Origin of the sequence: Bacillus sp. OK048 (genome assembly GCF_900103525.1) — a bacterium.
In the GTDB taxonomy this organism is placed as follows: domain Bacteria; phylum Bacillota; class Bacilli; order Bacillales; family Cytobacillaceae; genus Neobacillus.
In genome coordinates this window covers 1-51671 of the sequence record NZ_FNHN01000021.1, presented here as the reverse complement: position 1 = coordinate 51671, position 51671 = coordinate 1, and the positions used below count along the sequence as shown (strand labels likewise).

The window sequence follows — 51671 nt, the reverse complement described above, 5'->3', positions numbered from 1 at the left end:
CTCAAGATTCGCTCGACTTGCATGTATTAGGCACGCCGCCAGCGTTCGTCCTGAGCCAGGATCAAACTCTCCAAGAAAGTTGATATAGCTCATTTTGTTACGTTGGCTTAGCTTTTATAAAAAGCTAAAAAATTGTTTGTTGACGTTCTTGTTTGTTTAGTTTTCAAAGAACAAAGCTACCTCACGGAATCACTATATAAAATATCAAACTTACGATAATTTCATCGAGCAATTCTTGTTCATCGCTCAAAAGCGACTTTATCATCTTATCAAGTTATCAACCTAAAGTCAACAACTTTTTAAATTCTTTTTTAAAAATCATGTTGTTTCGCAACAACAGATATTAATATACCACCATTTATTTAACAGCGCAATAGCTTTTCTAGGATATTTATTAAATATCCTAAAATAACAATTTTCAAACTCCTCTATACAATAAAATAGGTTCTGCTATTATTCATTGTTGATTTTCGTGTAGAAAAATTTTTAAGCGGAGAATTTCCGGCTAATATCGATAGTGGGGGCTTAAGGAGCCGATATAAGCGGAGATATTCCGACTAACTGTTCACAATAAGACAAAAGCCATCGTTTTGGAACGTATAACCGGAAAAACTCCGCTTATTTTAAGGTAAATATGGGAATTTCCCGAAATAAACGGAATTTCTCCGCCTATTTTTCAATTTGAGTGAAATCAATATTTACGTTTAACACAGCAATAAAATAAAAAAAGGCACCCAATGTTAGGTGCCTTTTTTCATAATCATTTTTTAACGATGGCGCATTAACGGGAATAATAATACATCACGAATTGAAGGTGAATTGGTTAACAGCATTACTAAACGGTCAATTCCAATTCCTAGACCTCCTGTAGGTGGCATACCATATTCCAATGCTTCTACAAAGTCTTCGTCCATTTCATGTGCTTCATCATTACCCTGCTCACGCTCTTTTAATTGTGCTTCAAAACGCTCTCTTTGGTCAATTGGATCATTTAACTCAGTAAATGCATTGGCGTGTTCTCGAGCAACAATAAATAACTCAAAACGATCTGTAAATCTTGAATCATCTTCGTTTTTCTTAGCAAGCGGAGAGATTTCAACCGGATGTCCATAAATAAAAGTAGGCTGGATTAACTTCTCTTCAACCTTTTGCTCAAAGAATTCATTAACGATGTGGCCATAAAGCATATGTTCAGTTATTTCTACTCTATGTTCCTTCGCAAGCGCGCGGGCCTCTTCCACAGTCATTTGTTTCCAGAAATCTGCTCCTGTATATTCTTTTATCGCGTCAACCATATGAAGTCTCTTCCATTCCGGCTTAAGGTTGACTTCATACTCTCCGTATTGGACAGTTGTGGTTCCCAATACTTCTTGTGCAATGTGTGCAATTAGATTTTCAGTCAGACTCATAATGTCCTGATAATCCGCATATGCCTCGTAAAGTTCAATCATTGTAAACTCTGGGTTGTGACGGGTAGAAACACCTTCATTACGAAATACACGGCCAATTTCATAAACCTTTTCAAGTCCACCAACAATCAGGCGCTTCAAGTGAAGTTCAATCGCAATCCGCATGTATAGTTCCATATCAAGTGCATTGTGATGAGTAATAAACGGACGCGCTGACGCACCACCGGCAATCGAATGCATCATCGGAGTTTCAACCTCTAAATAACCACTATTATCCAGGTAACGACGCATAGACTGAATGATTTTACTACGGGTAATAAAAGTCTCTCTGCTCTCTTGGCTGACAATTAAATCTAAATATCGCTGACGGTAGCGCTGTTCCACATCTTTAAGACCATGGAATTTATCTGGTAACGGACGGAGTGCCTTAGTTAAAAATGTATAGTTTTGAACCTTTACCGATAATTCTCCAACCTTTGTTTTAAATAAAGTTCCAGTAACACCGATAATATCTCCTAAATCTGAGCTATTAAATACTTCGTATGCTTCCTCACCAAGCGCATCTACCCTCACATACACTTGAATTTGCCCAGTAAGATCTTGAATATTTGCAAATCCCGCTTTACCTTTACCACGCTTAGTCATCATCCGACCTGCAAGAGTAACTTCAACATTTTTTGACTCAAGGTCTTCTTTCTCTAACTCTCCATACTGATTTATCAACTCATTGATACTATGAGTACGGTCAAAACGTTTCCCAAACGGATCTATTCCATTTTCACGCATCGTATTCATTTTTTCTCGTCTGACCTTCAGCTGGTCATTTAATTCTTCGTGACTCATGCTAATCAACTCCAATTACTTCTTTTTATGTAAACCATACATGTAATCCCTTAAACTTTTACGCATACTATATTATTCTACACAATCTCAACAATTCAGACATCAAAATATAAAAGAAAACTGCCAGTTATTTCACTGGCAGTGGTCATTATAGAAAAGCATGTTAGTAAAGTCAACTTTAACCTACTATTACTTGACTTTCCTTCTCTTCTACTTCTGCTACTAAACCATTTAATAGTCCAACTAATTCGTCACGAGTATTACAGTCATTAATAGCCATTCTAACTTTCGCATTGCCTTTTACACCTTTTAAATACCATGCTGCATGTTTACGCATTTCTCTAACTGCAACATATTCATTTTTAAGAGCAATTAATCGATCCAAGTGTAAAATACATACATCCATTTTTTCACGAACAGATGGCTCGCCCATTAATTTTCCTGTTTCAAGGAATTGAACAGTACGATAAATCATCCATGGATTTCCGAGAGCAGCTCTACCAATCATGACACCGTCGCAGCCGGTTTCTTCTAGCATTCTTTTTGCATCCTGAGGAGTTTCAACATCGCCGTTCCCAATCAGTGGGATGTTAAGATTCTGCTTTACTTCTCTAATAATGTCCCAGTTTGCTTTTCCCTCATACATCTGAACGCGCGTTCGTCCATGAAGGGCCACGGCCTGCCCACCAGCCCGTTCAACAGCCTGTGCATTCTTGACAGCAAAAATATGGTCTTCATCCCAGCCCATTCTCATTTTAACCGTTACTGGTTTATCAACGGCTTCTACAACAACTGAAACCATTTCATATATTTTATTCGGGTCTAGCAGCCATTTTGCACCAGCATCACATTTCGTGATTTTTGGAACAGGGCAACCCATATTGATATCAATGATATCCGCATTGGTATTTTTATCTACAAATTGCGCTGCCTCAACTAGCGTTTTCCTTTCACCACCAAAAATTTGCAGGCTTAACGGTTTTTCGCGCTGATCAATGTAAAGCATGTTCATTGTCTTTTCATTTTTTAATACAATTCCCTTATCACTGACCATTTCCGCACATACTAAACCAGCCCCGAACTCTTTTACCGTTAAACGGAAGGCGGAGTTACAGACACCGGCCATCGGTGCCAAAACGACTTGATTTTTCAATTCAATATCGCCGATTTTTAACAAACAACGATCCCTCCGTTTCTATTCGTTTGGTGATAATTCTTCCAAGCTTATATTTAAAGTTGAACCAATTCTATTAAGTAAGTCACCTGTAGGCAGACGATTACCTCTCTCAATCTCACCAATTATTGATACTGATACACCAAGTTCCTTCGAGAAGCTTTCCTGTGTGTAACCCTTTAGCTTCCGATAGGCTCGAATACGTCTTCCCCATTTTTCCGCTTCCATATCCGGACTCCTTCTTTGTTAGGTAATTCATCAATCCATGCTGTAAGTGGTCTTTCTAAATTTGGAATAATTAGGTCAGGTTTTATCTCTGACAAAGGAATCATGACAAAATCCCGTTCTAGCATCCGTGGATGTGGAACAACAAGTTTCTCTGTTTCAATATTTTCTTGGCTATAAAGGAGAATGTCAAGGTCAATTGTTCTTGGACCCCAAACGATTTCCCTTTTTCTCCCAAGTTCTAATTCAACTTTTAAACAATAATCAAGCAATTCATGAGCACCAAATGAAGTAATAATCTCAATCACCATATTTAAAAATAAATCTTGATCCTCGTACCCAACAGGATCTGTTTCATATACAGAGGAGTAATTTACCAACTGGATTTTCGGATGATTAACTAGTCGCTCTAATGCTTTCGTTAAATAATCATACCTGTTTCCGATATTAGAACCAAGTGCAATAAATGCTGTATTTTCCATTTTTATCTTCTCCTCGTGATTTCTACTGCAACAGATTGGTAATGACCAGGAATGGGCGGATCTGGTTTGATTACTTTAATTGTCGCTTCTAAAACAAGAGGAAAATGCTCCAATACAGTAGTGGCAATTTTCTCCGCAACTGCTTCTATAAGTTTAAAAGGTTTTCCCTCAACAATCTCCTTGCATACCAGAAATAACTCTCCATAGTTTACAGAATACTCGAGTTCATCCGTTTCACCAGCTTTTTTTAAATCTACTTGAACCATTAAATCAACAATAAAACGTTGACCCAGTTTGTTTTCCTCTGGAAAAACTCCATGATAACCGTAAAATTCCATTTGGTTAACAAAAATTCTATCCAAGCTTAACACCCTTCCCCATCAGAACGTCCATCATTTTTGCCATTCTGCTCATTTCTTTTACATCATGGATACGAATGATTTGACATCCCTTTTGGATTCCAAAGCAAACAGTTGCACCTGTCCCTTCCATTCTTTCCGTCACAGGAAGGTCCAGCGCTTGTCCAATCACAGATTTCTTTGAGGTTCCTAAAAGGACAGGATAGCCTAGAGCTGTCAGAGTATCTAAATTTTGCATCATCAAAATATTTTCATTAAAGTCTTTTGCAAAACCAATACCAGGATCTAAAATAATCTGTTCATCTCGTACACCTGCTTGTTTTGCAATCGTGATACTTTCATACAGGTCATTTAACACATCCCTGATGAAAAAAGAATAATCTCGATCATGACGATTGTGCATAAGGATAATCGGAACATTGTAGTCAGCAGCAACTGCAGCCATCTTTTCATCTGCCTTTGCACCCCAAATGTCATTAATAATATGAGCACCAGCTTCAATCGCTTTTTGAGCAACCTTAGCTTTATATGTATCAATAGAAATAGGGACTCTCACGTGCTTAGAAATAGCCTCAATGACCGGGACAACACGCTCGATTTCTTCCTCTTCGGATATTACAGTATAATCTGGACGGGTTGATTCGCCGCCGATATCAATTATATCAGCTCCGTTATCAACCATCTCTTGGGCCCGCTCAACTGCTAGTTTTACGTTATTGTATTTACCACCATCTGAAAAAGAGTCAGGAGTTGCATTTAATATCCCCATAATGATGGTTTTTTGTTCGAAGTCTAATGTATATTGTCCACATTTGATAGCTGTCTGCATAGATAAAACCACCTCTTTTTTATTCACTTCCTACATCATACAAGAAGAATGTTTTTTAAAGCAAAAAAAAGAGGCTTTAGCTTTCGCTAGAACCTCCTCTTGGTTAATTATTGATCTTCATATTGGTAAAGGGCGGTACTCAAATAACGCTCACCATTATCTGGAATAATGGCAAGGACTTTTTTGCCTTTACCTAGTTTCTTCGCAATTTCTAAAGCTGCATGAATGGCTGCGCCTGATGAAATTCCACCTAGGATTCCTTCTTCCTTTGCAGCACGACGTGAAGCAGTAAAAGCTTCTTCAGCTTGAACTTGAATCACTTCATCATAAAGTTCAGTATTTAAAACAGCCGGAACAAAGCCAGCACCAATTCCTTGAATCTTATGCGGGCCCGGGTTACCACCTGATAATACTGGTGAATCAGTTGGTTCAACTGCATAAATTTTTACATTTGGGAATTTTTCACGAAGAACCTCACCAGCTCCAGTAATCGTTCCGCCTGTACCGATACCTGATACAAAAGCATCTACTTGATCCATTTGTTCTACAATTTCCTTACCAGTAGTTCTGCGGTGAACTTCAGGGTTTGCTTCATTCTCGAATTGTTGTGGAATGAAGTATCCATTTTCACTTGCAAGTGCGTTAGCTTTTGCAATAGCACCCTTCATACCTTCAGGTCCAGGAGTTAGAACTAACTCTGCTCCATAAGCACGCAGCAGATTTCTTCTTTCTAAGCTCATTGTTTCAGGCATAACAAAAATTGCTTTGTACCCTTTAGCTGCAGCTACCATAGCTAGGCCGATACCAGTATTACCACTTGTAGGCTCAATAATCGTATCGACTCCAGGCTTAATTAAACCCTTTTCTTCCGCTGCTTCTATCATTGCCAAAGCAATACGGTCTTTTACACTACTACCAGGGTTAAAATATTCAAGCTTTAAATATACTTCTGCACTGTTTTCTTCAACGATTCTGTTTAATTTTACAATAGGAGTTTGACCAACTAAATCTACAATTGAATTTGCCACACGTACCATGGGAGCACCTCTTTCTTTATTCCGAGTATTTTTATTGGTATTATAAAGAATTTAACAGTTTTCTACTTGTTTTGTCAACCATTTTGCCACTTAATATTTCCTTATTTTTCAATTCTTTTCAAAAAAATTTCCGAAAAAAAAACACAGAAAATATTCCTGTGCTTTTCTTAATTTGCATCTTAATCGCCATAAAACCATTCTACTTTCGCTTCTTTCCAAAAAGTTGTGGAAGAGCCTGATGTCTTCATTTGCTCTAATGCAATTTCTCGGCGTATTTGCAGTTTAACATCCTCATAAGAATACTTTTGACCCTTAACTTCTTTTTCAAGTTTAACAATGGCATAGCCTTGGTCTACTTTGATGGGTTCGCTCCATGCTCCCTCTTTTAACTGCTTTGCTACTTGTAAATACTCTATAGGAAACCGTTCTTCCCCTTCTAGTATAAAACCAATATCGCCGCCTTCATTAGCAGAAAATTCCTCAATCGATTTTTCCATCGCTAATGTTGAAAAACTTGATCCCTGCGATAATTCCTTGATGGCCTTCTCTGCCTCTTCACTTGATTTAACGATAATATGTGATAAATGATAGGCTGGAGAAATATCAAAAAGCTCCTTATTCGCTTCATAGTAAGCTTTCATTTCTTTCTCGCTAACCTTAACATCCCTTGTCAGGATCTCTTCCTGGAGAAGACTGTTACGGATATGTTCCTTCCATTTCGCTTCAGTCGTCTTTTTATTCTCACCTGGAGAGCTGTATGTTGTTTGGAGAATTCGATATTCTCTATCAACATCTTCATCGGATACGTTAATTTTATATTTGGCTGCCATTTCTTTAATGACTTTTTGATCAATCATATCCTTAAGGACATCTTTTCCGTATCTCGACTCTAATTCATTTAGCCATTCTTGCCTGGTAATGGTGCTTTTCCCCACAGTCGCGACCGCTTCCTCATTGTCCGCAGTCCCGCTTACCTCTTTCACTTTTGAAAGGAAAAAGGCAATAGTTAGACAGTTCAACAAGATAAGTGCTGCAACAACAATCCATAACTGTTTTCGCCTCAACTACTCCTCCCCCTAAGTTACTATTTTGCCTGGCTCTTTAATTCCTCTAGCTCTTCTTTTGTGAATAGATATTTTTCATTACAAAAATGGCAGTGGGCCTCTGCTTGTCCATCTTCAATAATCATAGCCTCAATTTCACCTTGACCTAACCCGACAATCGCATCAGCAAAGCGATTCTTGGAACATACACACTTAAACTGCACAGGCATTTTTTCTAGAACATGAACCTGGTCCTTCCCAAACAACTCCTCCAGAATTTCTTCCGGAGTAAGCCCCTGTTGTACTAAATTTGAAACGGGAGGTATCGTCTTTAGACGCTCTTCTACCTTAGTAATCGTTTCCTCTTTGGTTCCAGGCATTAATTGAAAAATAAATCCACCCGCTGCAAGAATGGTATCATCAGGATTTACCAAAACACCTACTCCAACAGAGGAAGGCACCTGCTCTGAAGTAGCAAAATAATAAGTGAAGTCTTCCCCTAATTCACCGGATACGATGGGTACGAGACCCGTGAAGAAATCACGAAGACCAGTATCTTTAACAACCGATAACGTGCCGTCAGTGCCGACCGCGCGGCGAACATCTAACTTCCCATGTTCATTTGCTTCAAAGTCAACTTGGGGATTTGTGACATAGCCGCGGACATCGCCTTTTGCATTACTATCCACAAGAATAACCCCAATCGGCCCTCCTCCATCAATTTTAATGGTTAATTTATCTTCACCCTTCAACATAGCCCCCATCATTACACCAGCAGTTAGGGAGCGCCCTAGGGCAGCAGAAGCAGTGCGCCATGTTTGATGTCGACGCTGTGCTTCGGACACTACTTCTGTCGTACGTACAGCATACGCTCTAATTTGACCATCGTAGGCCAATGCCTTTACTAAATAATCAGTCATTATGTATCTCCTTTCTAGTTGCTACCTTTTATATTATCCATATTTCTCTTATAGATTAGCTGCAAACCTTTTAACGTTAAAAATGGATCGACGATGTCAATAATCTTGGATTCTTGAGCAATCAAAGGAGCTAATCCCCCTGTTGCAATGACTGTCGGCCTTTGTCCACTCTGATCCATTATTCTTCTAACAATACCTTCAACCTGTCCCACATAACCATAGACAATTCCAGCCTGCATAGCTGCAACTGTATTTTTACCAATTATCCCTTCAGGCCGAGCAATCTCAATCCGAGGCAGTTTTGCCGCCTTCGAATACAATGCCTCTGTAGAGATGCCAATCCCAGGTGCAATCGCACCACCCATATATTGACGCTGTTCATTTATGTAGCAATAAGTAGTTGCCGTACCAAAGTCAACAATAATCAATGGACTGCCATACTCGTGTATCGCAGCCACCGCATTAACAATACGGTCCGCTCCTACTTCTCTAGGGTTTTCATACTTAATATTAAGCCCTGTCTTCATTCCTGGTCCTACTACAAGCGGAGTAAGATTAAAATATTTCTTGCACATTCTTTCAAGTGCAAACATGATCGGTGGAACAACCGAAGAAATAATAATCCCCTCTATTTGCGAAAATGATAAACCTGATGCATCAAAAAGGGATTTAATAATCATCCCAAATTCATCTTCTGTTCGGTTTCTGTTTGTTTCCACACGCCAGTGATAGGTAAGCTCTTCTCCTTTATATACACCTAAAACAGTATTTGTATTCCCTACATCAAATACGAAAATCAAAAGAATCACTCACTTTTTAAGATTTTTCTTAAGTCACGCTGGAAATATCATATCACAATTACTTTTTTTCGTGAAAAAAGAGTGCTCTTTAAAAGCACTCTTTTTAATCATTTACTTTTCCTCTGTATCTGAAGGATTGATCGTTAATTCTTCGTCCTTCTTTGAACTGATATTTACTTTTACATCATCTATTTTCTTCATATCCACTGGTCTAGATTCTTCAAGCTCGGCAGCAGACTCTGGCATACGACCATTTTGAATTAAGTATTCAATTTGCTCTGCATTGAGCGTTTCGACTTCAAGAAGAGTCTTGGCTATCAGATCTAGTTTATCTCGATTCTCAGTAAGAATGGTTGTAGCTCTTTCATAACATTCTTTCAGAATCCGTTGAATTTCCAGGTCAATTTCAAAGGCAATAGCATCAGAATAGTTTTGTTCGTTATGAATGTCACGTCCTAAGAAAACTTGACCTCCAGATGCTTGACCGAATTGTCCAACACCCAGCTTGTCACTCATACCATATTCAGTAACCATTTTACGAGCAATTCCGGTTGCACGTTGGAAGTCATTGTGCGCACCCGTACTTACTTCACCAAAGACAATCTCTTCGGCAACACGTCCACCCAATAAACCAACAATTTTATCAAGTAATTCTGGTTTGGTCATAAAGTAACGGTCTTCTCTTGGAAGCATAACCGCATATCCACCCGCTTGGCCACGAGGTACGATCGTAACTTTATGAACCATATCCGCCTCATTCAGAACCAAACCAATTACTGTATGTCCGCCCTCATGGAAAGCTACAATGTTGCGTTCTTTCTTAGAAATTACGCGGCTCTTTTTCGCAGGGCCTGCAATAACCCTATCTGTAGCTTCATCAATATCTTCCATGTCAACTTTCTTCTTATTCTGACGTGCAGCAACCAATGCTGCCTCATTTAATAAGTTTTCTAAGTCTGCACCCGAGAAACCAGGTGTACGCATAGCGATATTCTTTAAGTTCACTGATTCATCTAATGGCTTGTTCTTGGCATGTACTTTAAGGACTGCTTCACGACCATTAACATCTGGGCGGTCAACAGTAATTTGTCTGTCAAAACGTCCCGGACGAAGCAATGCAGGGTCTAGAATATCTGGGCGGTTAGTCGCTGCAATGATGATGATTCCTTCATTTGCACCGAAACCATCCATCTCAACTAATAATTGGTTCAAGGTTTGCTCACGTTCATCGTGACCGCCGCCTAAACCGGCACCACGTTGACGACCAACAGCGTCAATCTCATCGATAAAAATGATACATGGTGCATTTTTCTTAGCATTCTCAAACAAGTCACGTACACGAGATGCACCGACCCCAACAAACATTTCAACAAAGTCAGAACCACTAATAGAAAAGAAAGGAACGCCAGCTTCACCTGCTACTGCACGCGCAAGTAAAGTTTTACCTGTACCTGGAGGACCAACAAGAAGTACTCCTTTTGGAATACGGGCGCCAAGTTCCGCAAATTTCCGAGGATCTTTTAGGAATTCTACTACTTCGACTAGCTCTTGTTTTTCTTCATCAGCACCTGCTACATCTTTAAATCGAGCTTTCTTCTTATCATCATTATAAAGCTTAGCTTTACTCTTACCGAAGTTCATCACACGGCTGCCGCCGCCTTGAGCCTGGTTTAATAAGAAGAAGAATAGGATAAAGATGATTACAAATGGAATGATGGAAGTAAAGAATGTTACCCATCCACTAGTTTCCTTAGCAGGCATAACTTCTACCTTCGAACCTGCCGCATCAATACGCTCTAAGATCTTTTCACTGTTAGGAACGTACGTTAAAAAGTTCTTACCGTCTTTTATCCCTTTTTCAAACTGCCCCCGAACCTCGAACACACCACGTTCAGGCTGCATAGAAAATGAACTCACTTCATCCTTTTCTAAATGAGTTACAAACTCATTATAGGAAATGTTGTCCGTAGGTTCGTTGCTGCCATTAAAGAAACTTACCACGCCGATTATGACTAAAAATATCAATAAATAAAAGATGGTATTACGGAAAATCCGATTCATCTCTTACCTCCTCCCACGATAAACACTTTTTTAGATAGTATCATAGAAAATCATTCCAATTCTCAAATTACTCTTGTTATAGTTTCGCTTAAAGATTATTGCTATATACTTCAGGTTTCAAAACACCAATATATGGAAGATTACGGTATTTTTCGAGATAATCTAAACCGTATCCAACCACAAATTCGTCTGGGACAATAAAACCAACGTAATCTGCTTTAATTGCACTCTTCCTTCCTGTTGGTTTGTCAAGTAAGGTTACAATTTTGATTGACTTTGCCTTCCGGTAACGGAATAAATCAACGAGATAGCTTAATGTTAAGCCGCTATCAATGATATCCTCAATGATTAAGATGTCCCTTCCTTCAACAGAAGTATCTAAATCCTTTAGGATTTTCACTTCTCCTGAAGAAACAAAGCCAGATCCATAGCTTGATACATCCATAAAATCCATTTCCAGATAGCAATCCATACGTTTTAGTAAATCAGCCATAAATGGCATTGCACCCTTTAGAACGCAAATTGCAAGAGGGACACTATCTTTATATTCCTCCGTTAATTCCGCTGCCAATACCTTAATCTTTTCCTGAATTTCCGCTTCTGAAACTAACACCTTTTCAATATCCTGGTTCATCATCAATTGTGCCTCCTAGAAGATCATTACTTAATATATGTGAGTAGTATATACTGACTTGTTGAATGATTCATGCCTTCGATTGCAGATTTCTTTATGCCAGGAAGCCATATAATCCGCCCATTACTGTCAGTAATAACAGGCCATGTATCTCGATCCTGAATAGGAATTTTACTATCGATAAAAATGTCTTTTAGCTTTTTCGTTCCTGACATTCCTTTTAGATCCATGCGATCCCCTATTTTTCTGGTTCGAATCTTGATGGGCAGGTTAACCTTGTCCGCGGGAAATATTGCATAACATCCCTTTGTTACAATGTTTTCCTTTTCAACAATGACATCCATTCTTACACTTGCCCCGTTAGGTAGTACAATCCCACTAGGTCCTGACAACTCAAAGGAATAGGGAGAAACCTCTTCTACTTCAAATTGGAACGAAAGTTTGGAATAAGTTCGAATAACTTTCAAACCGTTAGGAAAATCAAGAGTTCCAGACGGATGATGATGTCGAATTAAAAATAGAACATGATCAATATGTAAAGCAGAAAGTGACATAGGTATTACTTTGTAAAGATAGTTTAATATTAGTTGAATCCCTCTTCTTTGTAAAGGAATTGGCACTTCTAAAAATGGGATAATGTCAATGGTAACCTTATTGTCTTCACTCATTTTCATTACTTTATTCATTCTTTGGACAGTTAATTCCTGAAGAAGTATTTCATCATTTTGGATATCTTCACTAAAACGCTGAAAATGCTCATGAACATGCTGATTTTCTGCTTTTAAAAAAGGAAGAACTTCTTTACGAAAGCGATTCCTACTATAAATATTTTTTTTGTTACTTGGGTCGATTCTTGGTACCAAACTTTGCTTCTGACAATAATCAGCAAGTTCTTCTTTTGTTAAGGATAAAAACGGGCGAAAAATAAATCCGTTTCCAAAAGGTCTTAAAAATGGGATCCCTGCTCTTGCTGCACCAGAACTTCCTCTTGTCATTCTCATTAGAATCGTTTCCACCTGGTCATCTCCATGGTGGCCAAGGGCTAAATAGTTATAATCGTATTTAACCATAATTTCTTCAAAAAATCCGTATCTTGCTTGTCTTGATGCCACTTGTGAGTTTTTCTTTGTTTGCTCAATTATCTCTGGAACATTAATTTGTGCCATTTCAAAAGGGATGCCTTTTTGTTCACAATATTTTTTTACGAACATTGCATCCTCAAATGACTCTTGACCACGAAACATATGATCAACATGCGCTGCTACAATAGAAAGATTATTCTTTTCTTTTTGTCCCCACAGGTAGTGCAGCATTGCCAGAGAATCTGGACCACCCGAAACACCCACCACCATTTTTTTGTTTTGCATAATAAATGAGTGATGATCTAGAAAGGAAGCTACCTTGGTTTCTAACATTTTGCATTCTTCCTTAAGTTAATTTCTTTTTAAAAAATTGAATATCACTAGCTTACCACTTTTGGAACAAAAGTATCAAAAACAAAGACCTAATTGATTAGGCCTTTTTTTAAAAAAATAAGAAAGTTTTTTGAACTTAGATTACTGTCCAGCGCAAGCAGCCCTAGCGGCTAGTGTCCTTCCGCTTTTCTTATTCCCTTTTATACGAAATGTTTGGCGTTTAGTTTCAAAAATTAAAGAAGTTTTTGAAAAATATACAAAAGGTATAAAAGTGCGAGGAAAATTGTGATAATGATGGTTTCCATCCAGCGACTTTTTTTCTTTTTTCTTCGGTAATTCTGCCGGGATTTAGGTTGTTGTGTTCCAGCCTGGTTTATCTTTTGTTTTTGCATGGTGCTGTTGGTGTTTGTATTGGTATTGGTAACAGCTGCTTTAGTATGAGATTCAGGGGTTTTTTTATCGATGACTAACGTCAATAATTCTGTTCTCATGTGAAGTGCATTTGAATACTGCCCTTGCAGTGCTTTTACAATCACTCTTTCTAATGGAAGTAATTCCTTTTGTTTTCTAATTGCTTCTCTAAGCTGCGAAATCCCTCCTGTTGTCTTATTAAACCGTTTGGGATAGGCTGTATTAATCATAATCATCGCAACTGCAAATAAATCATAGGCTGGATCTGCTTTTCTCGTTCCTAATCCCCAATACCCACGGTCATAAAACTCAGTAAATTCCTTAATGGCTCTTCCTTTTAGCGTTGTCCCACCGACATCAATGCATCTAATCCTTGGGGTTGGGCCTGTAACAATGAGGTTTTCTGGCTTTAAATCCCCAAAAACCCAGCCGTTTTCATGGAGCTTATTCAAATCATTTAATAATTGTAGGAAGAGAACAGTGGTCCATGCTTTACCTGTATTTTGGATAAAGGTCAATAAATCAGGACCTTGAATATATTCCATTGCATAGAAGGAAATTTGACCTTGATTACTTTTCCAATCGTCCACATCAAGCAAAGAAGGTCCGAGGGTTGACCCTTGGACCTTCGCAAACGACCTTAATACGTTTACCTCAGAGGTAATCGACATTCCATTATCACTCATCTTTAATGCTACTTGCGTATTCTTAAACTTTGCAAGATAGACAATGCCGTTTGCTCCATATCCTAATTCCTTTAGAATTGTATATTTATTTGAATGCCATTTCCCCGTTATTACAGTACCAGGTGCAACCCTACATCGACTCTTCAAGGAATGATTCATCATCACTATTCAAAAGACTCCTTAATGAACGTTTTGAACTAAATGAGGATAGTGCTGTTCGAATGGCAGGTCCAGTTGGAGTAATCCCTCCTGTTGTAAGCTGGGAGAAGATACTTGTCAAAGTTTGTAACTTTGGCGTCCAATCTAGAATTTTTTCGACATCATTCTTTTTCCCGGGAAATACAAAAACAGCAAACTGATTATCACCCGTCCGTGCATTCAAGCTTAGAGAAAGGTCAAGTAGAGCTTCTTTAACAGTAGGAAGCTTGTGTTTCATACTTGCGCTTGTATCGACAAGAATCAACACCTCTAATTCGACAGTTTCTCCAAGTTCATCGACTACTTCCATTACTTCTCCCCTTTTTTCTGGAGGAAGATCTTCAATGGTCTGTGATCGACCAAGAATTTGCTGTAATTCTCGATTTACTACACCCTGGATTGTTTGGGTCATCGCTTTTCGCGTCACCATCTGAACGGTTTGTGAGAGTTGTTGAGCATAAACAATTTGACTGACTCCACCGCCAGACATCGCTATTCCTTCAATTTCTGTCAATCCCTTTTCATCAATTACATCCTGTTCCATTACACCGATTACATTTACAGATATGCCTTGTTCCTTTGCAAGTGCAGCCATGGCAATGGGATCCTCTCCTTGATTAGAACAGCCGTCTGTTAGTAATAGAATCTGACGAATTTTCCCTGTATACATACTCATTCTCCCTCCACTTTTTCGAGTTACTTCCATTCTCGACACGGTGAAGGGGATTTATACATAATAAAGAATAGACTGGATAAAATAGTTGATTACGCTCTTTTCTTCATCTTTGTAATCGGAATACTTGCCCATTTGGGTGTATTATGTTTTATTTTTGCCACCGCAATGGTCATATCATCTCCAATTAAGTTATCCCGCGCGCGAATAACCTCTTCCAAGATTAAATCTGATATTTCCTGTGGATCATCGGTTTGGAGTTCTTGAATTTTTCGTTTCATCCATAAATCATAATTTTCCACATGCTTGGGACCTTCAAAGATTCCATCACTCATCATGATTAGTAAATCGCCTGCTTTTAATTGCTCACTAACCACATCGACTTCAAATTCTTCTAACATACCGATTGGTAAATTACTTGCCTGAATTTTGATTACTTTATTTCCCCTTTTGATAAAACTAGGGGTTGAACCAATCTTGAGAAATCTCGCTGATGCATTCTGCAGGTCAATCATGGCTAAATCTAATGTCGAAAAGATTTCATCTGTCGTCCGAAGGGAAAGAATCGAATTCACTGATTTTATCGCGACTTTTTCTTCAATTCCAGATTGCAGTATTTTTTGTAGAAGTTGTAGCGTCTCTTTACTTTCATAATGAGCTCTTTCACCATTTCCCATGCCATCACTAATCGCAATCGCAAATTTCCCTAATCCTAATTCCATCGTTGAATAGCTGTCACCTGATACAAAACCGCCATCCATCGCTGCATGAGCCATTCCTGTTTCAATGGCATAGGCTTTTGATGATCGAAACACTACATGGCAGAAGCCATTCGGGTATGCTGCACATTCTTCAGAGCTTACGATAATTTGTTCACCAAGAATATCCGACAGCATCGGGGCGATTAATTTTTCACACTCACCATGCCCATTACAGAACGGCACAGACATTTCTATATCCACATTCCCTGACTCAAGACTATATATCTCAACATGTTCAACATGAATACCGAAGGCCTGAATTGCCTCCATAATTTGTTCTTCCTGCTTATGATGATTCTCTCTTTCGCGCTGAATTTCCTTTGCAAAGTTATCCATGACCTCTGATACACCAAGAAGTTGATCGGCTACTAGTTTTCTACTTTCTTGTACTTGTTTCTTTAATTTTTGGTTTGCTTGAAAAAATGTTAATTCCTGCTGAACCGCTTCATACACTCTTTTTGAGCGCGTGCAGTGTTTGTCCCATTCTCTAGAAAGCTTTTGCGAGACTATTCCCTGATTTTGGTCCATTTCATGAATAATCTCCTCCATATAGCCATAGGTTGTATTAAAATTCTTTGCCCAGCATTGTTCCTTCTTAAAGCATGTATTACATGTTTTTTCGGTAACATGGCTCATAAAATAATCCATTTCACGTTCATGTTCATTATCACTAGGTTTTACTTCCATCTGTGAAAAACTTTTTGATAGAGCATGAAAGACATTTGAAAATTGGGCGACTCTTTGTGCTGTTACATCACGCATTTTCCTCATGTATTTTTGCTGTTCACTTGTGTACTCTGGTGTGCCGGGAATATATTTGGCCAATTTTGAGGTAAATAGCTGAGGTGTTAATAAAAAAAGGAAAATCGCTGCAGCGGATTCTAATAGTGTCGTGGTTAAAGAGCCTGAACCGCCTTCCTGTCCATACATCCCAATTAATAGTGTTGCAATAAATAAACCAATCGCAACACCTATTTTTTTCCCTTCTTTTAATAAACCGCCTAATACCCCAGAAAAGGCAAGTAAGCTCATATGATAAAAACTTGAAACACTAGCAAGACTAAAAATTAACCCTGTTACGACACCTACAGTCGAACCTACTGTGGCACCAGCAATAAATGAAAATACTAAAACGAGATAGCGGGACATAATATGTTCAAGTGATAAATCATAAATTTTCCAGCCGATTGTTCCGGTCAAAATCGAAGCAAGCATGATAATTAAGCAAACAATTTCCTCTGTTTTTAACATTTGTCTGCGCTTGTTTAAAATTAACAAGGGAATACTCTGTAAAAAAATGAGCGTTAGGATAAAAGCTAAACTTGCCTGAACACCAACCATCAGTACGTCATATAATGACAATTGTCTAGAAATAATAAAAGCCTCGGCTAGCTTCCCTATCCCAAGAATGATGGCCACAAAAAAAGGAATCATTCTCATTTCATTTTTTATCCACTTCTCACTAATCCGATAAATAACTAAAAAGAGAACGGATACCAAAAAGGTAAAGGCTGCGTTCTTTAAGGAGACAGTTGCTGCACCTGCAACCAACCCTACTAACGCGAGGGGCGAACGATCTCTTTTTACTAAAAAGACGGCAGCGAAAAATGGCAAGCTAAAGGGAGCAAGCGTGGACAAGATCAATGCTCTTCCAAGTAAGAAACCTACCAAAAGTAAAAGATAACCCTTTATTAACAAGAAGGATTCAACTTTTAACTGGAATTTTTTTAAGATAGTCTCCCAAGACCATTTAGAAGATCGAAAGTTCAACTCTCCGACCGGTTCTAGTAAACTCCGTTCTAGCTTTTCCATAAGTCACTCTCCTCTATTAATTCTCGTTGAAAACTATTATAAAATTAATAGACTTAAAATTTTGTCAAATTAGTGAATAGTCAGAAAGTTTCGTTCGACGGTTTTCACTATATTCATTCAAATAATGTTTACAAATATAGGATATGTCGGAATGGGGAATAAAATTTTTATTATCCTAAAAATTCATTGACACCTTGATTTATCCTATGTATTATATAACTTGTGTCTTAAACACATGGCGGTGTAGCTCAGCTGGCTAGAGCGTACGGTTCATACCCGTAAGGTCGGGGGTTCGATCCCCTCCGCCGCTATAACGAAAAGCATCGATGTAATCGATGCTTTTTTTTATACAACGGCTCTGATATTATTTATTGTTGATTTTCGTGTAGGTATAAGAATTCATAAGCGGAGAATTTCCGGTTATTGTATATAGTGGAGGCTTTAGAAGCAGATATAAGCGGAGATATTCCGCTTAACTTCTCTAAATAAGACAAAATTCATCGATTTGGATCGGATAACCGGAAAAACTCCGCTTATTTTAAGGGAAATATGGGTATTTCCCAATATAGACGGAATTTCTCCGCTTATTTTTCGAACAGAGTGAAATCAACATTCTGTTATAACAGAACCTATACAAAAAAGACAAGTCGCCCGACCTGTCTTAAATAGGCATTTTTTATATGTCTGCTTTGTTAGAAGCAATAAACAGCAAGTTAACTTCTTTTAGCTCCTCTTCCGCCACGCTTCGATTCTGTATGACGTTTTAATGAAGTTAAACGATCCTCACTATCTTTTAAAAACTTCGTCATTTTTGACTCAAACGTTTCTACTCTAGGAGTATTCCGATCGTTAGACCTGGACTGACGAGGACGGTGTGAATGTGAGTTCGATTGTGAATAGGATTTTTGCGGCGCCTCTGGTTTATCTTTTGCCTTTTTTATGGAGAGTCCAATTTTTCCATCTTTCCCAACATTGATGACTTTAACTTCTACTTGGTCACCCACTTTAAGATGGTCATTGATATCTTTCACATAATTGTCAGCAACCTCACTGATGTGCACGAGTCCAGTTGAGCCATTAGATAGCTCCACAAACGCTCCGAAATTTGTAATTCCTGTTACCTTCCCCTGTAACTTGCTGCCTACTTCGATTGACATAAAAAGAATTTTCCTCCTTAAGAATTAAAAAAATCATACTTATCTTACATTATACAAAATAGCAAAAATAAGTGTCAATAAGACTACTAATTCGTATTTTTCCTGGTTTTTTCTTCAGGGATATTAAAGATAATTTCGCCGTTTTCAGAGAAAAAATATTCTTTTCGAGCTAGCTTTGCAAGGTACTCATCATCATTTAATTTAACAATATCCTCTTTGAGAATTTCCTGTTGTTTTTTTAACTCTGACAATTGATGATCCAACTGTCTCTTTTGTTCTATTTTTTTATCTAAAGTTGAGGATTGGGAAATAAAGCTAGTAATCATTAAATAGGACATGACAGAAGCAAATACTAAAAATAAGAAAAGTCTTCTAAACAGTAATTTCTTTTTCCTAGCTGAAGCAATCTCTGCAATTTCTTGTTGGTGGACAAATGTTGATTGAATTTTTGCTATGTTCTTTTCCTTAGCCGAACTCATTTCCCATCCCTCCTTACTTTTTTGGTTTTTTCAACTTTTTAATTATCTTTAGTAAATAATTCTTGATTTCCATAAAAATTCCTGCCGTTTTATTATATAACTTCTCGACGTATTTTTTAATACCTTTCGGCAAAAGTTTCCATATAATTAATATTATTTTTACAAATGGTACCCAAATGACCTTAAGAACAAATAATAAAACCTTTAAAACAAATTGGACAAGGGAATAAAGCCCCCTGCCAATTAGGATGATAATCGAAATAACCAATTGGAACAGGCCAAGGACAGGTTTATAGATAATCAGCTGGAAAGCCTTTCTCATAAATCGGTAAATCGCTATTACGGTATTTATCATCATTTCGAGTAATTTTAAATAAATACCTTTAAATAAACCTTGATAAGCAGCAAATCCACAAAGAAGGGCAACGAAAATGTAAAAACGTAATTCTCCATTGTTAACAAGGAATAAGATATAAAAGATGATTAGTGCTTGAATGACCCAAAATAACAAGTCATTAAAAAAAACAATCCACGACTTTCGGTTAGGCCGGTCTATGAAACGCTGATAGGTATCAAACATTGCCCCAAATAGCGAACCCATTCCAATCATCGAAAGCATGGTAAGGAATTGAGTGGTGAGTGTCATCGGAATAACTTGCTAAAGAATCCTTTAGCCTTCTCCCCATGCTGCTCATCTAAGTAAACTAAGTCAAATATCTTTCCTTTAATGGAGACAATTCCTTTTTCAACATCGAGGTTCTTCATTTGCAGGTTTTGCCCTTTAATCGCTAAAAAGCCCATGGAGGTTTCCAATAAGAATTCCTCATTATCAAAGCTTTCTACCTGTTTAACACCCGTTATATCGAGGAGTTTTCTCCCTCTCATGATGACATCATGCTCTGGAACAGTACTTTTGACAGAGTTTGTTTCATAATATTGGCTCATTATTCATCCCTCACAATCATTTGTACAACCATTTATTACAATTTTATGTGAAGGGTAAATGAATTAGAACAAGCCTTTTCGCTCGTGCGCCTTTAGAACTGTGATTCGCCGATTCGTTCATCTTTAATAATCGTATACATTTCAGCTGCTGCTTCTTTTCGAGTAGTATCTTGGATTTGGTCAATTCTTGCTGTAACCAATCTTTGTCCAAGGCGGATCGTTAGCTCGTCGCCCACTTTGACTGTTGAGCTTGCTTTTGCTTCTTTCCCATTGATAAGAATTCTCCCTTGGTCTGAAACTTCTTTTGCAAGCGTTCTTCTTTTAATTAATCTGGATACTTTTAAATATTTATCTAATCTCATGATTATCCCCCAATTCTAGAGTCCGTTAGCTTTTGCTTCATCCCAAAACTGATCAAGTTCCTCTAAGGTATAAGCCTCAATCGGCTTGTTACTCTTCTTTACTTTTGCTTCAATAAATTGAAACCTTCGAATAAACTTTTCATTCGTCTCAAATAATGCCTCTTCCGGATGAATCTCTAAAAACCTTGCAACATTGACAAAGGCAAACAGAATATCTCCAAATTCTTTTTTTGCATTAACTAGGCTCTGCTCCTTAATCTCACGCTCAAATTCATCAAGCTCTTCTTTCACTTTCTCCAAAGCAGGTGTTATTTCCTGCCAATCAAAGCCAACTTTTGCCGCTTTCTTCTGAATATCGTATGCTCTTATTAAATTAGGCATTGACTTGGAGATGCCATCAAGCAATGAGCCTTCTGTCTCACCTTTTTCCTGCCTTTTAATTTCCTGCCAGTTACGCAGAACTTCTTTTGAATCCACTGCTTGTTTATCACCAAAAACATGTGGATGTCTGCGAATCATCTTCGCTGAAAGGACCTCAATTACATCTTCAATGGCAAAATAGCCTTCATCCTCACCAATCTGGGCATGAAGCAGTACTTGTAGTAAAACATCCCCAAGCTCTTCGACCAAATGATCAATATCACCACTGTCAATCGCCTCGATGACCTCAAATGTTTCCTCAATTAAGTATTTTTTTAAGGACTCATGTGTTTGTTCCTTATCCCAAGGACAGCCGTTTGGACCTCTTAAAGTAGCAATAATTTCCCGTAGCTTTGAGAAGTTTTTTAGCATAAGTAGCTCATCCTTTACAGGAGGAACATAGACAGAAGTGAGGTTATTAACGGTTACCTTTCGATCCAACTCGTATAAAGGCACCCGCTCTATTCGTTCATTACTGCTCCCTGCTGCTGTCACAATGACAACCTCATACTCATCAGGAAGCCTTTCCATAAGTGTCAGCTTTATAGTAGACGCTACAAATTGATCATAGACTTGGCTAATAAACATATGCTGGTCAATTTGCAGCTGGCTGGAATGAAGTGAAGTCCCATCAAGTAATTGGAAACCATCGACAGGATCAATTTTTAATGACTGAAAAAGGGCATCCACAAAACTTTGACCGCCGCCTATCAAAATCTCAACACCCTCTTTAGGGCCATTTTCCAAAAGCAATTGTACTGTCCGCTCAGCAACGAGAGGATGACCAGGAACCGCATAAACTACCTGCTCTGTTTTTGCCTTTTCTAGTAAGGTTTGGACAATTTCCTGATAGACCTCTTCGAACTGGTCATGCTTTTCATATACCAAATCAAAGGATGAATACTGAAATTTCTCTTTTTCTAACTCCATGACTACTGGATGTTCTTTTGTCCTTAAATAAACATGATTTGCCTTCGTTAGTTTCTTATAAACACCAAAGGGGAGCTGTTCAAGGTCTCCTGCCCCCAAGCCGAGAATCTCAATTGATTTGCCCATATTATTTTAACTCCTATTCTTTCTCGATATTAAAAGACGTAATTTGCTCCCGAATGGAAATAATGAGAGTTCCTTTTCCAAAAAGACTCCCCCTCTGACGATAATAAATAAGAACAGAAAGCCTCCAGAAGAGACACCACCAAGTGCCTGGATTGTTGCCATTACTCTTTCAGTTCCATTTGGAATCGTAATCCTATCCGTTAAGGCTAAATAGCCTTTTAAAAATAACACCATCATAAAAGCTGCTACTAAAACAGGGACTAGGAAACGATACGTTCTAGGCAAATTGGATTGCATGCGATTAAATTTAATGAATAATAGCAAGCACACCATTGCTAAGGTGATAAGGGTAGCATAAGCAGCACCCACTGTTCCAAATCGCGGGACGAATATAGCATTTAGACCATACTTTAAAGGGAATGTAGCAAGGACTGCTGCTGCTGGAAAAAGTAATGACCCTAAACCCTGCATAATCGCAATAATCGTAGTAATGATTGAGCATAGTAGAATGACAAAGCTTAGCATTCCTAACACCGAGGAACCAGCACTATTTTCAAACAACATAATATTGACTGGTTCAATAATTGTCCAAAGACCAACAGAGGCTCCTACACCAATGACGATACTTACCCTAAGAGCTAACTGAATTTTATCGTTTAAGAATACAGTGTCTTTTTTTATTCTTGCACTTGTTATTAACGGAACAAGAGATAAGGACATCGAAGCAGCAACAATCGTGCCTAACTGAATCAAGGGCTGCCCACGGTCAAATATTCCCTTTATGCTTTTTGCCAAATCCCTCTCATAACCATTTTCTGTAAGCAGGGAGTATAGATTCAAAGAATCAGCCATTTGGATAAATATCATTAGCATTCCGCTAATACAGATCGTAAGTCCTTGAAACGTTAAGGCCTTTAATATAACGCCAACCTCTCGAAAATTGCCAATGAGGATTCCTCTTCTTGGGGCAATTATTTTCCATTCTTTACGAATCCAAAGGAATGTAAACAAAATAATCGCTGATACCATACCGCCGGTAATGGATCCAAACATGGCGCCACCGCCGACCAGATACAGTGAATATTCTAACTTTGTGAATGTATAAGCTAAAAAGAGGATAGTAAATGCCCGAATAAATTGTTCACCCACTTGTGAAAGAGCCGTGGGCACCATATCCCCCTTCCCTTGATAATATCCCCTTAGAATGGAAGTAATGGGAAAGAGCAAAAAGACGATGGAAACTACTCTCAATAAAATGGATAACTGCTCATCATTCATCCATAGAGCAATATCATCCGCACCAAAATATAGGAAAAGAAAACAAATAAGTCCGAACATTTGTAAAATGATAAATGATATGAAGAAAAGGCGTCTAATTTTCTCATGGTCACTTTTAACCCTCTGTTCAGCGTAAAGCTTAGATAGAACGACAGGAAACCCTGTTGTCGCTAGCACCATGGCTAGACCATAAAACGGGTATACTTGTTGGTATATGTAAAAGCCAACATCCCCGACAATGTTTTGAAACGGGATCCTGTAGACAGCACTTAGGATTTTTGTTATCAGTGCCGCAATGGCTAAAATAAAAGCCCCCCTAAAAAGAGCCTTCGATTGATTTACGGGCTTCATTTCGTATCTCCTTATGTAAACCTAAACTCGAAAGTATTATATCATAGTAAACAAATAAAAAAGACAGGAATCCCTGCCTCTTTTATTTGTGCGTATAGTATTAGTTTTAGGATTCCATTTGTCTGGCTAAAAATCCAGCAGCCGTTTCAACTGCCTTTTTCTCAACCTCACCAAGTGTACCTTCTTTTGCATAAATGATTACTGCTCCAATTGGATCGCCATTTGCAATGATGGGTCCAATTGTGTAAGATGAGATGGTTTCATCATTCCCATCTGCTAAGGCAATATCACCTTGTTGGGTAACGAGAACTGAATTACGATCTTCCATGGTTTTTTCCACTAAATCGCTTATATTTTTACTTAAATAATCTTTTTTCGAACTACCTGCTAATGCAATATAAGTGTCTCTATCACAAATTAAAACCGGGTTTCCGAGGCTGTCAAATAGGGCTTCTGCATATTCTTTGGCAAAATCGCTTAACTCGCTGATAGGTGAATACTTCTTTAAAATGACTTCTCCATCCCGATCGACAAAGATCTCTAACGGATCCCCCTCACGGATACGCAGGGTTCTGCGTATTTCTTTCGGAATGACAACACGACCTAAATCATCAATTCGACGAACTATTCCAGTTGCTTTCATCCAATGTTGCCTCACTTTCATCTGATGATTTTAACTAACTTGGTATTGATATGTACAAGGCGCTAATGCTTTGATAATCGCTACCAACTTTGAACTTAGTATCTTTCAACTGGAAAGTTCTATACACATTCATAATATTTTTTCACAAATAGGAAAATCATCCTTTAAAGTAAAATGCAATATACGATTTAGACAGGATTCTCTTGACCCTTCTTTGCTGATTGAAGACCTTTAATCAGTTCAAATGCTATATTTAGCCAGTGGGGAGCCTCGGTTCCTTTAATTTGAATCGTCATTTTAAGTTTCTTGCCTTCCATACCTAACCCAATGATTCTTGGGTATTTACTGCTAATGGCAAATACCTTTTGACCATCAATCATACTGCTTGCCTGTTCATTTACTAAAATGGTTACTTCTTGTTTTACCTGCTTTATCATTTCAACTCCTGAAAGTAATGCATAAACCTTCATTTCTGCTACTTGGAAGAGAAAATCGACTTCTTCAGGGTATTCACCAAACCGGTCAAGCATTTCTGATTGAAGTTCTTCAATATCCTCTACCATTTGTATCCCTCTAAAACGCTTATACATTTCAATTTTTTGATGACCATCTTTAATGTACGTGTCAGGAATATACGCATCGATTTCTAAATCTATTTCCACCGTTGCCTTTTGCTCTGCCTTCAAATCTCCTCTTCTTTCTTCGATTGCTTCTTTTAGCATTTGTGAATAGAGATCAAATCCTACTGAGTCTATAAAACCGTGCTGTTGTGCCCCTAGTAAATTACCCGCACCCCTAATAGATAGGTCACGCATGGCAATTTTAAAACCAGATCCTAACTCAGTAAATTCTTTAATAGCCTGCAGGCGCTTTTCTGCCACTTCCGTCAACACTTTGTCCTTACGATGCGTAAAATAAGCATAGGCCACACGATTTGACCTTCCCACACGACCGCGGAGCTGATAAAGCTGTGAAAGCCCCATTTTATCTGCGTCATAGACAATCAATGTATTAACGTTTGGAATATCTACCCCTGTTTCAATGATGGTTGTACTCACAAGAACATCAAATTCTCCGGATAAAAAGCTCAGCATGACAGATTCCAATTCATTTTCTGACATTTGTCCATGTGCACAGATAACACGTGCATCTGGGACGAGCATCGAAATTTCTTCTGCCTTCCGTTCAATATCCTCCACTCGGTTATATAAAAAGTAAACTTGTCCGTCGCGTGCCAATTCCCGCTCAATGGCCTCTCTGACAAGCGATCCATTGTATTCCATTACATACGTTTGAACAGGAAAACGGTTCTCTGGTGGTGTTTCAATAACAGACAAATCACGAACGCCAAGCATCGACATATGAAGCGTTCTCGGTATCGGTGTTGCCGTTAACGTTAAAACGTCAATGTTTGTTTTTAGCCTCTTTATTTTCTCTTTATGGGTAACTCCAAATCTTTGCTCTTCATCAATGATTAGCAAACCTAAATCACGATAGATAATATCCTTCGAAAGGATCCGGTGTGTTCCAACCACCACATCAATTGTACCTGCTTTTAATCCTTTTATCGTTTCGGTCTGCTGCTTTTTCGAGCGAAAACGACTTAACAAGCCTATATTAATCGGGTAGTCCTGGAATCTTTCCCTCATTGTTTCATAATGCTGTTGTGCCAAAATGGTTGTGGGTACAAGAAGGGCAACTTGCTTACCGTCTGCAATTGCTTTGAAGGCACCTCGAATAGCGACCTCAGTTTTTCCATAGCCCACATCACCACAAAGCAATCGATCCATCGGTCTAGGTCTTTCCATATCCTTTTTAATCTCATGGATAGACCGGAGTTGGTCTTCTGTTTCCTGATAGGCAAAAGCTGTTTCAAACTCTCTTTGCATATCACCGTCAGGGGAGAAGGCATACCCAACTGCAGCTTCACGTTCTGCATAAAGCTTAATTAAATCGTCGGCAATGTCTTGAACAGAAGATTGAACTTTCTTTTTCACCTTTTTCCAATCACTGCCGCCGAGTTTATAAATTTTCGGCTCTTTGCCCTCAGCAGCTACATATTTTTGGACGAGGTCAATTTGTTCCACTGGGACGTAAAGCTTATCTGATCCATGATAGCGGATATGGAGATAGTCTTTATGTACACCATTAATAACGAGTGTTTCAATTCCTAAATACTTTCCTATCCCATGATTTACATGGACAACATAATCACCAATTTTAAGTTCTGAATAACTCTTAATTCTTTCAGCATTTGAAAGCTTCTGTCTGCTGACTGACTTTTTGACACGTTTATTAAAAATCTCTTCTTCCGTAATGACAGCTATCTTCTGAATGGAAAGCTCAAATCCCGTTTGCAGGTTGCCCTTCATAATCTGCACTCTGCCTGGTAACAACTGTTGACCGTCTCGATTAATAGAAGCTTCGATATCATAATCCTCTAAAACACGTTCTAACTTTTTTACTCTATCGCTATCAGGTCCTAAAAATAGAATCGAATAATTCCCTTTTTTCCATCTGTCAATTTCTGCTTTTAGTAAGTGCATTTGACCATGGAAATTTTGCATTTGTTTACATGAAACATTAATAATATTTTGTGGACTTGTATTCGCGACATGACGAAGGAACAAACTCATATAAAGAATCGGAAACTTCTTTTTCTGAAGCATCGGCGCTAAATCATGAGAAATAGTCAAATCATGAATAATTTGACCTTCACTAAGCAAGGATGTATACCACTCTGCTTCTTCTTTAATTAAGGATTCATTCATTTCATGAACACGGCTAATTTCATCAATAAATACCATTCCATGATGGGGTAAATAGTCTAGTAAACTAGTACCGCCTTCATATGCTAGTGAAAGATATTTAAATACTTGGTCTGGCTTCTGATTGTTTTTAAGTTGTTCAAGCTCAAAACTAATATTCTGGGATAGCTGAATCTTTGCTTTATCGTCCTTCAGCTTACGCAGACTCTTTGCCAATCCATCTTCTAATTTTCCAATGACGCGGCTGTATTCTTCCGCCTCTAACAAAACCTCTGTAGCAGGACCAATTAAAACTTCTGTTGTTTTTTCAATGGAGCGCTGATCATCTAAAGAGAAATATCTGATAGAGTCAATTTCAGTATCAAATAATTCTATTCTAATTGGGTTTGTCTCCGTTAGTGGATAGATATCAAGTATGCCGCCTCTAATACTAAACTCGCCTGGGGTAGAAACCATATCTGACCGGACATAACCCATCTTAACAAAAGTAGTCATTACTTCTGTTACATCTAAATCATCACCCAATTTAAACGGCAGCTGGTACTTCCTCCAAATTTCTTTAGGTGGAATGACTTTTCTTAGCCCCGCGATAGGAACAATGATAATCCCTTTTTCTTTTTTGCTAAAATGGTTTAAAGCTTCAATCCTTTGTGCCTTTAGCTCTGGACTGGCAATACTTATCTCGGCCGCAATTAGTTCATTTGCTGGAAATAGAAAAACTTCATCCTCATTTACTAGATTTACTATATCCTCATAGAGTTTTTGTGCTTGCAATAGATTGTGGGTAACTAGGAGTATCGGCCTTTTCATTTGCTCGTAAATAGCAGCCGTTAGAACGGTCCTTGATGAACCAGATAGTCCAGCAATAAGTTGTTCCTTCAATCCCTCTTGGACACCTGAAATAATCGAGTGAATGTCTTCCTGATCAAGGAATAAAGATTTTAAACCTTTCAAAAGCTCGTTCCTCCTCTCTTTGAATCATTTTCATAAGTTCATTTATTGTACTGTTTAAGAAAAGAGCCTTAAGAAAAAATAGAAAAATGCTTTGGAGTGCTTTCCAAAGCGGGTTTTTTAATGAATGAGGAAATCATATTGATGATAATCTGGATTTCTTTCTAACGCTTCCTGACAATCTTCACAAATAGCAGTTATGTGTATATTACCAGTCATATCATACGCAACCATCTCTTGCCTTTCTTGTTCCGTTAATTTATGAAGTCCAAGTGCTTCGCTGTGTATCGATGACTGTTCAATAGAACCTAAGTTTGTTCCACAATGACGACAATGGTAATGAATAGACACTCTGATACCCTCCCTATTGCTACTTTTGATACTAGTATTTACTGCAAACAGGGAAGTTATTCATTTATTTCTTTTAGAAAAAGAGAGTTGGTTTATTCTATGATTGAACAGGTTATCCCAAGAACAATTACTGATTAAATTCGTTCATTACCTGTAGGAATGGTCTTTCTATCCATGTTTTACATGCTTCGGCACTCTTTTGTACAGCGTCTTTTGTTAAAATCAATTCTTCCTCATGAAAACGTCCTAACACATAATCTGGAACCTTCATACCATTTTTAGGTCGATCAATTCCAATTCGTATTCTGTTGAATTCTTGGGTTCCAAGATGTGCTACGGTTGATTTTATCCCATTATGACCGCCTGCACTCCCCTTTTGACGAAGCCTAATTTTTCCAACTGGCAGGTCAAGATCATCATAGATCACCACAAAATCATCTACATCTATCTGATAATAATCCATAATCGCTCTAATCGACTCTCCAGATAGGTTCATATAGGTGAGCGGTTTTAATAGGATGACCTTTTCACCATTATGAAATCCGATTCCAAATAATCCTTTAAATTTAGATTGATTTAAGGGAATGGATAATTGCTGGGCTAATTCATCAATTACTTCAAATCCAATATTATGTCTCGTTTTTTCAAATTGCTTACCAGGGTTCCCCAAACCAACAATTAATTTCATTCTTGCCCTCTCTTTCGGTCCAGTCCACCTGTTGATTAATTTTCGGAGCATTCGAATCTCCCTCACTTAATAATACGTCTTTTTTTTGATTAAGGCTATTCATGCGACAAAAGACGTAACCTTGTTCAGGTTACGTCTGCCTTATTATTGTCCAACTGGTTTGGTTTCTCTGCCTTCTTCGTTATCAGGATGGCCGCCTTCTTGCTGCTCTCCTGCATTGATCTCCTCTTCTTGTCTAGGAGGGAGAATACTTGCAATTACTTCCTCTTCCTCATGGTTAATGGTAAATGAACCTTGATAGAGGATATCGGAGATTTTTAAGGTTTCACCTACCTGCAGGGTCGTTACATCCACTTCAATTTGCTGTGGAATCTCATTTGGAGTGGATGTAATCGATAATTCATGTACAGGCTGCTGCAGGACACCGCCATCCTTCACACCAGCTGCATCTCCCGTTAAGACAAGCCTTACCGTTACCGTTATTTTTGACGATTTATCCACTGCAAGAAAATCGACATGGATAATTTCCCTTTTGATACTATCCTCTTGATAATCACTTAAGACAACATCCTGCTTAACACCCTCAACATCAAGAGAAATAACACCATTTCTGCCCACATGACGAATCGTTTTTGTTAAATCTGCTGAACTTACATATACGGGTTTACTTTCAACACTTCGCCCATAAATAATGGCAGGGATATTACCATTGTTTCTAATCCTTCTTAACTCTGAAGTACGCAGTTCCTTACGTTCCATTGCTTGTAAAATAGTACTCATATCTTTTAGTCACCTTCCTAGTTTTGTACAATAACTATCTCTATAAAAATTCCCCAAAACAGGAAGGTCTAAACTATATATTTCTACAAAATCAATTATCAATCAAATAATGTACTCACCGATTGTTCTTCATGGACGCGGATAATGGCTTCGCCCATTAATGGTGCCACAGAAAGATGAACAATTTTATCTGACTTTTTCTCTTCTGGAAGAGCAATTGAATTGGTAATGACTAATTCTTTGATGTTAGAATTTTGAATTCTGTCAATGGCAGGTCCAGACAATACAGGGTGTGTGCAGCAAGCATACACTTCTTTCGCGCCATTCTCGACTAATGCATTAGCTGCAAGTGTAATCGTTCCTGCTGTGTCAATGATATCATCGATTAAGATGGCAATTTTCCCTTCAATATTACCAACAATATTCATCACCTCAGCCACATTGGGCCGCGGGCGACGTTTATCAATAATCGCAATTGGTGCTTTTAATCGTTCTGCTAATTTTCTTGCTCTCGTAACACCGCCATGGTCAGGAGAAACGATAACAAGGTCACCATTAAATTCCCTCTGTTTAAAGTATTCTGCTAAAATGGGTACACCCATTAAATGGTCACTTGGGATTTCAAAGAATCCTTGAATCTGCGGTGCATGTAAATCTAAGCAGATTACACGAGTGGCGCCTGCCGTTTCAAGAAGGTTTGCTACTAATTTAGCCGTAATCGGTTCACGTGCCCGTGCTTTACGGTCCTGACGAGCATATCCATAGTATGGCATAACAAGATTAATGGTCTTTGCAGAGGCCCTTTTTAGAGCGTCTATCATGATTAACAATTCCATAATATTTTCATTAACAGGTGAACTAGTCGATTGAATGACATATACATCACAGCCGCGGATACTCTCTTCAATATTAATTTGAATTTCCCCGTCACTAAATCTTGTTACAGAGATTTTTCCTAGTTCAATACCAATCACTTTGGCTATTTCTTTTGCTAACGGAAGATTTGAATTTAGACTGAATACCTTTAAGTTTGGATCTAAGTATTGATTCGACATATTGCCCTCCAATATCTATTTATTTTTCAGATTAAGCTTATTAACATAATTTTCTTTGTTTACTTGTTGCGAACGGGCTATGGACAGTGCATTACTAGGGACATCCTTTGTTATCGTTGAGCCGGCAGCTACATAAGCTCCCTTTCCAACGGTTACAGGTGCTACTAGATTTGAATTACAGCCAATAAAAACTTCATCCTCAATCTTCGTTAAATATTTATTTTTACCATCATAATTAACGGTTATCGAGCCACAGCCGATATTAACATTATTCCCAACTTCAGCATCACCAATATAGCTTAGATGTGAAGCTTTACTTCCCTTACCAAAAACAGCCTTCTTGATTTCAACAAAGTTTCCGATTTTCACCTCATCACTGATGGATGAATCAGGTCTGATATGAGCAAATGGACCAATATTAACCTGTGATCCAATCGTGCTATTATAAGCAGCAGATTGACGAATTACCGTTTCATTTCCTACTTGGCATGTATCAATTTCTGTGTTAGGTCCAATTTGGCAGTCGGTACCAATCACCGTGCTGCCTTTTAGGACTGTACCCGGAAGAATGATGGTATCCTGACCAATAACAACATCTGATTCAATGTATGTATTCATAGGATCAAGGATGGTGACTCCATTCCGCATATGATTTTCATTGATACGGCTTCGCATGATTCTTTCTGCTTCTGCCAAAGCGACTCTGTCATTTACACCTAACGTTTCTTCAAAATCACTTGTTTGGAAAGCCGTGACCACTTCTCCCTGACTTTTCAAGATTTCTACAACATCAGGAAGGTAATACTCGCCTTGAACATTATCATTTGAAACCCTTTTTAACGCTTGAAACAGCGCAGCATTGTCAAAGCAATAAGTTCCTGTGTTAATTTCATTTATTTCTCGTTCAGCCTCTGTTGCATCTTTATGTTCAACAATTTTCTCAACAAGACCCTTTTCGTTTCGAACAATCCGGCCATATCCTGTCGGGTCATCGATTTTCGCTGTAAGAATCGTTGCTTTTGCTGCCATCTCTTCATGGTGCGTAAATAATAACTCCATCGTTTCTGCTTTAATCAACGGGGTATCACCGCAAACGACAATGGTAATTCCATCTTTGTTCTCAAGCAAGCTTTGTGCCTGCATGACAGCATGTGCAGTCCCGAGCTGCTCTTCTTGAAGGGCATAATGACTCACATCGCCTAATTGGGCTTTTACTAAGTCGGCTCCATGGCCAATGACCGTAACCATTTCTTGAATGTTTATCGACTTAACATGATCTACAACATGTTGAACCATCGCCTTACCACATACGGGATGTAATACTTTATAAAGCTTTGATTTCATCCGGGTACCTTGTCCTGCGGCCAAAATCACAGCATAACGTTTAGACATGTTCAAGTCCTCCATTTTAGCTTTTTATCCATGGCTCTTTTCTTATACCTTGTTGCTTTTTGAGATTAAAATCGCTTTAGGATTTTAACAACAATCTTTATGAAATCAGCCTTATCCATTAAAAATATTAACGTAAATAGTTAGCCATTTCAAGGAATGTAAGAAAAGTGTACAAATTTGTTATTTTGAAAAAAAACAGAGGCGGAACTTTGGGGGAATAGGGGCATAAAAAAAGAGCACTACTTATGTAGTAGGCTCTAGTTGAAATATTCTTTCTAGGAAGCTCCGGCTTCTTCAAATTCTACTTCTAATTCACCTAAACGATGATACTCTGCCAAAACAGCCTCTTGAATTTTACCGCGCGTTCCTGAATTGATTGGATGCGCAATATCACGAAATTCTCCATCTGGAGTACGTTTACTTGGCATTGCGACAAACAAACCATTATTTCCGTCGATCACACGAATGTCATGAACAACAAATTCATTATCTAATGTAATTGATGCGATGGCTCTCATACGACCGTCCGTGGTAACGCGGCGTAATCTTACGTCTGTTACTTCCATGTGCTCACACCCTTTTCTTATGTTAAAAAGCTAGTGTACTTAATTCAACACGGAATCTAGTAAATCCTTCTTTTATATTAATATTTTTAAAATATTTTAGGAAAAATAATGAACATTTCTAAAAGTCAGATATATTAATATGGTGGTAATAAGAAAAACACGCTCGATTACTTTACGAGCGCGATGACTTCAATTTCAACCAATGCATCTTTAGGTAAACGTGCTACCTCTACACAAGAACGGGCAGGCTTATTCGTGGTAAAATATTCACCATATACTTCATTTAATGCAGCAAAGTCATCCATACTTTTTATAAAAACGGTTGCCTTTACTACGGTATCAAATGACGCCCCTGCTTCTGAAAGCACGGCAGCCAAATTTTTAAACACCTGATGAGTTTGTTCCTTTACGCCGCCAAGAGTCATTACTCCCTCTGCTGTTAGCGGAATCTGGCCAGAGCTAAAGAAAAGATTGTTTACAATGATTCCTTGTGAGTATGGTCCAATTGCAGCAGGCGCTTGGTTTGTTTGAACAGCTTTCATATTATTCCTCCGTTCACTATTTAAAATAGTTACCTTCTTCAACTCGAATCTTTTTTTCCTTCACATCAACATCTGTCAGTTTAACAAGTGATTTGTATTCATCTACCAGGCGCTCTTCCATTTTTTCAGCTTCAACTAAAACGGCAATACCCGCTACCGTACCACTAAATTCCTCGATTAAGCTGATCATTCCCATTACAGTCCCGCCTGCCTTCATAAAATCGTCGACAATCAAGACCCTCGACCCTTGGGCAAGGCTCCTTTTTGAAAGAACCATCGTTTGGATTCTTTTTGCCGAACCAGAAACATAATTAATACTTACGGTTGGTCCTTCGGTCACTTTACTATCTCGTCTAACGATGACCACGGGAGTATTTAACTGACTCGCTACAGCATAAGCCAAGGGAATCCCCTTTGTTGCCACGGTCATAACCACATCAATTTTAGTATTAACAAATGGAGAAGCAATAATCCGACCAGCTTTTTGGACAATTGCCGGATCGCCCAATATATCCGTTAAATACAAGTATCCTCCTGGTAAAAGTCGATCTGGATGGGCAATCAATGAACATAACTCATCTACAAATGGTCTTGCCTCTTCATCACTTACATTTACATAAAATTTAACTCCACCCGCTGCACCAGGAACAGTTTGTAATGTTCCGATTCCTCTTTGCTCAAAGGTCTCTTTTACGATTGCTAAGTCTTCACTAATCGAGGATTTAGCAGAAGAATAACGTTCGGCAAAAAAGGTGAGCGGTACAAGCTGGCGCGGATGGTCAAGTAAATAGCTTGTCATATCTATCAATCGTTCACTGCGGCGAAACTTCATAACGGTTACTGACCCCCAAAAGACGAATATTCTAATATAAGATTATCATTTTTGTACGTTTTTAATCAAGAGTGTGTCTTTCCCCTAGCATTCTTACAGCAAAAACCTGATCGCAAAAACCTCTAAGACCATTATAAATCCGATGCATTCTTGAATCATGCTGAACAATACCAAAGACAGTTGGTCCGCTGCCACTCATCAAAACAGCGTCTGCACCAAACCGCTTCATTTGCTCCTTGATTTGTGCTACTTCTGGATGAAGCTTTAACGTTACGTCTTCTAGGACGTTTCCAACATTCTCACAAACACTGTGATAGTCATTATGTTGGATTGCTTTAACCATTTCATTAATACTTGGGTGATTCATCCCATTTAAATCAAGACGTCGGTAAACCTCAGCGGTTGAGACACCAATAAAAGGCTTCGCTAAAATAACCCAACATGTTGGCGGTGCAGGGAGATCCGTGATCATTTCCCCTCTCCCCTTTGCTAACGCTGTCCCCCCATACACACAAAAAGATACATCTGACCCAATTTCAGAACCAAGACTTGCTAATTCATCCAACGTTAAACCAAGATTCCAAAGTTTATTAAGACCCCTTAGCGTTGCAGCTGCATCACTGCTTCCCCCAGCCAATCCTGCCGCAACAGGGATTGTTTTTTCAATTAATATCTGAACCCCCTTTTTCACTTGGAAGCGTTCCTTTAACAATTGTGCTGCTTGGTAGGCTAAGTTCCGTTGGTCATCAGGAACATAGCGGTTATGGGAAATAATTTGTATCTTGTCCTGCTCTAATAATGCCAGTTCCACCCGGTCCGCCAAATCAATCGTTGTCATGATCATTTCAACTTCATGAAAACCGTCTGGACGCTTATATAAAACATCTAGAGATAAATTAATTTTGGCTGGTGCTTTTACTAAAACTTTCACTACGTACACCTACACTTCTATCGTTCATATATTTTTTCCTATTTTACCACAAAACCTCTAATAGGAAAAAAAGTCTATGAATAAAATTTAAAGGCCAGGGATCCCTCCTCCCTGACCTTTACCGTGGTGCCCGTTTTGTTTAAACATTGAGAAGCTAGTGCTGCTGGTTATGCATGGCCTAATTTAAGACTTCCTGTTGTTTCTCATTAGCTGTTCTGAAGCAAGTTCAACCGCTCTTTTTACCATATTCCCTGCATCCTTGGCCCTGATGCCGCCCCAACCCTCTCTTTGAACAACATCATAAAAGCCAAGCTCTTTTGCAAGTTCTTCTTTAAATTGAGTTGACATGACACCTTTTCTTCTTGCCATCTAAACAACCCCTTTTACACTCACGGCCCTATTAGTATGTATTTAGAAATAATTTTTATTTTACTCAAAGCAAAAGGCAGAAAATCATTTGATTTTCTGCCTTAAAAATTGCCCTATATTTTAGCTTAAAGCTACATTTCCTGCTGTGTCTTCATAGAAGGTAATTTGAACTGTTTCAGTCAGTACATCTGCATAGCTGTATGAAACCCGTTCAAATGCGTTCTCTTCTTGATCTAATTCAATTACAAAAACTGAAGGGTACGTTTCGGCTAATACGCCGGATCGTTCGATTGTTTTTCTACGTCCCCCGTTTGCCTTGAGTAACAATCTTTTCCCTAAATTTGAATCAAGAGCCTTTTTGATATCGGCTAAGGTTTTTGGCATTCGGTCCACCTCACTGTGTAAAGTATATCACGCTTACATACCAAAGTCAAATAAAAACATAAAATTATATCAGTCCGACAAAAAGATTGTCAATATCTTTTCTTCTACTTTTTCTCCCAATTTTCAACAATTATTATGATTACCTTAATAATAGCGGATTATGTGTTAAAAAAAAAAAATAAGCCCAATCGAAAAGTGGAGGCCTGAAGCTAGACCGTTCTCGAAGTCTCAGAGCTTATTATTCTCTTCCCAGGGACTTATGATTCATCTTCTTTGACTGGATTATAAGGCATTCCTGTTCGTAAAACTCCTTTTGTTTCAATGCCTCCCAGTCCTTTTTCTCCTGTAAGTGTGTTACGCAAAACATCCCAGACATTGATACTTTCCATAAATGGCGTAAAGCTGATTTTTGCAACAATATAAACGGGATCCAGAGCATGGATATTAATTCGTGAGGGGGAACTTGCAAAATTTGCACCTGCATGTATTAACGATTCAAAGTGTGACTGACACGCACCCGCAAAAATAACGAGTTGATCTAAATGAGGAATCTTCCTTCGGGCTTCTTTGACAGTTTGGACGAAGTGCTTTGAGTGGCGGTATGCATTAATATCTGTCATCTTTCCCTTCGACTTTGAATAGGCATCATGACCAGTAATAACGATTATATCAGGACGGTATTGATCAATTAATCCGCCAATTTTAATTGGCATTTCCTTTTCGTTACAATGGATACCATAGACTGGAATACCAATTTTCTCGTATAAAGTCATGCACTTTTGTAAGTAATCAGAGTCTCCATCTAGGTGGAGAACCTTCCCTGGAATTTGAAAGTAATTGGCTGGATGTGCATATCCGCCCGTCGCCGCGTAATCTTGCCTTTGTTTTAATAAATCAACGTCCTGTGCAAATAGCCGGAAGGATTGCTCTTCAAGGGATTTGTATTCCTGTATGATTTTGGACCTAACATTTTTGTTAATAACTACCAGATCCTCGTAAGGTGCGTCTGCCACTAAGCGAAAATCTTCACCATATAGGACTGCAAACCTCTGGCCATTTAGTACTTGAATATCAATGACACGGAATAGAATATCACAGTTATAGGATCGTCTGCCGACAATATCCATCATTTTTATTTCCACTGCCGTCACTCCAATTAGACCAGCATATAGGCCTTCCAAATAAAATTTTCTCTTGATAGGCTATGCAACTACACATGTCTTTGTGAATGAACTTAGGATCAACTCAAAAAAAAATAGACCATAGCGGCCTATTGAAAGTAGGTAAGCAATTCGTCACTCAAGCGGCCAAATTCCTCAACAGAAAGAGTTTCCCCTCTTCTCGTCGGATCAATTTCGGCTGCGCTTAACGCGCTTAAAATTTCTTCCTTTTTTTGTTTCCCATCCGGGAGTTGACTTGTTAAATTGTTCAGCAATGTTTTTCTTCTTTGAGCAAAACTTGCTCGTGTTACTTTGAAAAAGAAGCTTTCATCCTTTACAATTACTGCCGGCTTTTCCCGCCTTGTTAAGCGGATTACAGCTGAATCTACATTAGGCTGTGGTACGAAGACAGTCTTTGGGACAATCATAACCGTCTCCGCCTTTGTATAGTACTGTACAGCGATAGAAAGAGATCCGTACTCCTTTGTCCCCGGTTTTGCGGAAATGCGATCTGCGACCTCTTTTTGAAGCATACACACGATCCCTCTTATTGGTATTTGTTCCTCTAAAAGTTTCATAATAATTGGAGTAGTCACATAATAAGGCAGATTGGCGACAACCATAATATCATTGATAGTTGTAAATTCTGTATCTATCACTTCCTGAACGTCAGCCTCGAGAATATCCTTATGAATAATTTTTACATTTTCATATGGTGAAAGCGTATCAGACAAAATCGGTAATAATCTTTGATCAATCTCAAAAGCAACCACTTTTTTACTACTGCGGGCAAGCTGCTCTGTCAAAGCACCAATACCTGGGCCAATTTCAATTGCCCCCGTATTTTCACCCATTTCAGCAAAATCCACTATTCTATGTAAGATGTTCGTATCGATTAAAAAGTTTTGGCCCAGGCTTTTCTTAAAAGAAAAACCGTACTTTTCAAGTATCGCTCGTGTTCGTATTGGGGTAGCAATGTCTTTACTCATTTTTTTCCTCCTGTATGACCACTGCAAGTGCTTCTGCAAATTCCTGTCTGCTGATTTGGAACATCATTAACCGTTTATAAAGTTGTTTTCCATTGGTATAACCAATTTTCAAAAGTTTTCCCAACAAAATCCTTCTATCTTTTGAACCTGCTCCACCAATGAGCCCTGCAGTAATTAAATCTTCTTGGGTAATTTCCTCATTAATCGTCTCTGTCATCATTTGTGCGTCTCTTAATGCATCCCTTATTGCCTCTAGCTGTGCATGTTCCACACCAAGACCTTTGCCATTTTTAGCGATAGCAGCTTCTTTTGGTAAAAAGGCATGCTTGGCTCCAGGTACTTGCTCGGCAATCGTTTTCCTTATTTTTTCCCCTGGGTAGTCAGGATCTGTAAAAATAATTACACCTCTTGTTTCTTGGGCTCGTTTGATTTTTTCAATCGTTTCTTGATTGATGGCAGAACCATTTGTTTCAATCGTATCGGCGACAACGGCCCGTTTAATGGCTGTAGTATCATCTTTTCCTTCTACTACAATAAATTCCTTAATCCTCATTATTTCCTCCGTAAAACAATAATAAAAAACTGAAAAATAATTGAAACATTTTTGTAATGTCCATCGTCTATATTATCAAATGCATTCATATTATTAGGTAAATAGCCTATAGTTTTCCTTGTAAGTATAATGAATATTTGAGAACAAAGCAAAATGCAGAGGCTTTACTATTCCTCTGCACTGTTAAGCTTATTCTAAAATTTTAATCTTGACCTTTCTGACTCCCCAGCGAAATGCTTCCGTTTTGGTTGGAAAGAAAACATCAATTTTGTGTCCTTTTATGGCGCCTCCAGTATCAGCAGCAATTGCATAGCCATAGCCTTCCACGTAAACCTTTGTTCCCAAGGGAATCACACGAGGGTCTACAGCAATTACCTTTGCATTTGGATTGGCACGCAAATCCAATCCCGAAGCCGTTCTCCCTGAACAGCCGTTACAATATGCTGTATAGGCAGTAGTATTCACATAAAACTCTGTTCCAGTTTCTGCTCCACGGGAAACTTGAAATTCTAATTCCTTCGTTCCGACAGCCACAACTTTATCGAGTTTCTCTCTAAGACTCTGCTCAGCGATTAATTTTCTTGAAACTTCTTTACCGTTTTCCAAGATGACTTCATATTCTTTTGAAATAACTCCAAGTCTACCTTCTTTAACAGTTGTTTCTTTTCCTTTTTCTAAGCTCTCATCTTTCTTGGTGATAACGGCAAATTGAACTGGTTCTTCCACTACATCGGTGACTTTTTCTACGCGTATGACGTTAATAACGTCATCCTTTTTCACTGTCTCTGATAATGACGGTTCAACTCGGTCAAATTTGTTTAGTTTAATTCCCTGTTGTGTTAAAAAGTCAGCGACCGTAGCCGAAGTAGACCATACCTGCTGCTCATTTCCGCCGTCAACTAGTGTAAGATGAAGAGCTGATTTGATGCTAATTTCCATCTTATTTTTGATTGTTTCCTGCGGCCTTGATGAAATTTCGTCCTGTTCGTTCAATACAATTTTTTGCTCCTTTAGAAGCTCTTCGACCGTACCTGCTGTTGTCCATATCGTTTTTTTCTCGTGGTCTTGGACAATGTGAACCTGCCTTGCTTGTTTAAAGACAATTTTTTGGTTGTCTTTCACCCTAGCGTCAGCTGAAGGTGACAAGTAGTCTTTTGAGTTTACTGGTATATCCAGTTGGGCTAAAACATCCTTAACCGTATTGGCATGTGTTTTCATTACTTTTTGCTGTCCGTTTAGAGTTAATGCAACGGTATATTTAGATCCTTCATAGTATGAAAAACCCAGAGTTGCTGCTAAAACTACAAAACTAGCAAAAGTGATTGCCAACCTTTTTCTACTCAAAGACTTAGAAAACAGGTTTTTCATGTGTTTGAATACGATGAAAAACGCCTCCTTTTCTCGGAGAGATTAGTGAGAAACATGCTGTCGGCTGTCAACCCCTGCATTTGTTGTGAACGTATTTCCTATTATGCATATAGTTGGGAAATTTGCAAAGGGAAACTTATCGACACGGTTATCCTATGAAGAAAAGGAGGTATGTAGAACTTTTAGTTATAGTAATAAGTTTGGACAAGCTTCTATTTACTTCGACATGCTTGTCTATCAGTTAATGTCGAATAATTTTTTTGCATTCGCAGTGGTGACGGTTGCCACTTCTTCAAAAGATAAGCCTTTTATTTCAGCAATTTGCTCTGCAACTAACTTTACATAGCCCGGCTCATTACGTTTTCCTCGATATGGGTGCGGCGCTAAATAAGGGCAGTCTGTTTCGATAAGCAGCTTTTCTAATGGGACGACAGCTGCCACTTCTTTAGGTTTTTTGGCATTTTTGAAGGTTACAGGACCTCCAAGTGAGATGTAAAAATTCATTTTTAGACATTCCATGGCAACCTCTGGACTTCCACTAAAACAATGCATAATTCCCCCAACCTCTGCCGCCCCCTCTTCCCGCAAAATCTCCATAATATCAGCCGTTGCCTCGCGATTATGAATGACAATTGGCAGGTTTACTTTTTTCGCCAAATGAATTTGTTTGCGGAATACTTCTTTTTGAATCTCTTTAGGGGACTTATCCCAATGATAATCTAATCCCATTTCGCCGATTGCCACTACCTTGGGATGGGCTGCTAATTCTTCTATCCAAAGCAGATCTTCTTCTGTCATATCAATTGCATCTACGGGATGCCAGCCAACGCATGCATAGATAAAGTCGTAGGACTCTGCCAGCTCCATCGCTCTTTTTATCGTTGGACGATCAAAGCCCACACAAACCATATGAGATATGCCTGCCTCTTGCGCCCTACGTATCACTTCTTCTAAGTCTTCCTCAAATTGATCAGCATTTAAATGTACATGTGTATCAAATAGCATAAATCAAGCTCCTTTGTAGATTTCTCCCGCTGTTTCTTGTCGAATGTAGAAAGAAAAAATGGAAATGCCACGAAATTTGTTTCACGTGGAACAATTCAAAGCGGAAGCGCCTTGCACAGGGGCGACAGGCATAAGACGAGCCGGCGAGAAGGTTGCTCTTTAACCTTCTCGACGGATTGGCTTATGACCCCGAGCCCCTAGGCGCTGCAGCTAGACACTGCTCAAATTAAAAGAGCCTATAAAGGCTCTTCAAATTACCTATTTACTTTACCTTTGAACCATTAGGAAGTGTTTGGTCAACTGTGGCCAGCGACAGGACGCCATCGTTTGATCCAGCTAGGATCATGCCTTGTGACAGTTCCCCACGCAACTTTACTGGTTTCAAGTTCGTAATACAAATAACCTTCTTGCCCACTAATTCTTCTGGTTTATAATATTGGGCAATACCTGATACCACTTGGCGTTTTTCATAGCCTAAGTCCAATTGAAGTTTTAGCAGCTTATCTGCCTTTTTTATTGGTTCAGCTTGAATGACTTCTGCCACACGCAAATCAACTTTCATAAAATCATCAATACCGATTTCCTCGACCGCCTCCGGCTTTTCTTCCTGTTTCTCTTTCACTACTGGAGCTGGAGCGCCCATTTTCGAGCGAATAAATTCAACCTCATCTGCAATTTCCAGTCTTGGGAACAAAGGATTTCCCTTTGCAACCTTGGTGCCATTAGGAATAGACCCGAAGTTAGTTAAACTATCCCAAGTCTTAAGTTCCGCCTCATTCATTCCAAGCTGTTCAAAAATCTCATTTGGGGTCACCGTTAAGAACGGCTGAAGAAGTATAGCTGTTCTCCTTAATGATTCAGCTAAATGCACCATTACACTAGCCAACTCATCTTTTCGTTCTTCCGATTTTGCCAACGTCCATGGCTGGGTTTCATCAATATATTTATTGGTACGGCTCACTAATTGCCAAATCGATGTCAATGCAACAGAAAACTCCATTTTCTCCAGGGCTTCCTCAACTTTTGTAACTGTTTCATGGTTTACTTGAAGTAGTGCTTCATCATATTCACTTATAGAACCAGAATAAGTTGGAACAACACCATCGAAATATTTTTCAATCATCGCAACCGTTCGATTTAATAAGTTACCAAGATCATTGGCTAAATCGAAATTGATTCTTTCGACAAATCCCTCTGGTGTGAATACTCCATCGGCACCAAACGGAACCTCTCTTAGTAAATAATAGCGAAGTGCATCAAGGCCATATCGGTCAATTAAGGTAACTGGGTCAACTACATTCCCTTTCGATTTGGACATTTTTCCATCCTTCATTAGGAGCCAGCCATGAGCAAAAACCTTTTTAGGAAGTGGCAGATCAAGTGCCATTAACATGATTGGCCAATAAATCGTGTGAAAACGGACAATTTCCTTTCCGACGAGATGAACATCTGCTGGCCAGTAGTTTAGATATTTACTATCATTTTCCGTGCCATAACCAAGAGCAGTAATATAGTTTGATAGCGCATCAATCCATACATAAATGACATGCTTGGGATCTCCTGGTACTTTAATTCCCCAATCAAACGTTGTACGAGATACAGCCAAATCCTCTAATCCAGGCTTAATAAAATTATTGATCATTTCATTTTTCCGGGATTCAGGCTGGATAAATTCGGGATTTTCTTCATAGTATTGCAACAGTCGATCGGCATATTTACTCATCTTAAAAAAGTAGGATTCTTCTCTAACAATCTCGACTGGTCTCCCACAATCAGGACAATTACCATCAACTAATTGACGATCTGTATAAAAGGATTCACATGGAGTACAATACCATCCCTCATACTTATCAAGATAGATATCTCCTTGTTCGAGCAGTTTTGTAAACATTTTTTCGACTACCTGCTTATGTCTTTCTTCTGTCGTACGAATAAAGTCATCATATGAAATATCAAGCTTTTTCCATAGGTCCTTAATTCCGTCGACAATTTCATCCACATACTGCTGTGGAGTGATCCCCTTTTCCGCAGCGACGCGTTGAATTTTTTGACCGTGCTCGTCTGTTCCAGTCAAATACATGACATCAAAGCCGCGCATTCTTTTATAGCGTGCCATTGCATCACCAGCCACCGTTGTATAAGCATGGCCAATATGTAAATTTCCGCTCGGATAATAAATCGGAGTCGTGAGATAAAAAGTTTTTAATTTTTCCTGCATTTGAGACCCTCCTAATTTAGGCATTCGGCTTTCCTATTAAATCATTATAGCCTTTTTCATCCTCTTCTATCATCAAAATATACCCAAAAACCAATCATTGTGCAATAAACCCAAATATAAACGAAAATATATTTTTAAATTCCCCCCAAAAAGTATATCTCTCTGTCGAATTTTATACTAGTAATGGAATTGGTAATTGTAGAAAATTGTCGAATTTTCCAATCCATCACGATAACACTATTAATAAACAATTATATTAAAAATTTATTTCATCTATAATTAATTCCAATATTTATTGATAAATCAACTTTATTTAAGATAGCTAATTTTTCCAGTTAGTTTTTACCATAAAGTAATTGACGAAAAATGGAATGACTGGTATTATAAGTTTATAAAAATAATGTCGAATTATGACGAATTGATAGAAAGATAAATTAATAGGTTCAAAATGAGAGGAGCTAGTAATTATGAAATCTACAGGTATTGTCCGTAAAGTTGATGAATTAGGTCGTGTGGTCATTCCAATCGAATTAAGAAGAACACTTGGTATTGCTGAAAAGGATGCACTTGAAATTTATGTTGATGACGAGCGCATTATCTTAAAGAAATACAAACCTAATATGACTTGCCAAGTAACTGGTGAAGTCTCTGATGATAATTTAGCACTTGCTGGCGGAAAACTAATCCTTAGCAAGGAAGGCGCAGAACTGTTAGTAAAAGAAATTCAAAATCAATTTGAATTAGTAAAATAATATAGACGAAGCTTCTCCTAACAAGGGAGAAGCTTTTTTTGGCTGTTTTAAACTGGACTGTTGATTTGCGCTACTAATCAATGTGATAGGCCTGATATACCTCACGTTTGTTTATTCCTCGATCTTTGGCTGCTTGTTTGATGGCCTCTTTTGAATGCAGTTCTTTTACACTTATGTAATGATTAACATGTTCCTCAATTGATAAGGATTCCCACCAACTTATTTCTTCTTCCTTTACTTTACTTTCATCTGCGCCTTCAACAATTAAACAAAATTCGCCACGAATTTCATCCTGGTTTGCCCACACAATAATTTCCTCTAAGCTGCCTCTAATAAATTCCTCAAACTTTTTAGTCAACTCCCGACAAATTGCAATTTTGCGATTTCCTAATATTCCATGCATACTAGTTAATGTCTCTTTAAGTCGGTGTGGTGACTCGTAAAAAATCAGAGTTCCTGTTTGTTTCTTTACCTTTTCTAACTCAGCTTTCTTTTCTCTTTTACCTCGGTTTAAGAAACCATAAAAATAAAAGGGCTGGCAAGCAAGTCCAGAGGCAACTAACGCTGGGAGAGCAGCATTTGCACCAGGTAATGGGACAACGGTTACTTTCTCACTTATTGCTGCCTCTACCAACTCATATCCTGGATCGGAAATGGCAGGCATGCCTGCATCACTCACCAAAGCTATTTTCATGCCATCCTTAATCTTATGAATGAGCTTCTCACCGCTCGCTTCCTTATTATGTTCATGGTAACTCACAACTGGTGTTTGAATTTCGAAATAATTACAGAGCTTTTTTGTATTTCTTGTATCTTCTGCAGCAATTAAATCGGCTTCTTTTAATATTCTTACAGCACGATAACTCATGTCCTCCAGATTACCAATTGGGGTCGGAACAAGATAAAGGATTCCTTTTAGTGCTTCATTCTCAAAACTCTTTTGCTGCCACATCATAATCACCTCCAGGTATCAACCATATAAAATCCTTTTAATCTCCTCTGTGTATTCCCCTTCTTCATTATAGACAACCATTGGCGGAAGTATTTTTAAATCAGGGCTGCCATCCTTTATTGCTTCAATTAATAATGTATTTGCCTCTTTCCCTTGCTTTGGATACACAAACTGAATGCGCTTAGGTTCAAGACGATTTTGACGCATGGCGGTAATGATATCCATCAACCTTCCAGGACGATGGACAAAAGCAACTTTTCCTCCCTGCTTTACTAATTGACTCGATGCCTTAACCGCATCCTCAAGTGTACATAGTATTTCGTGTCGAGCAATGGCTAGATGTTCATTCGGGTTTATTTCATCCTTCGAGGGAGTAGGGAAATATGGTGGATTACAGGTAACAACATCAAATTTCCCATACCCTAACTGCTTAGGAACCTCTTTTATATCTCCATGAATCATCTGAAGGCGGTCTCGAAGATGATTATAGTCAATACTTCTTACCGCCATATCATAAAGCCTCGCTTGAATCTCAACACCAGTAATAGTCCCCTTTGTTCGGCCGCTTAGAAATAAAGGAATAACCCCATTCCCACTGCATAGGTCAATAATATTTCCTTTTTGAATGGGTACATACACAAATCGAGCCAGTAAGACAGCATCAAGTGAAAAAGCAAAAACCGACGGGCTTTGAATTATTCTTAAATTTTCAGCAAGCAAGTAATCCAGCCGTTCGTCATCCTTTAAAATAACCACATCGTTCCACCTCTATAATATGTAAAAAAATGAGGCTGACCTGAGTCAACCTCTTTGCGATTTATTTCTTATTAAGAAAGGAGAGACAAAATAAACAATCCCCTTCCTTGCGCAAGCTTCCAAAATGCAAGTTACATATATGAAATCCCTCTTGATAAAGCCGAGCAAGGTTATCGTAGCCTTCGCCAATATCTAGAGTTCGATCACCAGGAGGTACTTGCGAAGTTGTCCCTTTTTTATCTTGCCCTACCTTCTTTTCCTTCTCCGTGCTTACATCTAAACGGCGCCTTAGATGTTCATTTTCGAGCTTTAAATAATGATTTTCTTCTAGTATTTCGGCTAAATGCTGCTTTAATTCCCCGAGTTGTTGGTAAAGATGTCCAATTTGTGTTTCCATGTTACTTACTGATTCAAATATCTCTTTTTTATCCACGCCTTCCACCTCTTAATCTGTGGATTGTATAGAAAAGGCACCTTCTTTAATGATTTCATCCAATGTATACTCCAGAACTCTATCCTGTTCCTTTAGTTCCACCTGAAGTACCCGCTCTAATAAATTTAATCCTACTACTTTACCTCGACCTTGAGGAGTCTGAATCATTTCCCCTATATCAGGCAATTGTTCTTTTGCAGCTTCATATTCATCATTCTCATATTTCAAACAGCACATAAGTCTACCGCATAATCCGGATATCTTAGTAGGATTCAAAGATAGATTTTGATCCTTTGCCATCTTAATCGACACTGGGTCAAAGTCACCTAAAAATGTGGAACAACAAAGCATTCTTCCACATGGGCCAATGCCTCCAAGCATTTTTGCCTCATCCCTGACACCGATTTGGCGTAATTCAATTCTTGTCCGAAAAATGGCTGCTAAATCTTTTACTAACTCACGGAAATCAACTCTGCCGTCAGCAGTAAAATAGAAAATCACTTTGTTTCGGTCAAATGTATATTCAACATCCACTAGTTTCATATCTAGTTGATGTCCATTTACTTTTTCATTGCAAACATCATATGCTTCCTGGGCTGCTTGTTTATTCTCTTCAACGATCATTCGATCCTTATGATCTGCAATTCTTACTACCTTTTTTAATGGTAAAACAACATCATGCTCCTCAACCTGTTTGCGTGGAACGACAGCTTTGCCATATTCAACCCCACGTACCGTTTCGACAATCACAAAGTCATCTTTTTGAATTGAGAGGTCTCCAGGATCAAAATAATAGATTTTTCCCGCTTTTTTAAAGCGTACTCCTACAACATCATACAAATGAAGATCCCTCCTGCAAATTTAACACAAGCTCTTCCATCATTAGCTGCGGGTTCATATTCGCCGCCAGTTTCCTTTTTGCCTCGAGAATAGCCGTCATTTGATCCGATAACCGCCGTCCGGATGTTTCAAGAGCATATTGTCTTAACCGGTCACTTTCAGCTTTAAAGACGATTTGCTCCTGTTTATCTAATTGTATATATAATAAATCCTTAAAAATAAGAAGTAAAAGATCTAGACCACGATTTATCTGCTCTTTCTCTTTAAAGTGTGAGAACCAATCCCCTTGAAGAGTTACCATTGCTTCTAAAGAACCTTTTTTCAACACCTCATACAATTTTAACACTATTTTTTGAGCTTGTGCAAACCAATCATCGACATTTAATTCATATGCCTCATCTAGGCTATTTGTTAGCTGTGCTAATAGTGGTGCCTTCATTGGATTTACGCCGTTTTCAGTCAACTGACTGATCATTGCTTGTGGAGACAATGGTTTAAATGATAATATTTGGCAGCGCGAAAGTATGGTTGGTAATAACTGCTGCGGCTGCTCTGTTAGTAAAAAGGCTGTAGTTTGTGAGTTTGGTTCCTCAAGAAACTTTAGTAAACTATTCGCCGCGCTTACACTCATTTTGTCAGCGTCACTAATCATATAAACCTTTTTTGACGACTCTACACCTTTTTTAGAAAATTCCTCTTGGAGGTCTTGGATTTGTTGTTTTTTTATTGATAAACCATCAGGCGCTACTTTATGGACATCTGGATGATTGCCGCTATTAATCCGGCGGCATGTATTACAAGATTCACATGGTTTATAGCCTTCAAGTAATGATACACAAAATAGAGCCTTCGTGATTAGAAGGGCGATTTCCCTCTTCCCAGTCCCTCTAATTCCCTCAAGTAAATAGGCATGGGCTACACGATTCTTCAACAAACTGTTCTTTAACATTTTTAGGACGGTAGGTTGCAGCTCCTCTAGTTGATCCCATGTTTTTACCAAAGTACATCACTCACTTACCATTAGTATTGATTTAAAAATGCATATATTGTTCAATTGGGAGAACGAAAACGGTTGCACCGCCTACCTCAACTTCGACTGGGTAAGGGACAAAGGAATCTGCATTTCCACCCATAGGGGAAACAGGCGCCACTAATTGATCCCGTGATTTACAGTTATCTTTGATGATTTGTAATGCACGGTCGACACGAATATCCTCTGTGCCAATCATAAAGGTGGTATTGCCAGATTTCAAAAAGCCGCCTGTAGTTGCCAGCTTCGTCGCTCTAAAATTATGATCAACCAGTGCTTTTGATAATCTGTTGCTATCCTGATCTTGAACAACAGCGATGATAAGTTTCATCTCTACCAACCCCTCACTAACAGTCTCGTTTCTCTTTCCTATATTATAACAGGTATTTGTCCTTATCACATTGATATTCTACGGGGAGTGCTTTTGAAATTTGTCTTAAAAAGAAAAAAAGCCTTACGAAAGAAGGCTCGTACTAGATTATTTTTTCTTTTAGAAGCTCCATTGTTTTTTTAAAAACAACCCCTACTTCTCCTGACGCATCAATTTTTACTATTCTCTCTGGAAATCTTTCCATTACTAGGTGATAACCCTCTCTAACACGATTATGGAATTCAAGGTGTTCCAAATCTAAGCGATTTACTTCTCGCCCTTTATTTTTGTTAATTCGCTGTAAACCAAGCTCCGGTTCAATATCAAAATAGATAGTTAGATCAGGCATCATCTTTTCAATTGCAAATTGATTAATGGATAACACTTCATCAATTCCTAAACCACGAGCATGGCCTTGGTAGGCTAATGAACTATCCACGAACCGATCGCACAAGACAATTTTGCCTTCCTCTAAGGCAGGCTTAACCTTTTCCACTAAATGCTGTCTTCTTGCAGCAGCATAGAGTAAGGCTTCTGTCCGAGCATCCATGGCTATGTTGTTCTTATCTAAAATAACCGTTCTGATTTGTTCTGCAATATCAATACCACCTGGTTCCCGCGTTAATAACGCATCTTTTAGTTCCTTTGCTACCATACTAATGATAGTTGTCTTCCCTGCACCATCAGGGCCTTCAAATGTAATAAAAAAACTGCTCTTCATCAATAGTAAACCTCCAAAATCTTAACTTGTCCTAATAATGTGTATTAGGTTTTTATCTAGGAATGAGCCTCCTTGAAATCTTGCTCCCGTATTCATTAGTTGGATTAGCTGATTAATCTTTTCCTCGGTGATCAGCTCTCCGATTAGCAGAAGGGGAATACCTGGAGGATATGGTATGATTGTCTCTCCACACACATGTCCCGCAGCTTCTGATATTACCACTGCTTCCTTTTTAACATCTGACAATTTATCATAAGGAATGGACAACTCCGAGATAGTACCAGTGTAAATATTTAATTGTTCCTCTAGTGGGTGTATTGGTACGTCTGCTAATGCCGCTTTTATTTTCCTGCTTGCTTCAAGGAATGGATAGTCTTGATTTTCTTTCAATAATGGAAGAACCAACAGCACGTTAAATGGATCCGCTAACTCTGTATAAATACCCATTTCTTCGAATCTTTTTTGAAGCTCGAAGCCGCTTAACTTACTCCTAGACTGTATAGTTACTTTTAATGTATCCCCGAGTGAGTCAGGATACTCTAGTACCTTTATACTTTGGATCGTTGATAGCTCCTTTTTAAAGTGGGCTATTTCTCTTTGTAAGTATGCTATATCCCTTTGTTCGTATGTAGCTAAATAATTTCGTGCTAGATCCAGTGAAGCCATAATTACGTATGACGGACTGCTCGACTGAAGTATCTGCAGGTACTCCCTAACTCTGTTGATGTAAATCCGTTCACTGTTTATATGTAAGTAAGAACCCATTGTCATCGCTGGGAGCGTTTTATGTGCCGATTGAACGACCATATCAGCGCCTAATTGGATCGCAGATGCTGGAAATGGCTCCCCAATAATAAAGTGAGGACCATGTGCTTCATCCACTAATACAGGGATGTTATGAAGATGTGCAAGATCAATGACACTTTTTAAATCATACACCATTCCATAGTAGTTCGGATAGGTTAATATCATTGCCTTTGCTTTTGGATAGAGTGAAATAGCTTTTCCGACAATTTCTTTAGATACACCCGTTGCAGTCTTCCAATCTTGATGATAATCCGGTTCTAAAAATACTGGGCGTGCTTTTGCTAGTTTTAGAGCATTTAAGACTGACTTATGGCAATTCCTTTGAACGAGGATAACATCGTCTTTTTCACAAACAGACAGGATCATCGCTAAATTCCCTACGGTAGATCCATTTATCAAAAAAAAGCTTTTCTTAACCTGGTATAGGTCTGCTAATAACTCTTCAGCTTCTTTTATTACACCCTCCGGTGAGTGTAGATCATCTAGTCCCGTAAGTTCGGTGGCATCCATTTTTAGAATATCCTGAAAAATAGTTTGGGCTTGCTGATGGAAAATAGCTCCGGATTTATGACCTGGAACATGAAAGGAAATTGTTTTTTTTTGATTATGCTCAATTAATGCTTCATATAAGGGTATTCGATTTTGTTTGTTCATCGTTACGCTCCTAAAAAGAGTCTCATTCATTTTAACAAATAGCGACGCAAAAAAATAAAGCCCTAATGGACTTTTTATGAAAAAATTTCAGGTGTTGTAATTTTTTTAAGTTGTTTTAGATAATGTTTATATTTTGGATCATGTGTTTCTGTTTGTATTAAATCTTTTTCACAATCAGTACAAATAAATGAAGTATATAGATGTATCCCCTTTGGTTTTAAGTTCTCACATATAACGCACGTTTCGTGATAATGACATTGTGCTAATGAATTCAATCACACCACCTCCATACACCTATTCTTGCCGGTATTTTATAATTGTATACAAAATTTAGAATTATTCACTCTTCAGGGCATCCCTCAGTATATCTTATGTTGGTAACTGCGATTGGGTGTATGTCTAGTAATGATTTCTTCAAAAACACTTCGTACTTTTTTATTAGTAAGAAGGATGAGGGGGAATATGCTATAATCGTTACCTCTATAAATGAAAAAGTGAATTCATGGTTGCTTTTCGTGTAGGTGTGGGTACAGGTATGGGTATAAATAGGCGGAGAATTTCCGGTTATTGTCTATAGGGGCGACTTTAGGAACAGAAATAAGCGGAGATATTCCGACTAACTGCTCTAATTAAGACTAAATCCATCGATTTGGATCGTTTAAGTAGAAAAACTCCGCTTATTTTAAGCGAAATATGGGTATTTCACAAAATAAACGGAATTCCTCCGCTTATTTTTCGAACAGAGTGAAATTAACATTCCGTTATAATAGTGCTTTTAATAAAAATACCGCCGCACGGGCATGATTCTCCTATTATCCGTTCCTACCTCACTATTTTTTCCAAACAATACGAAAAAACACAACCTTGATCAGGTTGTGCTTCGTTAGCCTGGCAATGTCCTACTCTCACAGGGACAAAGTCCCAACTACCATCGGCGCAAAGAAGCTTAACTTCCGTGTTCGGTATGGGAACGGGTGTGACCTTCTTGCCA

At 38.5% G+C, this 51671-nt stretch carries 52 protein-coding genes, 1 tRNA gene and 2 rRNA genes; 2 read left to right on the top strand and 53 right to left on the bottom strand.

Translation table 11 applies throughout. The annotated features are described in order from the left end of the window. The 17 genes from BLR86_RS24285 to spoIIE form a co-directional block, all read right to left on the bottom strand. Positions 1 to 77 (bottom strand): 16S ribosomal RNA (locus BLR86_RS24285); the annotation flags it as partial. Positions 78 to 767: 690 nt separating this feature from the next. Further along, positions 768 to 2252 (bottom strand): lysine--tRNA ligase, encoded by a 1485-nt coding sequence (gene lysS, locus BLR86_RS24280; protein ID WP_090768004.1) that lies wholly within the window; start codon positions 2250 to 2252, stop codon positions 768 to 770. Positions 2253 to 2430: 178 nt separating this feature from the next. Beyond that, positions 2431 to 3429 (bottom strand): tRNA dihydrouridine synthase DusB, encoded by a 999-nt coding sequence (gene dusB / locus BLR86_RS24275; RefSeq protein ID WP_090768000.1) that lies wholly within the window; start codon positions 3427 to 3429, stop codon positions 2431 to 2433. Positions 3430 to 3447: 18 nt separating this feature from the next. After that, positions 3448 to 3654 carry a helix-turn-helix domain-containing protein gene (locus BLR86_RS24270; protein ID WP_090767997.1) on the bottom strand — a complete coding sequence of 69 codons (207 nt, stop codon included), beginning with the start codon at positions 3652 to 3654 and terminating at the stop codon, positions 3448 to 3450. Next, positions 3606 to 4133 (bottom strand): 2-amino-4-hydroxy-6-hydroxymethyldihydropteridine diphosphokinase, encoded by a 528-nt coding sequence (folK, locus tag BLR86_RS24265; RefSeq protein ID WP_090767994.1) that lies wholly within the window; start codon positions 4131 to 4133, stop codon positions 3606 to 3608. Before folK ends, BLR86_RS24270 begins: the two co-directional genes overlap by 49 nt. Before the next feature lie 2 nt (positions 4134 to 4135). Next, a complete protein-coding gene (folB, locus tag BLR86_RS24260; RefSeq protein WP_090767991.1) occupies positions 4136 to 4495 on the bottom strand; it encodes a dihydroneopterin aldolase in 360 nt (119 codons plus the stop codon). After that, a complete protein-coding gene (folP, locus tag BLR86_RS24255; RefSeq protein WP_090767989.1) occupies positions 4488 to 5321 on the bottom strand; it encodes a dihydropteroate synthase in 834 nt (277 codons plus the stop codon). Before folP ends, folB begins: the two co-directional genes overlap by 8 nt. Positions 5322 to 5428: 107 nt before the next feature. After that, positions 5429 to 6358 (bottom strand): cysteine synthase A, encoded by a 930-nt coding sequence (gene cysK / locus BLR86_RS24250; RefSeq protein ID WP_090767985.1) that lies wholly within the window; start codon positions 6356 to 6358, stop codon positions 5429 to 5431. A 179-nt stretch (positions 6359 to 6537) separates the two neighbouring features. Beyond that, positions 6538 to 7422 carry a peptidyl-prolyl cis-trans isomerase gene (locus tag BLR86_RS24245; protein WP_090767983.1) on the bottom strand — a complete coding sequence of 295 codons (885 nt, stop codon included), beginning with the start codon at positions 7420 to 7422 and terminating at the stop codon, positions 6538 to 6540. Between the two features lie 20 nt (positions 7423 to 7442). Beyond that, on the bottom strand, positions 7443 to 8321 hold the full coding sequence (gene hslO / locus BLR86_RS24240) for an Hsp33 family molecular chaperone HslO (RefSeq protein WP_090767980.1): 879 nt from the start codon (positions 8319 to 8321) through the stop codon (positions 7443 to 7445). Positions 8322 to 8335: 14 nt separating this feature from the next. After that, positions 8336 to 9121, bottom strand: a complete 786-nt coding sequence (locus BLR86_RS24235; RefSeq protein ID WP_090767977.1) for a type III pantothenate kinase — start codon at positions 9119 to 9121, stop codon at positions 8336 to 8338. A gap of 111 nt (positions 9122 to 9232) precedes the next feature. Further along, positions 9233 to 11182 (bottom strand): ATP-dependent zinc metalloprotease FtsH, encoded by a 1950-nt coding sequence (gene ftsH / locus BLR86_RS24230; RefSeq protein ID WP_090767972.1) that lies wholly within the window; start codon positions 11180 to 11182, stop codon positions 9233 to 9235. A gap of 88 nt (positions 11183 to 11270) precedes the next feature. Beyond that, the gene (hpt, locus tag BLR86_RS24225; protein ID WP_090767969.1) at positions 11271 to 11819 is read right to left on the bottom strand and encodes a hypoxanthine phosphoribosyltransferase; all 549 of its coding nucleotides are present in this window, start codon (positions 11817 to 11819) and stop codon (positions 11271 to 11273) included. 23 nt (positions 11820 to 11842) lie between these two features. Further along, the gene (gene tilS, locus BLR86_RS24220; protein WP_090767966.1) at positions 11843 to 13231 is read right to left on the bottom strand and encodes a tRNA lysidine(34) synthetase TilS; all 1389 of its coding nucleotides are present in this window, start codon (positions 13229 to 13231) and stop codon (positions 11843 to 11845) included. A 233-nt stretch (positions 13232 to 13464) separates the two neighbouring features. Next, entirely contained in the window at positions 13465 to 14490 is a 1026-nt protein-coding gene (locus BLR86_RS24215; protein ID WP_090767962.1) for a protein kinase domain-containing protein, read from the bottom strand. After that, a complete protein-coding gene (locus BLR86_RS24210; RefSeq protein ID WP_090767958.1) occupies positions 14459 to 15196 on the bottom strand; it encodes a VWA domain-containing protein in 738 nt (245 codons plus the stop codon). Before BLR86_RS24210 ends, BLR86_RS24215 begins: the two co-directional genes overlap by 32 nt. A gap of 95 nt (positions 15197 to 15291) precedes the next feature. Next, entirely contained in the window at positions 15292 to 17772 is a 2481-nt protein-coding gene (gene spoIIE, locus BLR86_RS24205) for a stage II sporulation protein E (protein WP_090767955.1), read from the bottom strand. A gap of 237 nt (positions 17773 to 18009) precedes the next feature. On the opposite strand from spoIIE, the gene BLR86_RS24200 reads away from it, so the two are divergent. Continuing rightward, positions 18010 to 18083: transfer RNA gene (locus BLR86_RS24200), tRNA-Met, on the top strand. Between the two features lie 402 nt (positions 18084 to 18485). Here the strand turns inward: BLR86_RS24200 and BLR86_RS24195 are convergent. The 26 genes from BLR86_RS24195 to metG form a co-directional block, all read right to left on the bottom strand. Further along, positions 18486 to 18929, bottom strand: a complete 444-nt coding sequence (locus tag BLR86_RS24195; RefSeq protein ID WP_090767952.1) for a S1 domain-containing RNA-binding protein — start codon at positions 18927 to 18929, stop codon at positions 18486 to 18488. 86 nt (positions 18930 to 19015) lie between these two features. Continuing rightward, on the bottom strand, positions 19016 to 19408 hold the full coding sequence (locus BLR86_RS24190) for an FtsB family cell division protein (protein WP_090767949.1): 393 nt from the start codon (positions 19406 to 19408) through the stop codon (positions 19016 to 19018). Positions 19409 to 19421: 13 nt separating this feature from the next. Continuing rightward, positions 19422 to 20054: a spore cortex biosynthesis protein YabQ gene (yabQ, locus tag BLR86_RS24185; protein WP_090767946.1), complete on the bottom strand. Its 633-nt coding sequence runs from the start codon at positions 20052 to 20054 to the stop codon at positions 19422 to 19424. Next, on the bottom strand, positions 20051 to 20353 hold the full coding sequence (gene yabP, locus BLR86_RS24180; protein ID WP_090767943.1) for a sporulation protein YabP: 303 nt from the start codon (positions 20351 to 20353) through the stop codon (positions 20051 to 20053). Before yabP ends, yabQ begins: the two co-directional genes overlap by 4 nt. Before the next feature lie 92 nt (positions 20354 to 20445). Next, the gene (locus tag BLR86_RS24175; protein ID WP_090767940.1) at positions 20446 to 20715 is read right to left on the bottom strand and encodes an RNA-binding S4 domain-containing protein; all 270 of its coding nucleotides are present in this window, start codon (positions 20713 to 20715) and stop codon (positions 20446 to 20448) included. Between the two features lie 15 nt (positions 20716 to 20730). Then, positions 20731 to 22191 (bottom strand): bifunctional methyltransferase/pyrophosphohydrolase YabN, encoded by a 1461-nt coding sequence (mazG, locus tag BLR86_RS24170; RefSeq protein ID WP_090767937.1) that lies wholly within the window; start codon positions 22189 to 22191, stop codon positions 20731 to 20733. Between the two features lie 6 nt (positions 22192 to 22197). After that, the gene (locus tag BLR86_RS24165) at positions 22198 to 23820 is read right to left on the bottom strand and encodes a putative polysaccharide biosynthesis protein (RefSeq protein WP_090767934.1); all 1623 of its coding nucleotides are present in this window, start codon (positions 23818 to 23820) and stop codon (positions 22198 to 22200) included. 106 nt (positions 23821 to 23926) lie between these two features. After that, positions 23927 to 24463: a stage V sporulation protein T gene (gene spoVT / locus BLR86_RS24160; RefSeq protein ID WP_090767931.1), complete on the bottom strand. Its 537-nt coding sequence runs from the start codon at positions 24461 to 24463 to the stop codon at positions 23927 to 23929. Positions 24464 to 24651: 188 nt separating this feature from the next. Further along, entirely contained in the window at positions 24652 to 28185 is a 3534-nt protein-coding gene (gene mfd, locus BLR86_RS24155) for a transcription-repair coupling factor (RefSeq protein WP_090767929.1), read from the bottom strand. A gap of 117 nt (positions 28186 to 28302) precedes the next feature. After that, the gene (locus BLR86_RS24150; protein ID WP_090767926.1) at positions 28303 to 28533 is read right to left on the bottom strand and encodes an anti-sigma-F factor Fin; all 231 of its coding nucleotides are present in this window, start codon (positions 28531 to 28533) and stop codon (positions 28303 to 28305) included. 127 nt (positions 28534 to 28660) lie between these two features. Next, positions 28661 to 29221 (bottom strand): aminoacyl-tRNA hydrolase, encoded by a 561-nt coding sequence (gene pth, locus BLR86_RS24145; protein ID WP_090768009.1) that lies wholly within the window; start codon positions 29219 to 29221, stop codon positions 28661 to 28663. A gap of 144 nt (positions 29222 to 29365) precedes the next feature. Next, entirely contained in the window at positions 29366 to 30001 is a 636-nt protein-coding gene (locus BLR86_RS24140) for a 50S ribosomal protein L25/general stress protein Ctc (RefSeq protein ID WP_090767924.1), read from the bottom strand. Positions 30002 to 30099: 98 nt separating this feature from the next. Beyond that, positions 30100 to 31056 carry a ribose-phosphate diphosphokinase gene (locus BLR86_RS24135; protein WP_090767922.1) on the bottom strand — a complete coding sequence of 319 codons (957 nt, stop codon included), beginning with the start codon at positions 31054 to 31056 and terminating at the stop codon, positions 30100 to 30102. A 15-nt stretch (positions 31057 to 31071) separates the two neighbouring features. After that, positions 31072 to 32448: a bifunctional UDP-N-acetylglucosamine diphosphorylase/glucosamine-1-phosphate N-acetyltransferase GlmU gene (glmU, locus tag BLR86_RS24130; protein ID WP_090767919.1), complete on the bottom strand. Its 1377-nt coding sequence runs from the start codon at positions 32446 to 32448 to the stop codon at positions 31072 to 31074. A gap of 275 nt (positions 32449 to 32723) precedes the next feature. Next, the gene (gene spoVG, locus BLR86_RS24125; protein ID WP_027322572.1) at positions 32724 to 33014 is read right to left on the bottom strand and encodes a septation regulator SpoVG; all 291 of its coding nucleotides are present in this window, start codon (positions 33012 to 33014) and stop codon (positions 32724 to 32726) included. Between the two features lie 167 nt (positions 33015 to 33181). After that, positions 33182 to 33556 carry a RidA family protein gene (locus tag BLR86_RS24120; protein WP_090767917.1) on the bottom strand — a complete coding sequence of 125 codons (375 nt, stop codon included), beginning with the start codon at positions 33554 to 33556 and terminating at the stop codon, positions 33182 to 33184. Positions 33557 to 33572: 16 nt separating this feature from the next. Next, complete coding sequence (purR, locus tag BLR86_RS24115) at positions 33573 to 34388, bottom strand: pur operon repressor (RefSeq protein WP_090767915.1); 816 nt, start codon at positions 34386 to 34388, stop codon at positions 33573 to 33575. A gap of 61 nt (positions 34389 to 34449) precedes the next feature. Then, positions 34450 to 35319 (bottom strand): 4-(cytidine 5'-diphospho)-2-C-methyl-D-erythritol kinase, encoded by an 870-nt coding sequence (gene ispE, locus BLR86_RS24110; RefSeq protein ID WP_090767912.1) that lies wholly within the window; start codon positions 35317 to 35319, stop codon positions 34450 to 34452. A gap of 183 nt (positions 35320 to 35502) precedes the next feature. Beyond that, positions 35503 to 35667 carry a small, acid-soluble spore protein, alpha/beta type gene (locus BLR86_RS24105; RefSeq protein ID WP_139185723.1) on the bottom strand — a complete coding sequence of 55 codons (165 nt, stop codon included), beginning with the start codon at positions 35665 to 35667 and terminating at the stop codon, positions 35503 to 35505. A gap of 141 nt (positions 35668 to 35808) precedes the next feature. Then, positions 35809 to 36072, bottom strand: a complete 264-nt coding sequence (gene veg, locus BLR86_RS24100; RefSeq protein ID WP_090767906.1) for a biofilm formation stimulator Veg — start codon at positions 36070 to 36072, stop codon at positions 35809 to 35811. Between the two features lie 257 nt (positions 36073 to 36329). Then, positions 36330 to 37214, bottom strand: a complete 885-nt coding sequence (gene yabG / locus BLR86_RS24095; protein ID WP_090768007.1) for a sporulation peptidase YabG — start codon at positions 37212 to 37214, stop codon at positions 36330 to 36332. A gap of 128 nt (positions 37215 to 37342) precedes the next feature. Next, positions 37343 to 38221, bottom strand: coding sequence for a 16S rRNA (adenine(1518)-N(6)/adenine(1519)-N(6))-dimethyltransferase RsmA (gene rsmA, locus BLR86_RS24090; protein ID WP_090767903.1), 879 nt, complete (start codon positions 38219 to 38221; stop codon positions 37343 to 37345). Continuing rightward, the gene (rnmV, locus tag BLR86_RS24085) at positions 38214 to 38774 is read right to left on the bottom strand and encodes a ribonuclease M5 (RefSeq protein WP_090767900.1); all 561 of its coding nucleotides are present in this window, start codon (positions 38772 to 38774) and stop codon (positions 38214 to 38216) included. Before rnmV ends, rsmA begins: the two co-directional genes overlap by 8 nt. Positions 38775 to 38963: 189 nt before the next feature. Further along, positions 38964 to 40142: a G5 and 3D domain-containing protein gene (locus tag BLR86_RS24080; RefSeq protein ID WP_090767897.1), complete on the bottom strand. Its 1179-nt coding sequence runs from the start codon at positions 40140 to 40142 to the stop codon at positions 38964 to 38966. A gap of 237 nt (positions 40143 to 40379) precedes the next feature. Then, positions 40380 to 41147, bottom strand: coding sequence for a TatD family hydrolase (locus BLR86_RS24075; RefSeq protein ID WP_090767894.1), 768 nt, complete (start codon positions 41145 to 41147; stop codon positions 40380 to 40382). Positions 41148 to 41409: 262 nt separating this feature from the next. Next, the gene (gene metG, locus BLR86_RS24070) at positions 41410 to 43365 is read right to left on the bottom strand and encodes a methionine--tRNA ligase (RefSeq protein ID WP_090767892.1); all 1956 of its coding nucleotides are present in this window, start codon (positions 43363 to 43365) and stop codon (positions 41410 to 41412) included. Between the two features lie 467 nt (positions 43366 to 43832). Between metG and BLR86_RS24065 the strand changes: the two genes are divergently transcribed. Next, the gene (locus tag BLR86_RS24065) at positions 43833 to 44117 is read left to right on the top strand and encodes an AbrB/MazE/SpoVT family DNA-binding domain-containing protein (protein ID WP_090767890.1); all 285 of its coding nucleotides are present in this window, start codon (positions 43833 to 43835) and stop codon (positions 44115 to 44117) included. A 73-nt stretch (positions 44118 to 44190) separates the two neighbouring features. Here the strand turns inward: BLR86_RS24065 and rsmI are convergent, their stop codons facing one another. The 10 genes from rsmI to rrf all read right to left on the bottom strand — a co-directional run. Further along, positions 44191 to 45069, bottom strand: coding sequence for a 16S rRNA (cytidine(1402)-2'-O)-methyltransferase (gene rsmI / locus BLR86_RS24060; RefSeq protein ID WP_090767887.1), 879 nt, complete (start codon positions 45067 to 45069; stop codon positions 44191 to 44193). 18 nt (positions 45070 to 45087) lie between these two features. Beyond that, the gene (locus BLR86_RS24055) at positions 45088 to 45825 is read right to left on the bottom strand and encodes a tRNA1(Val) (adenine(37)-N6)-methyltransferase (protein ID WP_090767884.1); all 738 of its coding nucleotides are present in this window, start codon (positions 45823 to 45825) and stop codon (positions 45088 to 45090) included. Positions 45826 to 45886: 61 nt separating this feature from the next. Further along, positions 45887 to 46258, bottom strand: a complete 372-nt coding sequence (yabA, locus tag BLR86_RS24050) for a DNA replication initiation control protein YabA (RefSeq protein WP_090767881.1) — start codon at positions 46256 to 46258, stop codon at positions 45887 to 45889. A gap of 12 nt (positions 46259 to 46270) precedes the next feature. After that, positions 46271 to 47098 (bottom strand): PSP1 domain-containing protein, encoded by an 828-nt coding sequence (locus BLR86_RS24045; protein WP_090767878.1) that lies wholly within the window; start codon positions 47096 to 47098, stop codon positions 46271 to 46273. Continuing rightward, complete coding sequence (gene holB / locus BLR86_RS24040; RefSeq protein WP_090767875.1) at positions 47091 to 48098, bottom strand: DNA polymerase III subunit delta'; 1008 nt, start codon at positions 48096 to 48098, stop codon at positions 47091 to 47093. Before holB ends, BLR86_RS24045 begins: the two co-directional genes overlap by 8 nt. Positions 48099 to 48129: 31 nt before the next feature. Next, the gene (locus tag BLR86_RS24035) at positions 48130 to 48459 is read right to left on the bottom strand and encodes a cyclic-di-AMP receptor (protein WP_090767872.1); all 330 of its coding nucleotides are present in this window, start codon (positions 48457 to 48459) and stop codon (positions 48130 to 48132) included. 142 nt (positions 48460 to 48601) lie between these two features. After that, entirely contained in the window at positions 48602 to 49219 is a 618-nt protein-coding gene (gene tmk, locus BLR86_RS24030) for a dTMP kinase (RefSeq protein ID WP_090767869.1), read from the bottom strand. A 21-nt stretch (positions 49220 to 49240) separates the two neighbouring features. Continuing rightward, positions 49241 to 50680 (bottom strand): aminotransferase class I/II-fold pyridoxal phosphate-dependent enzyme, encoded by a 1440-nt coding sequence (locus tag BLR86_RS24025; protein ID WP_090767867.1) that lies wholly within the window; start codon positions 50678 to 50680, stop codon positions 49241 to 49243. 74 nt (positions 50681 to 50754) lie between these two features. Then, positions 50755 to 50955 carry a sigma factor G inhibitor Gin gene (locus BLR86_RS24020; protein WP_090767864.1) on the bottom strand — a complete coding sequence of 67 codons (201 nt, stop codon included), beginning with the start codon at positions 50953 to 50955 and terminating at the stop codon, positions 50755 to 50757. 611 nt (positions 50956 to 51566) lie between these two features. Then, a 5S ribosomal RNA gene (gene rrf, locus BLR86_RS24015) occupies positions 51567 to 51671 on the bottom strand; the annotation flags it as partial.

What these genes read in the sequence shown, in the direction of transcription:
- spoIIE (WP_090767955.1), bottom strand. Translation starts at nt 17,772, where the DNA reads ATGGAAAAGCTAGAACGGAGTTTACTAGAACCGGTCGGAGAGTTGAAC.
- veg (WP_090767906.1), bottom strand. Translation starts at nt 36,072, where the DNA reads ATGCCAAAAACCTTAGCCGATATCAAAAAGGCTCTTGATTCAAATTTA.
- BLR86_RS24215 (WP_090767962.1), bottom strand. Translation starts at nt 14,490, where the DNA reads ATGATGAATCATTCCTTGAAGAGTCGATGTAGGGTTGCACCTGGTACT.
- BLR86_RS24140 (WP_090767924.1), bottom strand. Translation starts at nt 30,001, where the DNA reads ATGAGTACTATTTTACAAGCAATGGAACGTAAGGAACTGCGTACTTCA.
- lysS (WP_090768004.1), bottom strand. Translation starts at nt 2,252, where the DNA reads ATGAGTCACGAAGAATTAAATGACCAGCTGAAGGTCAGACGAGAAAAA.
- BLR86_RS24135 (WP_090767922.1), bottom strand. Translation starts at nt 31,056, where the DNA reads ATGTCGAATCAATACTTAGATCCAAACTTAAAGGTATTCAGTCTAAAT.
- hpt (WP_090767969.1), bottom strand. Translation starts at nt 11,819, where the DNA reads ATGATGAACCAGGATATTGAAAAGGTGTTAGTTTCAGAAGCGGAAATT.
- BLR86_RS24270 (WP_090767997.1), bottom strand. Translation starts at nt 3,654, where the DNA reads ATGGAAGCGGAAAAATGGGGAAGACGTATTCGAGCCTATCGGAAGCTA.
- rsmI (WP_090767887.1), bottom strand. Translation starts at nt 45,069, where the DNA reads ATGTGGCAGCAAAAGAGTTTTGAGAATGAAGCACTAAAAGGAATCCTT.
- BLR86_RS24165 (WP_090767934.1), bottom strand. Translation starts at nt 23,820, where the DNA reads ATGAAGCCCGTAAATCAATCGAAGGCTCTTTTTAGGGGGGCTTTTATT.
- BLR86_RS24075 (WP_090767894.1), bottom strand. Translation starts at nt 41,147, where the DNA reads ATGCTATTTGATACACATGTACATTTAAATGCTGATCAATTTGAGGAA.
- BLR86_RS24025 (WP_090767867.1), bottom strand. Translation starts at nt 50,680, where the DNA reads ATGAACAAACAAAATCGAATACCCTTATATGAAGCATTAATTGAGCAT.
- pth (WP_090768009.1), bottom strand. Translation starts at nt 29,221, where the DNA reads ATGAAATTAATTGTTGGTTTGGGGAACCCTGGTAAGCAATTTGAAAAA.
- BLR86_RS24190 (WP_090767949.1), bottom strand. Translation starts at nt 19,408, where the DNA reads ATGAGTTCGGCTAAGGAAAAGAACATAGCAAAAATTCAATCAACATTT.
- ftsH (WP_090767972.1), bottom strand. Translation starts at nt 11,182, where the DNA reads ATGAATCGGATTTTCCGTAATACCATCTTTTATTTATTGATATTTTTA.
- purR (WP_090767915.1), bottom strand. Translation starts at nt 34,388, where the DNA reads ATGAAGTTTCGCCGCAGTGAACGATTGATAGATATGACAAGCTATTTA.
- hslO (WP_090767980.1), bottom strand. Translation starts at nt 8,321, where the DNA reads ATGACTGATTATTTAGTAAAGGCATTGGCCTACGATGGTCAAATTAGA.
- folP (WP_090767989.1), bottom strand. Translation starts at nt 5,321, where the DNA reads ATGCAGACAGCTATCAAATGTGGACAATATACATTAGACTTCGAACAA.
- folK (WP_090767994.1), bottom strand. Translation starts at nt 4,133, where the DNA reads ATGGAAAATACAGCATTTATTGCACTTGGTTCTAATATCGGAAACAGG.
- glmU (WP_090767919.1), bottom strand. Translation starts at nt 32,448, where the DNA reads ATGTCTAAACGTTATGCTGTGATTTTGGCCGCAGGACAAGGTACCCGG.
- spoVT (WP_090767931.1), bottom strand. Translation starts at nt 24,463, where the DNA reads ATGAAAGCAACTGGAATAGTTCGTCGAATTGATGATTTAGGTCGTGTT.
- tilS (WP_090767966.1), bottom strand. Translation starts at nt 13,231, where the DNA reads ATGTTAGAAACCAAGGTAGCTTCCTTTCTAGATCATCACTCATTTATT.
- cysK (WP_090767985.1), bottom strand. Translation starts at nt 6,358, where the DNA reads ATGGTACGTGTGGCAAATTCAATTGTAGATTTAGTTGGTCAAACTCCT.
- yabP (WP_090767943.1), bottom strand. Translation starts at nt 20,353, where the DNA reads ATGAGCCAATATTATGAAACAAACTCTGTCAAAAGTACTGTTCCAGAG.
- BLR86_RS24175 (WP_090767940.1), bottom strand. Translation starts at nt 20,715, where the DNA reads ATGAGATTAGATAAATATTTAAAAGTATCCAGATTAATTAAAAGAAGA.
- BLR86_RS24105 (WP_139185723.1), bottom strand. Translation starts at nt 35,667, where the DNA reads ATGTCAACTCAATTTAAAGAAGAACTTGCAAAAGAGCTTGGCTTTTAT.
- yabQ (WP_090767946.1), bottom strand. Translation starts at nt 20,054, where the DNA reads ATGACACTCACCACTCAATTCCTTACCATGCTTTCGATGATTGGAATG.
- BLR86_RS24065 (WP_090767890.1), top strand. Translation starts at nt 43,833, where the DNA reads ATGAAATCTACAGGTATTGTCCGTAAAGTTGATGAATTAGGTCGTGTG.
- tmk (WP_090767869.1), bottom strand. Translation starts at nt 49,219, where the DNA reads ATGAAGAGCAGTTTTTTTATTACATTTGAAGGCCCTGATGGTGCAGGG.
- BLR86_RS24195 (WP_090767952.1), bottom strand. Translation starts at nt 18,929, where the DNA reads ATGTCAATCGAAGTAGGCAGCAAGTTACAGGGGAAGGTAACAGGAATT.
- BLR86_RS24210 (WP_090767958.1), bottom strand. Translation starts at nt 15,196, where the DNA reads ATGTATACAGGGAAAATTCGTCAGATTCTATTACTAACAGACGGCTGT.
- BLR86_RS24080 (WP_090767897.1), bottom strand. Translation starts at nt 40,142, where the DNA reads ATGAAAAACCTGTTTTCTAAGTCTTTGAGTAGAAAAAGGTTGGCAATC.
- metG (WP_090767892.1), bottom strand. Translation starts at nt 43,365, where the DNA reads ATGCAGGAAAAATTAAAAACTTTTTATCTCACGACTCCGATTTATTAT.
- BLR86_RS24035 (WP_090767872.1), bottom strand. Translation starts at nt 48,459, where the DNA reads ATGAAACTTATCATCGCTGTTGTTCAAGATCAGGATAGCAACAGATTA.
- rnmV (WP_090767900.1), bottom strand. Translation starts at nt 38,774, where the DNA reads ATGAGGATTAAGGAATTTATTGTAGTAGAAGGAAAAGATGATACTACA.
- spoVG (WP_027322572.1), bottom strand. Translation starts at nt 33,014, where the DNA reads ATGGAAGTAACAGACGTAAGATTACGCCGCGTTACCACGGACGGTCGT.
- BLR86_RS24120 (WP_090767917.1), bottom strand. Translation starts at nt 33,556, where the DNA reads ATGAAAGCTGTTCAAACAAACCAAGCGCCTGCTGCAATTGGACCATAC.
- rsmA (WP_090767903.1), bottom strand. Translation starts at nt 38,221, where the DNA reads ATGAGTAAAGACATTGCTACCCCAATACGAACACGAGCGATACTTGAA.
- mazG (WP_090767937.1), bottom strand. Translation starts at nt 22,191, where the DNA reads ATGGGCAAATCAATTGAGATTCTCGGCTTGGGGGCAGGAGACCTTGAA.